Consider the following 57,671-nt stretch of genomic DNA (forward strand, 5'->3'; position numbering starts at 1 on the left):
AACAGGCAACAGGCAACAGGCAACCTGGCCAACCTATCTTTTAAATTCGTCTAAGTCCAGCACCCAGTTTAAATTTTTCACTGAATCTTATTTTTCTACTCAATCAAGTGAAATTCTGCGAATTTTCGCGCGATCGCTTCCGCGATTCTCTTCTCGATCTTTTTTCCGGTCGTTTTCCGGATCCATTTTCAGATCCTTTTCGCGATCCTTTTTCGGATCTAGTTTTCGATCCTTCGATTTTTTCCAATTATCCCGGCAGATTGTTTTTTTCGTGGTCTTTTTCCTTCCTTTTTCGGGTCATGCATTAACTTCACAGGCAACTGCAAATCAGATACAGGGTACTCCGCCTTATCTGACTTTCGACGGTGGTCGTACACGTGCGGTCGATGCTAACGGTCTGCTTGGGATTACACTATCTGATGGTGCACATTATACGCCTTCTACCAATTCATCATCTTCTTCAAGACCTATCGTTTTGCCGGTTGCGGGTCAGAGTTTTGCTGATATAAGTATGTTCGTTCCTACTGATACTAATTCAGTCGATTTAAGTGCTCTTATCGGTCCTCCTAATAATTATTGGGGAGATGATGATGGTGATTCTGGTGTTACTGCTACTGGTTCTTTAAGTTTATCTATCGTCGATAGAAACAATCGGCCTGTATCACGTAATACTGTGTTAACGACATGTAATGGTTCTGCACCTTATAGGATTAAGTTATCTAGTACTAACGGTACATTATCAACTCGTTACGGATTTCCTAATCGTAGTACTTTCCGTGAAAGTAATGTGACTTATTACGTCAATCCAAAGTCTGGTACTTCAGTTTGTGTTAGATTTGCTCGGCCTAATTTAATGTTTGGTAAGCGTGGTGATTGGCCTTCTTACCCATCTTTTGATTTTGCTGGCCCCTCTTGGATGTGGGACCCTAATAAAGGTTTTCTCACTCAAGAAACAAACCCGTCACTTTACGGTAGAAACTTTCCTGCTACTGGTGCTAATGGATTGTACTTTGATTTACTCATTACCGGTAGTAGTCAGCCATTGTCTTGGTCTCCAGTTTCTCGGAGTGGTATCACAGCTACAATGTCTAATTCTACTGCTACAAGCGTTCGTGTTACTTTAACTGGTCCTTACGCTACCGAATCCCAGATTAATTCTAGAAATCCTGGTCCTATTTCTAAACCTACTTTGCCTCAGACCTTCGAGTTGGTCGGTCGTGATAGTAATGGTGCTCCAGTCGTCAAATATGGTTTTACTTTGAAGTGGTGGTTTGTCAACCGTGGTAGTTATCGTACTAGCAATTATTCTGATGCTTTATCTTGGTGTAATAGTCTTGGTTATAAGATGCCTCGCATATGGGAGTTAACAAATTCAAATTATCGTCGTTTAGGCGCCCCCCCTTTCTCACCCGATAATTATTACCAACGTAGAATTGATACTGGTTTTTTCACTGAGTGGGGTCGTATGGTGGATTATTCAGGCGTTGGCTTCACCGACGGTTTGTACTGGACTAGTGACCCGTATGGTAGTAGCCAGTATGTCGTGAACGCAGACTACGGTAGTCTGTATGCGCCCCGCGACTACCAATACGGCCTTTGCACCCATCCTTAGTTTTTATTTCTTCGTCCTTAATCCTTAGGCCGGGGGCGGGGGTGATAAAAAATAGTATTAGGTGATTAAAAGTAAGCTGACTCAAGGAGTCAACGTCGTTTAGCCATAAAAAAAGCGATTTTGCGGCTAAGCGGCAAAAATGCTGGGCACCGAGGTGGTGGTTAAAAATATTGATATTAAAGGAGTAATATAAAATGAATATTGAAGAAAAAATAGCGTTAAGTAAAAGTCCGGTTCAGTTTATTGCCGAAGGTAATTTTTTAAAGCTTTATAATCAATCATTATATGTGGTTGAGCAATTATTGGGTTTTAACTTAAAGGTAACGGCAAAGTATATAAAAAAAATAGACCAAATTATCGTTTGCGGTGGGTTTCCTACCCGTTCTATTACTAAACGTTACCCTAATGCCAGCCCTAATTTAACGGGTTATGAGTTATTGGGTGATTATGATTTAAGTGGCTATGAGCTATGGTATCAAAAGCATTGCCAAATACCGAAGCAAAAAACACCACAATCCCTTCTCACAACATCCCAAGAGGTAAACGAACAGTTAAACGAATTTCGCGATATGAATAAGCCCTTAACGGTTCAACATCTATTATTTTTACAATCATGGCAGGCAAATAAATACCCTGCCATGGTAGATAGTGCGTTTATACAGGAGTTGAAGAATTATTTTAGTGAATTGCATTAATAGCAGAGCACACTGTGCCTGATGGCGCTATCGGATAGGATTTATCAAATCCGCTGATAGAAAAAAGGCTATAAATAAGGTCAGCATCTTTCACGTAGAGCTTAATGTTAAAGGTAAATCATCCACCTCAACTAGGGTGGTTTTTTAGTTTTTATCGAAAAAAATTGAGGAGCGGGGTTTTTGGGGTTCTAAATTCTGCTTAAAAGCTATTAAATTAACAAAATCACTAATTTTAAGCATAAAGATAAAACTTTCAGGATCATTAATCATATTTTTAACGATGTGTAATGACAATATATTTAATTAAAACATTAGTTAATCAATTAAAATTTAGATCCTTTTTAGATCCTATTTACGAAAGTTAACGAAATTGAGCGAAAAAAAGTGTTGCATCGTGTTTTTCCAATCACTATACTTTTTACACGGTTTTAGCTACGAGGCTAAAATTTAATAGAAAAGTATAAAATTACAAATAAATCATAAAATTACTTGACAGGATTGTCGCAAATGTTTTATAATTTCCAACAGGCAACAGGCAACAGGCAACTTGGCCAACCTATAATTTAAATTCGTCTAAGTTCAACTCCCAGTTTAAATTTTTCACTGAAGCTTATTTTTCTACTCAATCAAGTGAAATTCTGCGAATTTTCGCGCGATCGCTTCCGCGATCCTCTTCTCGATCTTTTTTCCGGTCGTTTTTCGGATCCTCTTTCAGATCCTGTTTTCGATCCTTTTCCCAATTATCCCAGCAGATTGTTTTTTCCGTGGTTCTTTTTCTTCCTTTTTCGGGGCACGCATTGACATCACAGACAACTAGGAATGCGATACAGGGTACTGCACCTTATTTGACTTTCGACGGTGGTCGTACTCGTGTTGTTGATACTAACGGTCTGCTTGGGATTACACTATCTGATGGTACACAATTTATGCCTTCGACCAATCCTTCATCTTCTTCAGCACCAATCGTCTTGCCGGTTGCGGGGCAAAGTTTTGCTGATATTGGTATGTTGGTTCCTGCTTATACTAATTCAGTCGCTTTAAGTTCGCTTATCGGTCCACCTTATAATTATTGGGGAGATGATGATGGCGATACTGACGTTACAGCTACTGGTAGTTTAAGTTTATCTATCGTTGATAAAAATAATCAACCCGTCACGCGTCATACTGTTCCAGATATTTGTAAGGCGCCTTATCAGGTTAAATTAGCTAGCACTGACGGCACATTGAGTACTCGTTATGGCGTTCCAAGTAGTCGTATTTTCAGCGCAAGTAATGTTACTTATTATATCAATCCACAAGCAGGGGCTGTGGTTTGTTTTGCTAGGCCTAATTTAAGGTATTTAATGATTGAGAATGAATATCATTATTTTAATCACGTATCTGGTCCTGCTTCTATTTGGAACCCTGCTAAGGGCTTTTTACTTCAATCAATTACGCCGTCATCCTATGGTTTAAATTTTCCGACTACTGGTGCTCACAATTTGTATTTTGACTTAGACATTGCTGGTAGTAATCAGGCTTTATTTTGGGCTCCTGTTTCGCATGATGGCATCACTGCTACTATGACTAGTTCTACAGCGACAGGCGTACGCGTCACTTTAACTGGGCCGGTTTTAACTAAATTCGGACCGAATTCTAGCAATTTTGCTGTTGTGGGTCCTAATAAGCCGCCTACTTTGCCACAAACATTCGAGTTAGTCGGTCGCGATAATAGTGGTAAAGCTATCATTAAATATGGTTTTGTATTAAAGCAGTGGTTTTATCTTTCTAAACAAGCTACTACTTATGATAAAGCATCATCTATCTGTAGTGACCAGCGTTTACGTTTAGCTGCGGTTAAAGATTTAACTAATGCTTCTTGTAATGGGATAAATTCTCATAGTAAGTGTCAAGGTGCAGTTGGCGCAATACCCTCATCACCTAATAATTACTTTCAGCGTGTAATTGGCGCAGGATTCTTTAGTGAGTGGGGCTCAATGCACCAATATGACACCGGTTTTTACCTTAGTGACTACTGGACTAGTGATGGAACAATGCCTTCTTTAATAGGCCGTAAATCATCAATAACTCCTACTCATAACCGTAAATTTGTCGTTAATCCGAGAAATGGTTCGATAAATCTTTTTCCCATTGAGTATTCTAATCCCACGCTCTGTGTCTCGCCTTAGCCTTTTTTATTTCTTGAAAGAGGAAATAGGGGGAGGAACTCTAGCGTTAAAAGTGTAGTTTACTTGTAGAGTTAATGATGAAATGCGATTTTGTCGAGATGTTTGAACTACTTGATATGAGGATTAATTTCTAGACGTATTAAAGAAAAAAGTTGAGGAGCGGGGTTTTTATTGATATGGCTAAAATTAATCTAATCTTTTTATCAATACTAAAATAGCATGGTTAATAATTAGTTAATCGTTAATCAATAATGTGTTGAGACAAAATCCGCCCCTGATTGGGGGCGGTTGAATTATTTACCGGTTAAGAATAGTTTAAGTGAAGGATTTTCTGTTTCGTTATGGAATCCGTAATCCAATTCAGTTAAATGTTTGGTAAAGGTGCTATGGCTGGCGTTGTCGATTTCAAAGGCGGCTAGCACGCGTCCATAATCGGTGCCGTGGCTACGGTAATGGAACATTGAGATATTCCAATTGGTACCCAAGGTTTGTAAGAATTTGAGTAGTGCGCCTTGTGATTCAGGGAATTCAAAGCTGTAGACTTGTTCATTAATCGGTTGGCACGGTTTGCCACCAATCATGTAACGGACATGCAGTTTTGCCATTTCGTCATCAGTTAGATCAACAACTTGATAACCGGCTGCGGTCAGTTCTTGCATGATTTCGTCTTTTTCGTTGCTTTTGGCAATTTTAACGCCAACAAACACGCAAGCTGATTTGTCGTCATGATAGCGGTAGTTGAATTCGGTCACAGCACGACCACCGAGCAGTTGGCAGAATTTGAGGAAGCTGCCTTTTTGTTCTGGAATCGTGACCGCTAACAGGACTTCGCGTTTTTCGCCTAGCTCGCAACGTTCTGATACATAGCGTAGGTTGTGGAAGTTTAAGTTAGCGCCGGATAGAATATGGGCTAAGTTTTCGCCACAGATGTTGTTTTGTTCAACATATTTTTTCATTCCCGCTAACGCCACTGCGCCAGACGGTTCAGCAATGGCGCGCACATCGTCAAATAGATCTTTAACGGCGGCACAAATTTCGTCACTATCGACAGTGATTATGTCGTCGATATATTGCTGGCAAAGTCTAAATGTTTCGTCGCCAATTCGTTTTACCGCGACACCTTCAGCAAATAAGCCCACTCGATCAAGGTCAACGGGATGACCGGCAATGAGTGCTGCTTTTAAGCAGGCATCATCTTCAGGTTCAACCGCAATGACTTTAATTGATGGCATGATTTGTTTGATTAATACGGCAATACCGGCTGCAAGCCCTCCACCCCCAACGGGGACAAAGATGCGGTCAAGTTTGGCATTTTGTTGCAGTAGTTCCATGGCGATACTGCCTTGCCCTGCTATGACAAGGGGATGGTCGAAAGGGGGAATAAATATACGGTTTTGTTCTTTGGCTAATTCCATCGCTTTGGCTTTGGCTTCATCAAAGTTGGCTCCATAAAGTAGCACTTCTCCACCAAATCCTTTTACCGCTTCGACTTTGATATCTGCTGTTGTTAATGGCATGACAATGAGGGAATTGATGCCTAATTTTGTAGCTGAAAACGCGACACCTTGCGCATGGTTGCCGGCTGATGCAGCAATTACGCCACATTTACGTTCTTCCGGCGTTAGGCTGGCAATCATGGCTTGCGCGCCCCGTATTTTGAAGCTGTGAACGAGTTGGCGATCTTCTCGCTTAACAAACACTTGGTTTTTTAGGCGAGAGGAGAGTTTTTCCATATGTTCTAGAGGTGTCACTTGAGCGACATCGTATACCGCACTACATAGCGTGGCTTTTAGATAATCAGCGCCGGTTAGTTTGTTATTATTCACGTTAACCACCTAATTTACTTTTATCACGCACCGCACCTTTGTCAGCACTGGTTGCTAAGCTTGCATAAGCTTTTAGTGCGTATGAGACATAACGGTTACGATTATGAGGTGTAAAGGCTTTATCACCGCGAGTAAGTTCAGCTACGCGACGACGTTCTAATTCATCTTCAGGTACGAGGATGTTTAATTTTCGATTTGGGATATCAATATCAACAATATCACCATCTCGAACTAAACCAATCACGCCACCGTTGGCGGCTTCTGGCGATATGTGACCAATGGATAAGCCTGATGAACCACCAGAGAATCGACCATCGGTAATTAATGCACAAGCTTTGCCAAGACCCATTGATTTTAGGTAGCTGGTTGGGTAGAGCATCTCTTGCATCCCTGGTCCACCTTTTGGTCCTTCATAGATGATGACGACTACATCACCTTCAACGACTCGTCCACCTAAGATTGCATCAACCGCATCTTCTTGGCTTTCATAGACTTTAGCTGGGCCGCGGAAGACTAAGTTTTCAGCTGCAACACTTGCCGTTTTAACGATTGCGCCATCTTCGGCTACGTTACCGTATAGGGTTGCTAGTCCGCCATCTTGGCTATAAGCATGTGCTTTGTCGCGGATACAGCCGTTTTGGCGATCGTCATCAAGCGTATCCCAGTAACAATCTTGTGAGAAAGCTTTGGTAGTGCGAATACCTGCCGGACCACTGCGATACATTTTTTTGACTTCTTCGTCAGTGGTTTGGGTGATGTCGTATTTTGCAAACGTTTCTTGTAAGTTTAGACCAAGCACGTTGTGGACATTGCGGTTAAGTAATCCGGCTTTGTCCAGCTCTGATAATATTGAGACAACCCCACCAGCGCGATGCACATCTTCCATATGATAGATAGCTGTACTTGGCGCTACTTTACATAGGTGAGGGACTTTGCGTGATAGTCGGTCAATGTCTGACATGGTGAAGTCGATTTCACCTTCTTGTGCAGTGGCAAGTAAGTGCAATACGGTATTGGTTGAACCCCCCATGGCAATATCGAGCGACATGGCATTTTCGTAGGCCGCTTTGGTGGCTATTGATCGCGGTAAGTACGAATCATCATCCTGTTCGTAATAACTTTTGGTGATTTCAACAATGCGTTTAGCGGCATTTAAGAAGAGTTTTTCACGTTGTTTGTGTGTCGCAACCAGTGAACCATTACCCGGCAATGATAAACCTAATGCTTCGGTTAAGCAGTTCATTGAGTTAGCAGTAAACATGCCTGAGCATGATCCGCAAGTTGGACAAGCCGATTGTTCAATTGCTTCACTATCAGCATCACTAACATTTGGATTGGCACTTTGGATCATGGCATCAACCAAGTCGAGTTTGATGATTTTGTCAGATAGTTTGGTTTTACCCGCTTCCATCGGTCCGCCTGATACAAATATAGTTGGGATGTTTAGACGTAGTGACGCCATTAACATGCCGGGGGTGATTTTGTCACAGTTTGATATGCAGATCATGGCATCGGCGCAATGGGCGTTAACCATGTATTCAACGGAATCGGCAATCAGTTCTCGTGAGGGTAGTGAGTAAAGCATACCGCCATGCCCCATGGCGATACCGTCATCGACAGCAATTGTGTTAAATTCTTTGGCAATGCCACCACATGCTTCAATTTCTTTTGCTACCAGTTGACCAATATCTTTTAAGTGAACATGACCCGGTACAAATTGTGTGAATGAGTTAACCACCGCGATAATGGGTTTACCAAAGTCTTCATTTTTTACGCCTGTTGCACGCCATAAAGCGCGGGCGCCCGCCATGTTGCGACCTTCAACCGAGGTTGCTGAACGATATCTAGGCATTTGTTGCTCCCAATTTTTTTTATGCAAGCGACCGATTTCTTTCGGTACGTATTTCTATGATTAATAAATCGTTAAATAATGACGACACCGCAGTTTTTTCTGCGGTGTATTTATTTTATTTAATTGGATCTAACCAACCGTATTTGTCTTCAGTTTTGCCATTAAATAATCCGAAGAATGTTTGTTGGATTTTCTTCGTGATTGGGCCACAACGACCAATACCAACTTGGATTCGGTCAACACTACGTACTGGTGTGATTTCGGCAGCGGTACCGGTCATAAATACTTCATCAGCTAGATAGAGTGATTCACGTGATAGAGTTTGTTCACGTACTTCAATGCCTAGATCATGTGCAAGTTTGATGATTGCATCACGGGTGATACCTGGTAGTGCTGATGATGATAGTAATGGGGTAAATAATATGCCATCTTTGACGATAAATAGGTTTTCGCCAGAACCTTCAGAAAGCTGACCGTTTACGTCTAATGCGATGCCTTCTTGGAAGCCATTAGCTCGCGCTTCTGATCCGATAAGAAGTGATGATAAGTAGTTACCACCCGCTTTAGCCGCTGCTGGGATAGTGTTTGGTGCAAAACGGTTCCATGATGATACCATTGCGTCAATACCTTGTTCTAACGCATCTTCACCAAGGTAGGCTCCCCATGGGAATGCTGCAATCATAACATCAGTTTTGTAACCAGCAGGAGGAATGACGCCCATACCCACATCACCAATAAAGACTAATGGGCGAATGTATGCACTTTTTAGGTTATTTTTTTTGATGACTTGGCGAGTTGCTTCCATGATCTCTTCAAGAGAATAAGGGACAGGAAAACGATAAATTTTGGCTGAGTTTAGTAAGCGTTGTGCGTGTTCTTTATGGCGAAAAATTGCTGGGCCGTTGTGAGTTTCATAACAACGAACACCTTCAAATACTGAAGTTCCATAGTGTAGGGCGTGTGACATTACGTGTATTTTTGCATCAGCCCATGGAACCATTTCGCCATTTAGCCAAATATAATCAGATTTTGCTGTAGTACCCATTTTTTGTTTTCCTCTTAAATTTACTTTTATTAAGCATGTATTTTGCTTTTATTAATTTGTGCATTATACATAACTTTGTTTAACTGCTATAGTTTATTAATTTAATTTGTCTTTTTTACAAAAGAATCTATTTGTTCTTTACTACGCTACCGTTATCACATCCTCCAATTTGGTAATTTGGTTTTGCAGTGACGATAGCGTTCGTTCGGTTGTTAATGTCAGTGTCAAGGTGAATAATTGATTGTCAATTGATTGCATTTGCATCTGTTCAATATGGCCTCCACGGTGGCGAACAACGCGTAATATGCGTTCAAGTGAACCCAATTTATCATTGGCAGTTATGGTAAATTGATGTGTCGCTTTTTGATTCATCACTTACTCCTTGTTACTTTTATCTAACATGTTTTCGTTTGCCGCGCCCGGTGGTACCAGTGGCCATACGTTTTCTAGCTCATCGATACATACGTGCAGTAGATAAGCACCTTTCGAATTGAATAGGTTATCGAGTGCGCCTTCGATTTCCGATTTTTTGCTGATGGTTTGCCCTGGTATATCAAAGGCTTTGGCTAGCATTAAAAAGTCGGGGTTATCTGATAAGTTGGTTTCGCTATATCTTTCATTAAAAAATAGTTCTTGCCATTGCCTTACCATGCCTAGGCGTTGGTTATCAATAAGAACGATTTTGACGGGTAATTTTTTGCGTTTAATCGTTGTTAATTCTTGTACATTCATCATGAATGAGCCGTCACCCGATACGCAAATTACCATGTCGTTTGGTCTAGACATTTGTGCGCCAACTGCCGCTGGTAATCCAAAGCCCATAGTGCCAAGCCCACTTGAGGTAATAAAGTTTTGTGGGTGGGTAAAGGACATGTGTTGCGCTGTCCACATTTGGTGCTGACCTACGTCGGTGGTGATGACGGTGTTAGCTGGTTTGCGCTCAGAAATGCGTTTGAGCAGTGCTGGCGCATAAATGGCGTCACCCGGATGATCATAACGTGTTGGATGCTGGGCTTTCAGTTGTTTTATTTTGTTATGCCAGTCATCAATTGAGACCGTTTGGTTAAGCATCGGTAATACGTGTTTAATATCACCTTGTAAACCTAAATGGGTTTGGCGTAGTTTGTTGATTTCGGACTGATCAATATCGACATGGATCACTTTTGCATGTTTAGCAAATTCGTTAAGTTTGCCAGTAACGCGGTCGTCAAATCTAACGCCTAAAGCGATCAGTAAGTCACACTCTTGTACGGCTAAGTTAGCCGCTTTGGCGCCGTGCATCCCGATAAGTCCTAAGTAATAAGGGTTGTTAAGGTCAGCAACGCCAAGCCCTTTTAAGGTCGATACGCTAGGGATTTGGGTTAGCGTCATAAATTCGCGTAGTTCATTGATAGCACCAGAAAGCCCAACACCGCCACCAATATAGAGCATCGGTTTTTTGGCTTGGCAGATCATTTGTTTGGCTTGTTTTATCTCGTCAGGTGAGATTGGATAGAGTTGAGCATTATCAGAAGGCGTTTTTATGGATGTTGGCGTTAAATAGGTTTGGTAATCATGGTCGGCAAGCTGGATATCTTTCGGGATGTCAATTAATATTGGTCCCGGCCTGCCCGAATTGGCTAAGTTGAAGGCCTCTTGTAAGGTATTTGGCAATTGGGTGGCATCATCTATTAAATAACTATGTTTGGTGCACGCTAAAGATAATCCTAAAACGTCAACTTCTTGGAAGGCATCAGTGCCTATAAGTGTCGTTGGAACTTGGCCGGTTAGTGCGATAATTGGTACAGAATCAATTAATGCATCCGCAAGGCCGGTAATTATATTGGTTGCACCGGGGCCTGATGTGGCAATGCAAACGCCAATTTTGCCGGTGGCACGGGCATAACCAATGGCTGCCATGGCTGCGCCTTGTTCGTGACGGCAAAGAACGTGTTCAATTCCGCCATCATAAAGCGCATCGTATAGAGGCATAATTTGACCACCAGGATATCCAAAAACGGTAGTAATGCCTTTTTCTTTTAAGGTTTTTACAATCCACTGTGTTCCTAACATTGATTCCTCACTTTTTGCTTAGCCATTTATTCAAAAAAAAACCCCCGCTTTTTTGTGGCGGGGGTTTTGAAATATGATGACCATATATTTAACTCAAAAGACGCCCCCGCGTTGGAATAATGACCACGCTAATGTTAATGAGGACGACGACGATGAGTGAAAAGTTCATTTGTAATTATTTCGTTAATTTTTTAAAAATATTTATCCAAAATACTCGTTTTAAAAAAAAGTGCAACAATTTTTTTGTTGTTTTTTTAAAAGCATCATCAATTCATTTATATGTTCGTTAAAAAAAGTTGAGGAGCGGGGTTTTTGATGATTTAAATAGGATTGTTTTGGCTTTTTAATGAAGGTTGGTGTATAACTATTCTTCATCTTCCCTAAATTGCTTTGAGCATTTTTTAACTCTTTATTCATAATTACTATTTATTACGTTATGTGAGATATCATTATGAAAATATTTAAATTGCCAGCGTTTTTTGTAGTGAGTTTTTTGCTGTTAAGTTGTGATAATGCTAAAAAAAATACCCCAGTTGAAAATGATTCCCTTGCAGCAATACAAAATTCGATGATTGAGCCTATGAAAAAAGCCTTACCCATTGAGGTTGATGAGTTAACGACTTTGGTTGGCGTTGAGAAGGATAAGGATCGTAATATCATCAATTATCAATATGATGTTAAAAATACGCCAGAGCATACGATGTTGTTACCCAGTACGCTTGATACGATTCGCCAAGCACTTTTTACTGCTTATTGTGAAAATACGGAGGATATGCAACAATTGAAAACAGCGTTCCCGGATGGGGCATACTATCATTATTTTATTGATAATAAAGAGATTGTTGTGGTTGAATTAACGCCAGCCGATTGTCAGACAAAAGGTAGTCGGCAATAGCTTCTATTGGTTATGGATGAGTAAAGAATGATAAAAATTATTTTTTTATTGCTGCAATTATGTTTTGAGTATTCACAGTATAGCAATGATGGGATTGTTAAGCTTGTGGACACTATTGGTACTGAAAAAACCCAAAGATTAATACAACTCATCGATGAATATCCTGATAAAAAGGACCTAGATTTCGATAATAAGATTGATGAGTCCGATTATTATAGAGAGGCAGCCATCAGCGTAGTTAAAAAAATCTTACCCATCACTTTAGATGAATACACAACTTTATCCGATGTTAACGCTGAAGGTAATGTTGTCGTATATCAATATGAAATTAATGGGATCACTCCAGACGAATTTCTTTTACCCGATAATAGGGAATTGGTTACAAAGGCTATTGTTGAATCTTATTGTTCCAATTCACCTCAAATACGTAAAATGAAGAAATATTTTAATGAGGGGGCTAAATATACGTATTACATTGATGGTAAAAGGATTCTTATTGTGGATGTTACGACTGATTGTTCTTTCAAAAAATAGCTATCATTAATTCTGCATTACTAGCTTAATGTATATTTATTTGTTACACTGTGTTTGGTGTTTAATTTTTCACCCATAATGGTTTTAGCATTTGTTGTTTTTGTCCTCGCTAAACCATCCAAGTAAGTTATTTTTCTCGTTATCAATGATTTTTATTTTTCACAGTATAATTAATTGAATTAATTAAGTATTTTAAAGATATAAAATATACTCGACAATAGGATTTTGTGATTATTAATTGATTCTATTATGTTAAATTTGAATTTAAATGCATGTTTAACTTAGGAGAATATTATATGAGTAAGCATAATCCAAAATATTTTCATGATAAATTTCCTAAACAAAAACAAAATCCTCCTGGTTTGCAATATGAGATGAAACCAGTTCCTGATTGTGGTGAGGAAAGTTATCAAGGTCATCAACGTTTAGAAGGTCTAAAAATGTTGGTGACCGGTGGTGATTCAGGTATTGGACGCGCAGCAGCTATTGCGTATGCAAGAGAAGGTGCTGATGTTGCAATTAATTATTTACCAGCAGAACAAAAAGATGCCGAAGATGTGGCTAAAATCATTGAGTCTGCGGGTCGAAAGGCTGTGCTTATCCCTGGTGATTTAAGCGATGAGTCATTTTGTAAAAAATTAGTTGAAGAAGCGCATAAAAAATTAGGTGGACTTGATAATTTAACCTTGGTAGCTGGTAAGCAAACTGCGGTAGAAGATATTATGCATTTGTCTACTGAGCAAATCAAAAAAACGTTTGAAATTAATGTGTTTTCACTATTTTGGGTAACTAAAGCGGCATTAGGTTATTTAAAATCTGGCTCGACGATTATTACCACTTCTTCTGTGCAAGCTTATCAACCAAGTGGCAATTTGTTGGATTATGCTTCAACCAAGACAGCGATTATTGCATTTACTCGTGGCTTATCTGCTCAATTAGGTAGTAAAGGTATTCGAGTAAATAGTGTGGCGCCAGGTCCGGTTTGGACACCGTTACAAATTTGTGGTGGCCAGCCAAGCGAGGCGATTCCTGAATTTGGTAAACAGACTCCATTACAACGTGCAGGACAACCTGTTGAGCTTGCGGGTGTTTATGTGCATTTGGCATCGGAAGAGTCAAGCTATACCACTGGTGAAGTTTATGGTGTTACTGGCGGTATGCATATCAATTAATTTGAGGTAAACATGATTTAGAAAGGGCTTTTTAAGCCCTTTTTTATATATCGCTATTCTAATGCTTTGCCTTTGGTTTCTGGTATTAAGAATATAAAGGCGGCAGCGGATAATAAGTAAGCGCCTGATAGTAGTGCTAATGCATAACTGATTGAGTAGATGGTTGCTAAGTAAGCAATCAGTACTTGCGATACGCCAGCAATCCCACGACCGACGTTAAAAATAATGTTTTCAGCACTTGAGCGCGCATCAGTTGTGTAGTGTTCAGCTAGTAATGCACCATATCCACCCATCATGCCGTTCACAAAAAAGCCAATCACTGAGCCAAATAGAATTAAAATGGCAACCTCTTTTTGTTGGAAGTAGAACCAGATTGATACGGCGGAAATCAATAAAAATACGATGTATGAAGGTCGGCGTCCAAATTTGTCACATAACCAACCAAAAATTAAGATCCCTAATGACATGCCGATAGTTGTTGAGATAGTCCAAAACATGGTGTTTTTGAAAGGTAAGTGATATTCAGAAGCGATCATGTTTGGCATCCAAACCATTATGCCATAAAAGCCAAAATTTTGTACTGCGCAGGCAATGGTTAATCCGATAGTTGTTGCGGTGATTCTCGGGTTTTTAAATAGTTTGCCTATGGCAATTTTGTTTTTATTTTGGTCTTTTAGATTTTGCCAGATTTCAGGCTCTTTAAGTCCTTTACGCGTCCAAGCAACAAATAGCGCTGGTAATACTCCCATCGCAAATGCCCAGCGCCATCCGTGTGATTCACCAATAAAATTGACAGTTAGTGTTGCAAGGATGATACCGGCTTGGAAGCCTAGTGCGACAATTGAGGTTGCCCTTGAGCGCTTGTGCTTTGGCCAGCTTTCCGAAACTAGCGTCATGCCGATACCAAATTCACCACCTAGACCCAGTCCACTTAGAAAACGAAAAATGAGGAAGCATTCATAATTAGGTGAGATAGCACAAAGACCGGTGAATAATGAGAAGATTAGGATTGTCCATGAAAATACTCTGACTCGTCCATATTTATCAGCAAGAATTCCAAAAAAGATTCCGCCTAATACGGCCCCTAATAATGTGCCTGACGTCAAGGTGCCAAGGTCAGCATTAGTTAGGTTGAAGGTGACGGCAATTAGGCTAAAACAGACACCTAAAATCATCATATCTAAGCCATCTAATGCATAACCTACTGTTGATGCAAATAGGGTTCGTTTTTGATAGGGGGTAGTTTGTTCACTTTCAGCGTGCTCGGCCTGGTTTACGTTAGTGTTCATGTTTACCTCAAGTTATTTATAATGGATAAGCATTTATTATTAAATGAAGGCGGGAATTTAAAACGGGGGCAAGTATATACTTAAAAATGATAAAAATCCAAATGAAAAGCCGAAATTCGTGGGTTTTATTCTGTTTATTTCTATTTTGGCGAAATTATTCGACTAATTCTGATAAATATCTAATTTTTGAGACAAATTAGCCGATAATTTCACCATTTTGTGGTTTTCTCGATGACTTTTTTAGTCAATAGTTTTTGAGCGAAATTTATTCTTCGTCAAAATACCAGTAACCAAGATTAACAAATTTCAACATGACATTTAGGGTTTGTTCATCTTGTAATTGTTCGTAGTAAAGTACATCGGTTTCACATAATAGGTCGATGGTTTCCATGGGTAGTGGTATTTTTTTACCGTTGATATAAGCCGTATCCTCTATTTTTACAATACGTATACTTGGTACACGATAGAGTTCAGCGCCAGATTTTAGGATTTCTTCAAATTCATCTAGCTCATATGAGGGATCAACTGGAATGATGTTGAGATCATGCATAGGAATAGTGATGTGTTTACCAAACCAGTCATTGAATAAGTCTGGGTTTTTGATAAGGTCGATCATTTGTCCTTGTAGTTTTTCTAATTCATATGGTTGGATTCGATAAGGATCATTTGGTAATTTTAAGTCTGGGTCTTGATAGAAGATGCCATTGGGTAAGTTATCAATCACATAATCAGCAAAACCACTGAGTAGTTCTTGTGATGTTTGAGTTCTAAATCCTACGGAGTAGCTGAGCGATTCTCCAATTGATACACCATTATGTGGAAAGCCAATTGGAATATATAAAATATCACCCGCAGTGATTTCTTCATCAATAATTGGCTCATAATCTTCTACATGCAGTAGCGCTTTGTGAGCACTGAACTGTTTGTAATTAGGATTACGATCACCAACCTGCCAACGACGGCAACCTTTGCCTTGGATAATAAAGACATCATAATTATCAATATGAGGTCCAACACCTGCACCTTGTGTGGCATAGGAGATCATTAGATCTTCAAATTGCCATTGAGGAATACATTTGAATGGTTCAACTAATGTGGCTGCTTGTTCATGCCAATGGTCAACTGCTTGTACAAGGAGGCTCCAATGGTCTTGACCTAGGTGACTATAATCGATAAATGGACCGTAGGCGGCGTCCCATATGCCATTTTTGTTGGTAACGATTCGGCTTTCAATTTCTTCTTCCATGGCAAGGCCAGCTAGTTCTTCTGGGGTGATTGGGTCGATAAAGTTGCTAAAAGCATCACGCAAGATGACCGGCTTTTTTTGCCAATAATTGGTTAAAAAATCATCCCAATCGATAGTTAATTTGTTACTCATTGAATGCCCCTTGTAAATTAAATAATTGACAAAAGTTAGTGGTTGTTTGTTTTGCAATTGTTTCTAGAGATACGCCTTTTAATGCCGCCAAGTAATTAGCCACTTCCCGAACATAAGCTGGTTGGTTTTCTTTCCCGCGATAAGGAACGGGGGCTAAATAAGGCGAATCAGTTTCAATCAATATGCGATCTAATGGAACATATCTTGCTACTTCTCGTAACGGTTCGGCATTTTTAAAGGTAATGATGCCAGAAAATGAGATATAAAAGCCAATATCTAATAAGGCTTTGGCCGTATCAATATCTTCAGTAAAGCAATGTAGTACACCGGAATAAACTTGCTCTTCTTTTAGGAGTTTTAGGGTGTCTTGCTTGGCATTCCGAGTGTGAACAATAATCGGTTTTTTTAGTTGCTTGCCTAATTTTATATGTTCAATAAAGTTGGCTTGTTGCAATTCAATATTATCTTGTTGGTAGTAATAATCCAAACCTGTTTCACCTAAAGCGATAACATTGTCTTCTTGAGCAAGGCGAGCAAAACGTTCGGCATCGTAGGGCTCATCATCCAAATTGAGTGGGTGAATTCCACATGAAAATGAGCACTGTTTTTGGTATGGCATGAGCATTGTTTTCATCGACTCATAGCCTGAAAGTGTGGTTGCCACGCTTAGGCAATGTTTCACCTCGTTGTTTTGTGCTTCTTGCAATACGCTATCAATCGATTTGTTTGTATAGTCCAAACTGTCTAGATGACAGTGCGAATCAATTAGAAACATATTTTACTCTTTTTAATTATCTGAATGATGTTCGAAATCTCGAACTGGTTTTATGGTTGACCATGAGCGACAGCTCGGACATAGCCAATAGAGGGTGTTAACCGTAAATCCACATTTTTGGCAACGGTAATTGGGAACTGATTTTATTTGTTCACCAACCATGTTTCGAAGTAGTAATAAGCTCTCTTTAGCTTTTCCTTGTTCAGCATCGGCAACATGGTAATCCATTAAGCGATAGAATCCTTTTAGATTTGGGTGTTTTAATAATTCACGATAAAGGTAATATTGCGCTGCATCGAGTCCATTGTCTTTTTCAACAATGTCGGCTAGCATCAATTCGGCAACATTGCCAGTATCTTGTTTGACACAAATTTCGAGGAATTGTTTAAATAGCTGAGGTTGATTAAGTTTTGCGTAACATGCTTTTAATAATGGTAACGCTTCACCGATTAATGCTTTATCTTGATTTAATATTTGTTGGAAAGACTCGATTGCTTGTTCAGCTTTATCTTGCGCCATAAATACTCGCCCAAGCATTAATGATGTTCGTGCACAATTAGCGTCCGCAGCCGCTGATTTTTTTAGTAAAGTGTAAGCTTGATCCAAATCATTATTAGCAATAGCGATGGCAGCAAGCTCACAATAAAATTGGGCTATTTCGATTTTGTATTTTACATTGCCAAGTTTGACCAGTCTGGTGGCAGCGTTAATTGCGTTATTCCATTCGCTAGTTGATTGATATATGATTAGCAGTTGTTGTAGCGCATGTTGTTGAAAGTCTTCTTCGTCGATTAGCTGTAAAAACATCTCTTCTGCGCGATCATAAAAACCTGCCACCATGTAATCTCGACCAAGCTGTTGAATAGCTAATAGTCTTTGTTCAAAGGTTAATGAGGCGCTTTCCATTAATGCTTGGTGAATACGTATTGCGCGGTCTACTTCGCCTCGTGAACGGAATAAGTTACCTAAGGTAAGATGGGCTTCAAGTGTGCCTTCATCTTCTTTTAACATGTCAAGGAAGAGGTCAACAGCCTTATCTTTTTGGTTTGACAAAAGAAAGTTTAGACCATCTACATATTCTCGAGATAGTCGGTTAGATTCATTTAAATATTTTTGTTTGGCATTTCTATCTCCCATGTACCAGCCGTATCCGGCTGCTATGGGGAGTAATAGAAATAACAATTCAAACATAATTACCTATTTTTCTAATTTGGTTAAATTTTGATGCGTATTTTCATCATATTTTTTCTGTAATTTATTTAGTTTACGTTTTGTTGATGAGTGTTGGAATTTTGATTTTAGGAAGTAAATTCCAGTTAATATCCAACCAACTAAAAAGCCTGAACCAAATAAAATAGCAAGTAATACCGATAACCTAACTTCTGTTTTAGCAATTAAATAGTTGAAGGTGACTAATTGGTTATTAGCTGAACCTATTGTTATCGATATGGCGAAAATAAGAATTATCAATAAAATTGATATCACTAATTTCATAATTTTAACCTTTTTATTTTATTAAAAATCTCTAAATAACTAAAATTTTTTTGTAAAATTTGTTGTTTATAAAATCATCTGACTACTATATTCCATTTTCTAGCATAAAAACAGCTTATTAATGCAATTAACCAAGCAAGAACAACGCCTAATATAAGGTCATAAGCCGAATGCATACCCAATAATAGCCGACTTGCTTCAATCAGTGTTGACCAGACTACGATGGCGGTCACAATTATAAAATGTCGTCTAAAACTAAGTAATGTTATTGCTAAAAAAGCCCATGTTGCTGCAAATAATGTATGTCCAGATGGAAAAGCATAGCCTGTTTCTTGTTGCCAATGTTTTGACAACCAAGATGGTATTGTAGTTGTATTAGTCAGTAGCTGTTCTATGTTGGCTTTTCGTTCAGCTCTTGTTTGGGAATAAAATTGTTTGTCACTAAAATGATACTCTTTAGCTAACCATAGAACATATGGTCTTGATTCAGCTGTTTGTTGTTTGATTAAACTTTTAATGATTTGTCCACCCAACATTGCGCTGACTAAAATTAACAATATAACTAAGATATTTTTTTTATTGGCCAATAGTAGACAGAACAGTAGAAAAAATAGTCCTGATGTGATTATTGCCCAAGGATAACTTGCTGTTTCGGTTATCCAAAAAAAATATTCAGATGAATTATTAAGTGCTGACGGTTGCCAATGCCAATTTACGACTATTACAGATAACGGTATAATTAGAAATAAGACTAATGCCGCTATTGTTTTTTTTATTACTAACCCCATTTAAAAACTCAATTAAGCATAAAATTTGATTTATTTTAACATGGAAGAACGATTTGTTTTTAAAAAATCTTATCTATGTGTTTACTAAATTTGGAGATAATAATGCAATTAAAACATGTTGCACAAGCCAAACTGCCAACGCCATGGGGATGTTTTACCATTGTTGGTTTTGAAGAGATTGCAACAGGTAAGGATCATGTGGCATTAGTGTTTGGTGATATCAATGATGAAACGTCAATTTTGACGCGTGTTCATTCAGAGTGTTTAACCGGTGATGCGTTATTTAGTTTGCGTTGTGATTGTGGTTTTCAGTTAGAAGCCGCGTTAAAACAAATCGCTAAAGAAGGTAAAGGGATTTTAATTTATCATCGCCAAGAAGGGCGTAATATTGGGTTATTAAATAAGATCAGAGCCTATGCCCTTCAAGATCAAGGTTTAGACACGGTTGAAGCAAATGAGCAATTAGGGTTTGCGGCAGATGAGCGTGATTTTACTTTATGTGCCGATATGTTGACGCTGTTAGGGGTGTCAAAAATTCGTCTGTTAACGAATAACCCTGAAAAGATTAAAGTGCTTGAACAAGCAGGAATTAAGGTTACCGAGCGCGTTCCTTTAGAAGTAGGGGAGAACCCGAATAATGAGCATTATTTAGCAACCAAAGCCAATAAGTTAGGGCATTTGTTGCATTTACATCGTCATTAGTTTTTAATATTTTTAAATTGTTTAACCTCAATATTTAATATTGAGGTTGATTTTTTGGGGCGATTAATCGTTTAATTAATCTTTATCGCAACGAAGCACTCCACCGTTGGCAATTTGGTCTTTAGAGATTTCGTGCATGATAATTTGTACTGCTTCAGGTTTGCAGTTGAGTGTTTCGACAATTGCATTTGTTACTCGTTTAGCCATTTCACGTTTTTGTTCGATGGTGCGTCCTTCTAAGAAGTCGATAACGACATTCGGCATAAATATCTCCTAATGATTAATTGTGGCAAGTTGTGCATCAGTTAATGCGATGTCTTGATTATGGCAAATACCAATACCGGATTGTATGATTTTTTCAGCAATCGCTTTTGCTTCCTCTAATGAGTGCATTGTGTAGGTTCCACATTGATATTCGTTTAATTCTGGAATTTCTGATTGTGATTTTACATTTAGCACATCATGCATGGATTTTAACCAAGCATCAACTACCAACGATTCGTTAGGTTTACCAATTAAGCTCATATAAAAACCAGTACGGCATCCCATTGGGGATATGTCAATAATTTCGACATTATCACTGTTTAAATGGTCGCGCATAAAGCCAGCAAATAGGTGTTCTAATGTATGAATCCCTTTTTCAGGTAATAGTGCTTTATTAGGAATGGTAAAGCGAAGATCAAATACAGTTATGTCATCACCTTTAGGGGTTGCCATGGTTTTAGCTATTCGCACAAAAGGTGCTTTCATTTTAGTATGATCGACTTTAAAACTGTCTAATAAAGGCATAATGTTCTCCTTAGTTTATAATCAAGCTATTTTGATTAATTAGCTCGATTTATTCCACCTTTTTTATTCATTGATTTAATAAATCTAACATTTCTTGTTCATCAATGACTTTTATTCCTAGCTCTTCTGCTTTAGTAAGCTTTGAACCTGCTGATTCACCCGCAATCACTAAGTCGGTTTTTTTAGAAACACTACCAGTAACTTTAGCACCGAGTTTTTTTAGTTTGTCTTTTGCTTCGTCACGGGTTAATTGTGATAATGTTCCGGTTAATACAATGGTTTTGCCCGAGAATGGTGAGTCAATTGTTAATGGTTCTACTTCGACATCAGGCCAATGTATACCGATTTCCGGACTGGTTAGTTGGTCAATGACATCACGATTATGGGGTTCTTGAAAAAAGTCGATAATACTTTCAGCGATCACTTCACCAACATCACTTACAGTTTGTAGTTGCTCTAATGAAGCGTTTTCGATCGCCGTTAAGTTACCAAATTGGTTAACTAAATTTTCAGCTGTGACTTCACCAACATTTGGTATGCCCAAGGCGAATATAAATCGATTTAAGGTCGTGTCTTTAGATTGATTTAATGCGTTAATTAGGTTGTTGGCTAATTTTTGCCCGACTTTGTCTAATGAACATAAAATTGGTAAGGTTAGCTTGTAAAGATCAGCCGGTGTTTTGACATAATCTTTGTCTACTAATTGTTCGATTATTCTATCCCCAAGTCCATCAACGTTCATTGCCCGGCGAGATACGAAGTGTTTTAGGGCTTCTTTGCGCTGTGCTGGGCAAATCAATCCACCGGCACAACGAGAGATTGCTTCACCTTCATCGCGAACAATAAGGGAGCCACAAATAGGGCAGTGGGTTGGGAAGATGATTTCTTTGGTGTCAGCTGGTCGCCGATCTTGGATGACTGAAACAATTTGTGGAATCACATCACCTGCACGGCGTACAGTGACATAATCACCTTCTCGAATACCTAAACGCTCAATTTCATCACTGTTGTGGAGCGTTGCATTACTGACGATAACCCCTGCTACCGATACCGGCTCTAGTCTTGCTACAGGTGTTATGGCACCGGTACGACCAACTTGGAAGTCGACTTTTTTAAGCTGTGTTACTTCTTCTTGTGCTGGAAATTTGAATGCTGTGGCCCAACGAGGTGCACGCGCAACAAAACCAAGCTCTTGTTGTTGTGCAATACTGTTGACTTTGATAACTACACCGTCAATATCAAAATCAAGTGACATTCTTTCCTCACCAATTTCATGAAAGTAGGCAAGTGCTTCTTGGACACCTTGGCGAATCTGGACTTTGTCGCTCACTGGTAAACCCCAAGCTTTAAATTGCATTAGACGGTCATAATGGTTATCAGGTAGAGTTGCGCCCTCATTAATGCCAACACCATAACAGAAAAAAGAGAGCGGTCTTTTGGCGGTGATTTTAGGATCTAATTGCCTTAATGAACCTGCGGCGGCATTCCGAGGATTTGCAAATGTTCTTTCCTTGCGTTTTTCCGCATCTGCATTTAATTTGGCAAAACCTTTGTGTGTCATAAAGACTTCGCCACGTACCTCTAATCGAGTAGGTATGTTTTCACCTTTTAATACCAGTGGAATAGTTCTTATGGTTTTTACATTTGAAGTTATATCTTCACCAGTAGTGCCATCGCCGCGCGTTGCTGCTCGAACGAATCGTCCATTTTCGTATAATAAACTTACCGCTAACCCGTCAAGTTTTAACTCACAGCAGTATTCAACTGATTGGCTACTAGTGAGATGTAAGCGATCTTTTACCCTTTTATTAAAGGCGTTAAAACTTAATTCATCAAATACATTATCAAGTGATAGCATCGGTAGTTCATGTTTTACCGAGTCAAATTGTGACAGAGGTGTGCCTCCTACACGTTGTGTTGGTGAGTCGGATGTGATGAGTTCAGGGTGATTGTGTTCTAGATTTTGGAGTTGTTTTATTAATTTATCATATTCTACGTCGGGAATTTCTGGTGCATCAAGCACATAATAACAATATTCATGATGTCTTATCAGATTGCGTAAAGCAGTTATCTGTTCTGTTACCTCGTGTAGAGATTCAGAATCATTTACTGAATTTTCAGTTATATTTGGCATGATTTTTAACTCTTAAATTAAAATAAAAGTTTGAGAATTAGCAATAAAATAGTACGTAACTAAATTTAGTACAATAGGTGTTGATAAATATAGTTTGTAAACCAACATAAACTAACTATTCCACCAATTTTCATTAGTGGAATAGTTTTAAAAAAAGAGTTCAGATGATTAAATTTCGTTACAAGCTTTTTTAATGCGTTCTTTATAACTATCAATCTTTTGTGGTGTCATCATGTGATGTTCATCATCAAGTACTACACCATTGACATCGTCAGCGATACGTTGCGCAGTTTGTAACATAAGTTTGAAGTTTTGTTGATTGTTACCATGAGTTGGCGCAACCATAAATATTGATACACCCGGTGTGGTAAATTCGTGCATGGTTTCAGGATCTAAATAACCTGGGCTAATCATGTTAGCTAAACTAAATAAAATTGGGCCATTACCGGCAGGGTCAACATGGCGATGGAAAATTTGCATATCACCAAATTGGAATCCTGATTGCATTATGCTAGCTAACAGTACATCACCTTGTAATGATTTGCCATTTATACCGGTTACGTTTAGGACAATAATTTCAGTTTGGTTGTCTTCACCCACATCTAGTTTTTGATTGCTTTGTTCTTCAGATACTGATTGAGCCGTTTTTTGGACTTCTTTAACCTTTGGTGTTTCAGGTTCTTCAGCAAAAATTTCTTGTTGAAAGTTGATTGTAGGCTCGTTATCAGCCTTATCGTCAATTTCTTCGTCATCATTATTTGAAAATAGATCTTCTTGAAGAGGTAAATGTTCTTCCTCTTCTTCTTTCACGTTTTCTTTAACGTTCTCTTCTTCAACTACTACTGACTCAACTGGGTTATTACTTTCATCCTGTTTATTTTTAGGCGTGAGTAATATTACATCGTCTTCTTCGCCGTAGATGTCTTCAAATTGTTGAGTATTTGGTGTGAATTTATCTTTTTTGCCTGACTTAAATAAAGAAGAACGTTCTTTTTTATTGATCCAGAGCCCATGAATCAATAATGCAATAATGACTAAGGACGCAATAACAATTAGAACAGTACGTAAATTATCCATAATACCCATCTCAGAATTAAATTAAATATAGATTTAAATTATTCAATAATATAATTGAAAAAAAAGGATTAAAAAATACCACAATTAAATTTTTTTACTTTTTATTCGTAAGCTAAATCCATACTCACTTATTACAGCACTAAAAATCAATTCGCATATATTACTTTATTTCTCCAAATAATCATAATATCAATCCTAATTTTTTTATTATTATTGTTTCGTTATGGTTAAATTTAGTAAATTTTTAGAACTCTGTGCTATTAAGGTGTTAAGATACTTACAATCAATGCATATTTTTTGTAAAATCACCGATCACTTTTGAATGATTTCATTGTTTTTTATTAAAAAATAATTATTAAGTTACCGAGGTCTTTTTTATATGAGATTTAATAAGCTATTACTTACGCTGGCATTATCTGGTCTATTGTTATTAACTGGTTGTGATAATAATCAATCCCAATCAGCTAATGGCCAATTACCCAAGGTAACTGTTTTTAAAGTCCAACCTTTAGATTATACCCTTAAAATTAGTTTACCTGGGCGAGTTGTTGCATCGCAAATAGCTGAAATTCGCCCACAAGTTAGTGGAATTGTGTTAAATCGTGAATTTGAAGAAAGTTCGAATGTTAAAGCTGGGCAATCACTTTATCAAATCGATCCCGCTATTTATCAAGCTAATTATGATAGTGCGGTGGCAAGTGTAGAAAGTGCAAAAGCTAATGCTAATATTGCGCAACTTACTTTAAAACGTTATGCAGGGCTATTAAATACTAAATCCATCAGCCAACAAGAATATGATAAAGCTGCTGCTGATGCTAAACAAGCTGAAGCAAGTGTTTTAGTTGCTCAAGCAGCAGAACACGCTGCTAAAGTTAATTTAGATTATACTAAAGTTTATTCGCCAATTGATGGTTATATTGGTAAATCAAGTGTGACTGAAGGTGCGCTAGTTTCTGCTGGACAAGCTGCTCCACTTGCACTAGTTCAACAACTTGATCCAATTTATGTTGATATGACTGAAGCGGCGACTCGCTATAATAAATATCTTCAAGATGAAAATATTGTTTATGAACCCGCTAAAGGCAATAACGTTGATCTGTTCTTTAATGATGGTTCTAAATACGCATTATCAGGTAGCATTAAATTTTCAGATATGACAGTTAATGAGACTACAGGTACTGTTACGTTGCGTTCACAATTTTCAAATAGTGAAGGTAAAATTTTACCAGGTATGTTTGTTAAACCACAAATGACATTAGGTACTATTAAAAATGCAGTGTTAGTGCCTCAACAAGGTATTACTAGTAACCAAAAAGGCCAATATACAGCTAAGATTTTAAAATCAGATGGTGCAGTTGAATATCGCCAAGATATTAAAATTTATACCGGTATAGGTGGTTATTGGGTGGTAACTAGTGGAATTAACATCGGTGAAGAAGTTATTACAACAGGCCTACTTAATTTAACTGGGGTTGAAACAGGAACAGCTATGAAAGCGGTTGCAGTTGGTAAGCCTGCTGAACTGACTCAAGAGCAGTTAGATAGTCTCATCAAAAACAGTGTGAAATAAGGTAGATTTAATTATGGCTAAGTTTTTTATTGATAGACCTGTTTTTGCATGGGTAATTGCTATCATGATGATGCTGGGCGGTGCTTTGTGTATTAAGTTACTTGCTGTTGAACAGTATCCTGATATTGCACCACCTGCTGTTACGGTTTCAGCGGTTTATCCAGGTGCTGATGCACAAACAATTGAAAATACAGTTACGCAGTTAATTGAGCAAAACTTAACTGGTTTGGATAATTTGATTTATATGAAATCAACCAGTAGTGCTCAAGGTGTGGTACAAACTACGTTAACTTTTGCACCAGGTACTAGCCCTGATTTTGCGCAGGTACAGGTATTAAATAAAGTAGAAAGTATTAAATCTCGTTTACCAGAAAGTGTTCAAAAAAATGGGGTTTCGGTTGCTAAAAATAACACCAACTTCTTAAAAGTTATCGGCTTCTACTCAACCAATCCTCAAAAAACACAAGCAGATATAGCTGACTTTATTTATTCAACTGTACAAGATCAGATTCGTCGTGTACAAGGGGTAGGTGATACACAGTTATTTGGTTCTGAATATGCAATGCGTATTTGGTTAGATCCAAATAAACTTAATTATTTTAATCTGTCGATTGAAGAAATTATTAGTGCTATCCAAGCGCAAAATGCTCAGGTTACTGCAGGGCAATTAGGTGCTTTACCAGCCACTGAAGGGCAAGAACTTAATGCCACCATTACTGCTCAATCACGTTTAAAAACACCAGAGCAATTTCAAAATATTTTACTTCGTGTTAATACAGATGGCTCAAATGTTTTATTAAAAGATGTAGCAAAAGTTGAAATTGGTGCAGCTGATTATAATTTCCTTTCTCGTTATGATGGTAAACCATCAGCCGGTTTAGGTATTTATTTAGCAACAGGTGCTAACCAACTTGATACATCTGAGAAAGTTGACAAAAAAATTGAAGAGTTGTCTCATATTTTCCCTGAGGATATTAAATTTGCGTATCCTTATGATACAACACCATTTGTTAAATTATCGATCAACAACGTAGTACATACCTTAATCGAAGCAATCATTTTGGTTGTTATCGTTATGTATGTGTTTTTACAAAATCTGCGTTCTACACTTATTCCAACCATCACTGTACCGGTAGTATTGTTAGGTACGTTTGCGGTTCTATATATCTGTGGATTTACCATTAATACGTTATCCATGTTTGCTATGGTACTGGCCATCGGTCTTCTGGTCGATGATGCCATTGTGGTTATTGAGAACGTTGAACGTATTATGCATGATGAAGGGCTTTCGCCTTATGATGCAACCGTTAAATCGATGGAACAAATTACTTCTGCTTTAGTTGGTATTGCTGTGGTACTTTCAGCAGTATTCGTACCAATGGCATTTTATGGTGGTGCAGCAGGGGGGATTTATCGTCAATTTTCAATCACTATTGTAACGTCAATGTCATTATCAGTGGTGATGGCAATTGTGTTAACACCAGCACTTTGTGCTCAAATTTTAAAAGCGCCGTCAAAAAGCAAAATTAAGAAAGCTACGATTGGTGAAAAATTAGGAAGTATGCCTCCATTTAGCTGGTTTTCAATTGGTACTAAATGGTTCTTCAATAAATTTAATAATGTATATAACAAAAGTTTACATGCCTATGAAAAAGGTGTAATTAAATTTATTCGATATCCTCTCGTTTCATTTATTTGCTATGCGTTAATTGTTGTTGCTTTAATATTTGGCTTTAATCGCTTACCAACTGGCTTTTTACCAAATGAAGATCAGGGTGTATTAATTGTCATGGTCGAATTACCACCCGGTTCTACATTAGAACAAACCATGGGTGTGTTGAATAAAACCTCTAATTTCTATATGGAGAAAAAGGCTGACTCAGTGAAGGAAATCTTTACTGTTGCTGGTTTTAGTATGGTTGGTCGTGGTCAAAATATGGGGCTTGGCTTTATTCGATTAAAAGATTGGGATGAGCGTACTCGTCCAGACCAAAAAGTTGATGCTTTAGTTGGTAGTGGTTGGGGATTTGCTTCAACAATAACTGAAGGTCGTGTCATTATTACCAATGTACCAGCAGTGCCGTCACTTGGTATGGCTAATGGTTTCTCATATATGTTAAAAGATACCTCTGGCCTTGGACATGATGCATTGATGGGCGCATTTTTCCAATTATTGAGACAAGCTTCTCAAAATCCTAAGTTACAACAAGTTCGTCCTGGTAGTATGTTAGATGTTCCACAATATAAAATTAATGTGGATTTCGAAACGGCTCAAGCGCTTGGTGTTGCGGTAAGTAGTGTTAATACCGTGCTTTCAACTGCATTAGGTTCAGCTTATATTGATGACTTTGTTTATAATAACCGTGTTAAAAAGGTTTATTTACAATCTGATGCGGCTTATCGAATGCTTCCTGATGATTTTAGTTTCTGGCATGTGAAAAATCAAAAAGGTGAAATGGTACCTTATGATGCTTTTGCAACCACAACAAAAAGTTATGGTTCACCATCACTTGTTCGTTATGATGGTGTAGCGGCAATGGGTATTAGTGGTTCGGCAGCCCCTGGGTTGAGTTCTGGTCAGGCTATGGCGACTATGGAAGAATTATCTAAAAACTTACCTAAGGGCTTCTCGTTTGACTGGACAGATATTTCTTATCAAGAACGTCAAACAGGCTCTCAAACTACAACACTTTATTATATTTCAATCATTGTGGTGTTCTTGTCGTTAGCCGCTCTATATGAAAGCTGGACAGTACCTATTTCGATCCTATTTGTGATCCCATTAGGTATTATCGGTACCGTATATGCGACGATGTTTAGAGGTCTTGATAACGATATTTACTTTATTGTTGGACTTTTGACTACGATGGGCTTATCGGCTAAGAATGCTATTTTGATTGTGGAATTTGCTAAAGATGCACTCGAAAAAGAAGGTAAATCATTAATCGATGCAACGTTAGAAGCTTGTCGTCTACGTTTACGTCCAATCTTAATGACTTCGTTTGCTTTCATTCTTGGTGTGTATCCATTAGCAACAAGTAGTGGTGCTGGTTCTGTAAGCCAGAATGCGGTAGGTACAGGGGTAATCGGTGGTATGTTGACAGCAACATTCTTGGCGATATTCTATGTTCCGCTATTCTTCTTATTTGTAACTAAAGTATTTACTAAACATAAGAATAAAGTCGTATTGCCAACTAACTTTACAGGCAACACTGAAAATAAATAACCAATAGGTTAGATTTAAAAAGCACCAATAATCTTGGTGCTTTTTTTATGTGCTTTTGGGAATTAATCTTTTAAACGATAATTGAGTTTGTATTCAGTTAAATTTTGCGTTGAGGAACGGGGTTTTTGAGTGATATAAACCAGATATTGAGGTGATTTTTTTAAATATTAGACTTTATCGATGTGATTTAACTAAGTGTTGGGTCATATGCGCGTGGGTAATCGCGATTGCGAGCGCATCAGCGGCATCTGCTTGAGGGCTTGCAGGTAGTTTAAGTAATAACTTAACCATGTGCTGTACTTGCTTTTTATCCGCTGCTCCTGTTCCAACTACGCTTTGCTTAACTAATCGTGCAGCATATTCAAAAACGGGTAAATCATTATTAACCGCTGCAACAATGGCAGAACCTCGTGCTTGACCTAATTTTAGTGCGGAATCGGCATTATGAGCCATAAACACTTGTTCAATAGCAAACATGTCTGGTTGAAATTGGAGGATGATTTCGCTTACTCCGGCGTAGACACGTTTTAAACGCGTTGGTAAGTCATCAACTGCAGTACGGATACAACCACTGCCAAGATAGGTTAGTTGTCGTCCCGTTTGGCGAATTACACCGTAACCCGTCAAACGAGAACCTGGGTCAATCCCCAGAATGATAGTCATTAGAGCGCTGCTGCAACTTCGTCTGACACTTCTCCGTTATGATAAACTTCTTGAACATCATCACAATCTTCAAGCATGTCAATAAGACGTAGTAGTTTTGGAGCAGACTCTATATCCAAATCAACTTTAGTGGCTGGAATCATTGAAACTTCAGCTGATTCAGCGACTAAGCCTGCTGCATCTAGTGCATCTTTAACTTCACCGAATGATTCAGGTGTTGTAAATACATCAATAGCACCATCGTCATATGTCACAACATCATCAGCACCAGCTTCAAGCGCAGCATCCATGACTTGATCTTCGTCAGTTCCAGTTGGATATGAGATAACGCCTTTTTTGGTGAATAAGTAAGATACAGAACCATCAGTACCTAGGTTTCCACCCGTTTTAGTAAAAGCATGACGAACTTCTGATACCGTGCGGTTACGATTATCACTTAAGCATTCTACCATTACTGCCGTACCTGCTGGTCCATAACCTTCATAGATGATAGTTTCCATATTAGTATCATCTTCACCACCAACACCACGAGCAATTGCTCTGTTCATAGTGTCTCGAGTCATGTTGTTAGATAATGCTTTGTCCATAGCAGCTCGTAGACGAGGGTTAGACGCTGGATCGCCACCACCAAGTTTTGCTGCTGTTACAAGTTCGCGAATAATTTTGGTAAAGATTTTACCGCGCTTAGCATCTTGAGCTGCTTTGCGATGTTTGGTATTGGCCCATTTACTATGACCTGCCATAAAATTCTCCAGATTAAATAATTTAAAAATCGAGCTATTTTAACAAACTTTTAGCTAAAGTTCATTATCAATCTCTTTATTCCTTTTCTGCTGTTAATAATAAAGTTTTTATTAGAGTCATTTCAATCAAAGTTGAGTATGTGGGTATACAACATTGGTCTTATTTATTGCTGAAAGTTTGAAAAGAATAGTACTTATAGGTATATAACGTTAAATTGTATTAATAATTAAAAAATCGCTCTATAAGCTTTGTGCAACACTTGTTTAGTGCTCTTAGGCTTGAATAAATTTTTAGTTAGTAAAAAATAAAAAAAGCGCCCTATCAAGCAGCGCTTTTAATTTGTTAAATATAATATGGTTTAAAATTTTTACTAACTCATTCCATATTGTTTTAATTTTTTGCGTAAAGTACCACGGTTGATACCAAGCATATTTGCTGCTCGAGTTTGATTGCCACGAGTATATTGCATAACCATATCAAGGAATGGGTGTTCAACTTCAGCTAACACTAATTCGTATAGATCAGTAGGATCTTCACCATTTAATTGTGATAAATAGTTTTTTAAAGCTTGTTTTACCGAATCTCGTAAAGGCTTTTGTGTTATTTGGTCTTGAGAGTTTACAGTTGTAAATTTAAGTGCTGCAGCTGTAACGCGTTGTTCTGACATAGTATTTTTAACTCTTTTATTTGTTTCTAATTTGACTAAAAAATGCTTTTAGTGTTTTTACTTGCTCACTTGTATTGCTAAGTACACTAAATAAGCGCCTGAATTGATCACTATCAGCATAACTCTTGGTATACCAATTTACATGCTTTCTGGCAATCCTTAATCCTTTGTATTCTCCATAAAATTGATAAAGATCTTCAAGGTGTGTTAACACAATTTGTTCGACTTCATCAATTGTTTTATTTTTTTTTAACTGTCCGTGTGCTAAATAGAATGCAATTTCTTCAAATATCCAAGGTCGCCCCTGTGCCGCTCGGCCGATCATTATACCATCAGCTTGCGTATATTTGAAAACATCTTTTGCTTGTTCTGGTGTACAAATATCACCATTTGCAATTACCGGAATCGTTACCTTTTCTTTCACTGCTTTTATGGAGTCATATTCGACTTCTCCATTGAATAAGCATGCACGACTTCGCCCATGAATAGTAATAGCCTTTATGCCACAATCCTGCGCAATTTGTGCGATTTCAATGCAATTTCTATTATTTTTATCCCATCCAGTCCGAGTTTTTAGTGTTACTGGCACATCAACTGAGCCAACAACTTTTTGCAAAATATTTTTTATTAGATCTGGATGCTGCATTAATGCAGAACCAGCTAATTTTTTATTTACTTTTTTAGCAGGGCATCCCATATTAATATCAATTAATTGAGCACCATGTTTGACATTAAATTCAGCAGCTCTAGCCATTTCATCTGGATCTGAGCCAACAATTTGGACTGCACGTATACCAACATCATCAGTTGAAATCATTCTTAATGCTGATTTGTCAGTATGCCATACATCTGAATTAGCTAAAAACATTTCAGAAATAGTCATTCCTGCACCAAAGCGATGACATAAATTTCTAAATGGTTTATCGCTTATTCCTGCCATAGGGGCCGCAATTAAATTGTTTTTTAATGTGACCTTGCCAATGCTAAGCAAATTAAGGTCGGCTATATTACGCATTTTTCCTCTAAGTTAAAAGGGGGTAATGTCACATTTTTACTTTTTTTTACCAGTAATTCGGCACCACTCTTCTTGTTCAATAATAGGATCAAGTTCAAAATGAGTCTGATATGCTTCATATACACTTTGAGATTGAGTGGCTAAAATACCTGATAATCCTAGTTTTCCATTAGTTTTTACAAGGTTATTGATCTGTGGTTCAAGTTCTTTTAAAGGGCCAGCTAATATGTTTGCGACAACAACATCTGCTTGTAAATTATTTGGAAGATCTTTTGCTAAATATAGTTCAATTTTTTCACTAACATTATTTCGCTCAGCATTGTCACGACTTGCTTGGATCGCTTGAGGATCAATATCTACTCCAATGACTCGCTTAGCGCCTAATTTTAATGCAGCAATGGCTAAAATGCCTGAACCGCAACCATAATCAATCACAATCTTGTTGTTTAGATCTAGACTATCTAACCAAGTTAAACATAATGCTGTTGTCGGGTGGGTCCCCGTTCCAAATGCTAGACCAGGATCTAACATTACGTTGACTGCATTAGGATCAGGAATGTCTCGCCAGCTAGGGCATATCCATAATCTTTTACCAAACTGCATTGGATGAAAGTTATCCATCCACTCTCTTTCCCAATCTTTATCTTCTAGCTGTTCTATTTTATAGGAATATTGGTCTAGATTTAGTATCGCTTTTAATTCATCAATATCTATTTGAGCATCATAAAGTCCAACTACGTCGGTGTTTCCCCAAAGTTTCGTTTCACCAGGTAACGGTTCAAAAACAGGGTTATCATAAGTGTCTTGAAAAGTGACTGATACAGCACCCGATTCTTCTAGTTGCTCGCTGATTTGTTCAGCTAATTCATTAGTAGTGTTAATTCTGAGTTGAATCCAAGGCATAGTTTTTTCCTGTTTGGCCAAATAGGTTGGCAATAATAAATACAACTAATCCGATCAGTAACGATGGTATGATTGGATGGAAAGCATAAATCTTAATGTTATAAACAGCGAGAAGAGTATAGCTTATTGCACCAGCTAACATTGAGCAAAGTGCCCCTGTTGCATTCGCTTTTTTCCAGTATAATCCGAGTACTAATGGCCATAAAAATACTGCTTCAAGCCCACCAAATGCTAGTAAATTAAGCCAGATGATCATTTCGGGTGGTTTCCATGCGGCTAATATCAATAATCCACCAAAGAAATAGGTAATGGTAACTGATAATCGAGTTAGCATTTTATCACTAAATTTGGTATTTGGTCTTATCGTTAGGAATAGATCTTTAATAATAACCGATGATACTTGTAGTAGTTGGGCATTAATTGTGGACATTATAGCTGAAAGTGGTGCAGCCAAAAAGATTCCTGCAGCCAAAGGAGGCATAACTTTTATAATTAATGTGGGTACAATTTGATCCGGAATCGTTAAATCACTCACTATCGCACGACCGAGTGCTCCAGATAAATGCATAGTTAACATGATAATTGTTACAACTATAGTACCAATAATAATACCTTGGTGAACCGCTTTACTATCTTTATAGGCCATGCAACGAACAGCAGTATGTGGTAAACCAACAACACCAAAGCAGACTAAAACCCAAAAAGAAGCCATAAAAGGGAAGTCCATAAAATTATTTGGTCCTTGTGGTGTTAATAAAGCCGGATCGATTGTATATAAACGGTCAATAATATTTGTAATCCCACCACCAGCGTAAATAATTGCGACTAAAAGTAAAATGGCACCGATTATCATAACTAAGCCTTGGAAAGCATCATTTAAAATGCTGGCTCTAAAACCACCAAAAGCCGTATATATTACTGTGCCGAATCCAAAAATAATTAATCCATTGTCATAAGGAATACCGACAGATGATTCTAATAAACGGGCTCCTCCTACAAATTGTACTGTCATCGCACCAACAAAAGCAGTAATTAAAGCGATACTTGCAAACCATACAATCATTTTACTTTTATAATGAGAATAGAGCATATCACTAAGCGTTATTGCATTGTATTTACGGGCTAAAATAGCAAACTTTTTACCTAAAATGCCCAGTGAAAGTAATACAGTAGGGACTTGGATCATTGATAAAAGCACCCAGCCAAGTCCATATTTATAAGCAGCCCCTGGCCCACCGATGAATGAACTAGCACTAATATAAGTTGCAGCCAAGGTCATCGCCAGTAAAAAACCGCCCATGGTGCGATTACCAATAAAATAGTCAGTAAATTGGTTTACTTTCTTTCTTTTTATATAAGCGTAAATTGATAACGCAAATACAAATATAAGGTAAATAATAAGAGGAAAAATAATATCTAATTGCACGCTTAATGGCCTATTCTAATGGAATATTTTTGAATTGTTTTTTTACCACAATATAACATAACAAGATAAAACCGAATGGTACCATTATACATGACAGCTCAAACCATAATGGTAAACCTATGAAACCTTTTTGATCTTTTAAACTATAAGCGCTAATTACCCATGCAGCGAAATAGATAAGAGTAAGTAACAATGAAAGCTTTGCTTCTTTATTAGCCTGCTTGTAACGAGTATCCATATTAAATAAATGGTTAATTAATTTGGGGGAACTTAGAGTAAAAGAAAGTGTTTAACTTGGCAAGTTTATTGCAATTTATGCAATATAATGTTCTAAATATATCAATTTTCGCAATTATGATTTTACGCTATAGTGCTCTGATTAAAAATAATTCAACTCATGGAGAGAATAATGTCTAACTATTTTAATACATTAAATTTACGCGAAAAATTAGAACAACTAGGTCAGTGCCGTTTTATGGCTCGTGATGAATTTGCATCAGAAGCTAACTTTTTAAAAGGCAAAAAGATTGTGATCGTTGGTTGTGGTGCTCAAGGTCTTAACCAAGGGCTAAATATGCGCGATTCTGGTTTAGATATTTCTTACGCTTTACGTAAAGAAGCTATTGCAGAAAAAAGAGCATCATGGAAAAAAGCAACAGAAAATGGCTTTAAAGTTGGAACTTATGAGGAATTAATTCCTACCGCTGATTTAGTTATCAACTTAACTCCAGATAAGCAACATTCAGCTGTAGTACAAGCTGTTCAACCATTGATGAAAAAGGGTGCAGCATTAGGTTATTCACACGGTTTTAACATCGTTGAAGTTGGCGAAAAAATTCGTCCAGATATCACAGTAGTGATGGTTGCGCCAAAATGTCCAGGAACAGAAGTTCGTGAAGAGTATAAACGTGGATTTGGTGTACCAACTCTGATCGCTGTCCATCCTGAAAATGATCCTAAAGGCGAAGGTTTAGCAATTGCTAAAGCATGGGCTGCTGCAACAGGTGGTCATAGAGCGGGTGTTTTACAGTCTTCTTTTGTTGCTGAAGTTAAATCTGATCTTATGGGTGAACAAACGATCTTATGTGGTATGTTGCAAACTGGATCATTACTTTGCTTTGACAAACTTGTCGCAGATGGCGTTGATCCTGCATATGCTTGTAAATTATTACAATTTGGTTGGGAAACGATCACTGAAGCATTAAAACAAGGTGGTATTACGTTAATGATGGATCGTTTATCTAATCCTGCTAAATTACGTGCGAATGCATTAGCTAAAGAATTAAAAGTGATCATGACTGATCTTTACCGTAAACATATGGATGATATTATTTCAGGCGAATTCTCATCAACGATGATGAAAGATTGGGCTAACGATGATGTTAACTTATTGAAATGGCGTAAAGAAACGGGTGAAACTGCATTCGAAAAAGCTGCCGAATATCAAGGTAAGATTGACGAACAAGCTTATTTTGATCAAGGTGTTGTTATGGTAGCAATGGTTAAAGCAGGGGTTGAACTTGCATTTGAAACTATGCTTGAATCTGGTATTTTACCTGAATCAGCTTATTATGAATCACTACATGAGTTACCACTTATTGCAAATACAATTGCTCGTAAACGTTTGTATGAAATGAATGTCGTTATTTCTGATACCGCTGAATATGGTAACTATCTATTTGCTAATGCAGCTGTTCCATTATTAAAAGAGAAATTCATGCCAATGTTACAAGCAGGTGACTTAGGTAAAGCTATACCTGAAGGCAGTGTTGATAATGCACAATTACGTGATGTTAATGAAGCTATTCGTCACCATCCAATTGAGATCGTTGGGCGTAAACTTCGTAGCTATATGACAGATATGAAAAGGATCAATGTAGCAAGTTAATTGATCTTAATCAGTTATGAAAAAGGTGCTAATAAGCACCTTTTTTTATGTCTAAAGTATCTTAACATCAAGCTTTAACTGCATTTAATATTTTGTAAAATTACGATTTGATCACAAAGGATCAAGGATCAAAAAAAGGATCCAACTTAGATCATTCGGATCCTTCTAAGATTTTCATAAAACTTTTAAAAATTAAATAATTAAAAATTTTTTATTTTAACTTTTTATTTATTTTTTATATTAGTTATGGTATATTTTGTTCAAATTTAGTTCAATTTGTAAGGATAAAATATCAATGAAAATGGCTTTTCGACCAACTGATAGCTGGCGTTGGTATTTTGATAATGAATACGACAGCTTAATGCTTGAAATTTCATCAGAAATGTTATTTCGTTGTAATTATGCAAGTAAAACACTAATACCTGATGTATTTAGTGAGTTTTCGTTTTCTGTCGATGACGCAACAGCTTATTATCTATTTTATGATAGTTGTCAATCTTTGATTTTGAGTGACGCTCAAAAAATTGAATTATCAATTAATGCAATTGTTGCTTCAAATTTTTTGAAACCACAAATGCCTAAGAGCTGGTATTTTTCTCAGCAACCTATGCTTTATAATCCCAAAGTTGCTGATATTGTGGAAGTAAACCTACAAGAATCCGGTCAAAGGGTATGTTTATTGGTCGTTGAAGCTGGTGAAAACGCATCGCTTTGCATTGTTGCTCAACCGACGTTTGTGGCTATGAACAAAACCTTCTGTTTTTCAGAAGCGATTAAAGTGATGAATGATAGACTAGCATTAGCTAATCAGTTTGTAAAAACAGAAAGCTCTATGACGTTGGTTAATGAGCAGTTGGAATTAAAAGCTATTTCCTAATTATCTTAATTAAAAATGAGTAGTATGATACTACTCATTGATTCTTTTAAAACTTATCAACCCGGCATGTAATATATTATAAAGTAATCCATTTTAGTACGATTACCATGATCCAATAACTTCTCTTTTGCGAATTCATGCCCTTGTTCAGCTGCTTTTTTTATATAATCCAGTCCAGCTTCCCACAATGGTTCTTCATCAAAAAACATTAAACCTACTTTGTATTGAGCATCCATATCATTATTTTTTAACGCAAGTTGTAATTCAGGATCTTTACGTAATTCATATAAAGGTCTACAACCTGGAGTACTATAGCCACCTTGAAAGCAATATTTTTTGAACCAGTAAATTGCTTTAGGAAAATCTTGAGGAACATAGTAACCTTCCATATATAGCTTAGATAAAGAACTGTTAGCTTTCCAATCCCCTGCCTTAGCTGCTTCTTTTAACCAATAAATTTTTTTATCTATCTCTGTAATAAAACTGAACCTCGAAGCAATGTATCCTAAAATGTGAGGATTTTTAACATAATTGGAATATTTAATATAATTTTCCATAATTTTTTTATCTTGGTCATCTTCATGAAGACTAGTTTTAGAATATAAGTCAATTATGTGAAGAAACAACTTAGGATCATTATCCGCAGCATAAGAGTAAAAATAAATAGCGGGTAAATATTTGTAATTTTTTTCACACCATTTAGCTATTTTTATGGCGATTCTAGGATCAGGTTTATCCTTGTCGAATTTTTCCAATAACGGATAGAGTTCTTTATGGTATGAATATTTGAGATTGTTCTTATATATTTCACATGCTGGAGAAGAAGACAATGCGCAAGCCTTTTTAAAATACATTAAAGCTTTGTTCATTTTAACTTCATTTAAATAGTAGCCACTCAAATAAAGTAAGGAAGGAATATCCCCTCGAAATGCGTTATCTTGCATACCATCCAAGATACTTTTATCAACCTCTGTGTTTTCATCTTTATAAATTTTTTCATCAAACAGATATTTAGAATTCAATAAAGTATCAATTTGAGCTTCAATTTTAGCAAGAGCAATAAAGTAGGGTAAAGATGGTTCACCAATATCTCTAGCTTCAGAAAATCTCCAAAGTGCTCTACCAGGAGCTCTATCAATAGATTTACCAGTAAGATATGCTTGACCAATTAAAAAAGATACATAACCATTTACTTTTTGATTATTTTCTTTTTTCATATATTCAATAAAATCATGAAAATAATAGTAATTAGGATTTTTTCTAATATCTTCTAAAGTCATTACTAATTTAATGGTGTTTAAATCACCATTCATTATTGCAATTCGAATTAATGATAATCCTTTATCTATTAATTTAGGTTTTATGAAAACGTTTATTATGTCAATTTCTAGGTTTTTACATCTATAAGACAAGTAATTATTACGATCATCTTCTTCACCATACACACCATAATAGATATCATTAGTCAAAATAAATTGGTCTTTCCAAGTTGATACTAAATCATGAATGTTATGAATTTTATTGCAACTTTTGTTGTGAAGTGTATTAGCCAATTCAATATAACTCATCCCTAGCTGAGTAAGATAAGTTAGATTTGTTGTATTGCCTTCTTCTAATTCTTTAAGGACTTTCTCTTCTTTTTTTTCCTTTATATTGTCGAAAACCATTTTATAATGATCTAAAGAAAATACAGATGTAGAAAGGGAACCGAGAAGCGTAAATAAAAATAATTTTTTTAACATCCACTGTAGCCTAATATTTATTCCATTATTTTAATAAATTAAATTCTTTGTCTTATAATAAAAATTATTATTTTTCTATTCTATAGTGATATCACCTTTTGGAACACAACTACAGGCTAGAATATGTTTATTTTGTTTAATCGCTGATTGAGTTAAAGGTTTTACATCCCCTTTTGTTAATAATACTGAGCAACGACCACATACACCAGCCCGACAAGAGTTAGGAATTGAAATATGATGTTGTTCAAGTTGTTCTAAAATTGTTTGCTGATTATTACCTTTAATTTTTTTATCTTGGAAAGTAATTGTACAAGGTTGATAGTCTTTTATTGATTCTGTAGGAAAGTTTTTAATATAGCTTTTAGCTGGTTGGCGTTCAAGTACCTCAATTTTATCACCAATCGATACAGTACCATGATTTCGAGCAATCATATTCATACCAAAATCAATTTTACCATCCAAATTAGTTCTAAAATAACTTAAAGTTTTTAAAGGTTCATTATTAGGTAAAGCTTTGGCTGAATTGACATTGAACGTGGTTAATACACAACGAGTACAAGGTTTGATGATATCAAATATTAACTCACCAATTTTAATGGTTTTCCATCCATCCTCTGCAAAAGGGAGTGCGCCATCAATAATAATATTGCCACGAAATTGGCGAATATCTAATTTTTCAGGGCACTGTTGTTCAAGATAGTTAAATGATGCAAGATTTAACAACAAATAAGGATAACCATCAGCAAAACTAACTGGCACATCTGGATAACGTTTAGTTCTTCGACTCAATTTTTTGCCGATCCAACGCAATTGCACATCTTTTTGAAGAAATTGGCTAAAAAATTGATTAACTTTAATTGGCGCAATATGTGATGTAAAGTGATTTCCCCAAACTTCGGTTGCTTCATTACTAAGTGAAAACTCATCGAAATTAATCACGATTGATTCGTTAGTTGGTAATGACACCTGCACTTGGTTGTCAATTATTACCGTTTTAAGTTTTAACAGCTCTGGATATTGTCTGGCAGTTATAAATGTTCCATCTGGTTCACTTATCATTAAGATACGGTCATATTCAAAGCCACCATCAATACTCTTGGCACGCGTCAATGCAATACCTTGCATTGATTTAATCGGATAGATAAAGAGTTGTTTAACGGCAATCATATCGGCAAATATTTAATTAGTTTGATCAAATTATATATTTAATTATTAGGGATTTATATATTTAAGTGCCATAAATTCATTCCTAAGCTATCTTACAATCGTCGTTCAATGATATTTTGTATAGGATGATATTCTGCTTTTATAAAAGAAGTATTATGTTCGCATGGGGTATCATCTTCAAGATATGTGACTTCCTCAAGTTTTAGTAGGGCGGTATTTTTAGCTATATTTAATGAATTCTCAATTTTTTCATCATCGACATTTACAGCCATAATGTTTTGAATTCGTTTTTTTACTTTTTTTCCTGTGATCTCTTCAATATAACCAAATTTTGATATCTCTAATTGACTAAATTCGAACTGATGAAATAAATTTGCAGGTATTAACGTAAACTCTATTGATACAGGAATATTATCAAAAAACATTAATCTAACAATTTTATAAACAAAATCATTTCGCTTTAATTTAAGTAAATTGGCCAATTCTTCACTTGGAACAGGAATTATACTTGCAGAAAGAACTTTTCTAGCTCCCCTATAACCTTGTTTTTTAGCCTGATAATCGAAATGAGAGATTACATTAAATTTACCAGTTAGATTAATATTTCGCTCAAATGAACCTACATGTAATCCTGACTTTCTGACACGGTAAATTAGTCCTTCTTCTAATAAATGTCTGGTGGCTTCTCTAACAGTGGTACGAGTTACATCCAAAATCTTTGCAATATTAACTTCAGTATCAATTTTCTCACCAGTAGATAAGTTTTTTTCTTCTATTAGATTAGTAATGTAATTGATAACTTTTAATTGTTTTGTTGTTATGTTACCACTCATTTTGATTCCTCAATTTTTCTATTAGTTATCATTTTCATTCAAATAACCTCAGATAGCAATATTTTGACTATATATTAAATAGGTTCAACGCCATTCAACCTTATTCCTTCTAAAGTTTATTCATACTCAATTTTATTTATATCAGCCTTAAATAAACCTAAATCATAGTAAACAAATTAAAATATGTATATTCATAATAACTTAAAAATTAAAATGTGATTAACTTAACATTTTGAATAAAATTATATATACATTATTTTTCTATAAAATATTATTTGCTTGCTATTTATAATGACTAGTCATATTAAATATGCGTATGTATTTTAAATTTTAAGGAATTTTACTATGGATAAAAAAATATCAATTAGAGCTAAAATTCAAAGTTTTGGTGGATTCCTCACAGCAATGGTCATACCAAATATTGGTGCTTTTATGGCTTGGGGATTTATTACCGCTCTTTTTATTCCAGCAGGATGGTTGCCGAATGAACAACTAGGCAGCCTAGTTAGCCCTATGATTACTTATATGTTACCAATGCTTGTTGGATATACCGGCGGTGACATGATTGGAGGTAAACGCGGAGCAATAATTGGCACAGTCGGTACAATGGGGATTGTAGTTGGTTCAGACATACCTATGTTATTAGGTGCAATGGCTATGGGCCCATTGGGTGGTTATTGTAGTAAACAGCTTGATAAATTATTAGAAAATCGTTTACCTAATGGTTTTGAAAATATTATTCAAAATTTTGCATTAGGTTTCTTAGGAATGGGATTAGCAATTTTAGGCTATTATTTTATTGGCCCATTTATGCTATCCATCACTAATATTATCGCTGCAGCAATAGATGGATTATTACAAACGGGTTATCTAGCTTCTCTCGCCTTATTAATTGAGCCTACTAGGGTACTTTTCCTCAATAATGCTATTGATCAGGCAATATTTTATCAGTTAGGAATGAAAGATGCTTTAGTTAATGGATCATCGGTTTACTTCATGGTATTTGCCAGTCCTGGTCCAGGATTAGGTCTACTATTAGCATTCTGTTTCTTCGGTAAAGGTATGAGTAAAAAATCTGCACCGGCAGCAACTATTATTCATTTCTTTGGCGGTATTCATGAAATGTATTTTCCATATGTTTATATGCGACCACTAATGATTTTTCCTCTCATGTTAGGCTCGGCAGCTGGGATTATTGTCTTTTCACTAATGAATGCCGGATTGGTTGCAGGTGCTACTCCAGGATCAATTTTTGCCTTTTTAGCTCTTACACCTCCTGGAAAACATCTTGCAACAATATGTGGTATAGGCGCCGCTGCGATAGTTTCATTTATTGGTTGTAGTTTTTTACTTAAAATCAGTCCAATTACTGAAAAAGATGAAGATTTCTCTAATTCAAAACAAGAAGTGCTTGATACAAAATTAGAAGGAAGCAATAAAGCTTATTTGAAAGCCAAAGCTGACATTCAGTTATCAAATCAATCTCAACAAAATGAACAAGAAGTTGATCTAAAAAATATTCAATTCATTGCTTTTGCTTGTGACGCTGGAGCTGGTTCAAGTGCACTAGGTGCATCAAGATTCAAAAAACAACTAAAGGAAAACGGTGTTGCTAAAGACATTATTGTAAAACATTTTTCCATCGAAAATGTACCGCAAGAAGCTGATCTTGTTGTTATTCAAGAACGATTAGTTGAAAGAGCTAGCCATAAGGTAAAACAGCCAATAGTAAGTATTAAAAACTATATTGGTGATCCTAAATTAGATGAATTAATCAACAAGATAAAAGAAGCCTTATCTTAATATTGTACGGTCTTATTGAAGTAAGAATTTTATAATTTTTTTAACAGAGACAAAATATGAAAGCAGTGAAAATAACTGATATAAAAAAAACAGACATTGTTGAACTTCCTGAACCGTTACTCAAAGAAGGAAATGCTGTTGTTAAAATTGAATATGGTGGTATCTGTGGTTCAGATACCCATTTTTACCTGGGAATGCACCCTTCATTGAAGCCACCAACAAACTTTATTCAAGGCCATGAAGCGGTTGGTGTGATCACTAAAGTAAACTCTAATAATAAAGGATTTTCAATCGGTGATCATGTTGCAATAAATCCACTTGTTGGGTGTGGAGAATGTGTTAATTGTATTAATGGCTATCCCAATATCTGTCGAGTAAATCGTCGTGTAATGGGATTTAGATTAGATGGAACTTTAGCTCAATACATAACTGTAGATCTCGATCATTTGGTTAAGTTAGATAACAACATTGATCTTAAAATAGCTGCCACATTTGAGCCTTTAGCGGTTGGTTATCATGCTGTTAAACTCCTAGAGAATATAAATATAAATAATTATCCGATCATTATTACTGGTGGTGGCACTATAGGCGTTGTGACCGGATTGGTTTTAAAGCACCTTTATAACTTAAAGCCAATTATTATTGAAACAAATCAAACTAGAGTTAAATTACTTAATGAACTTGGATTTACAGTAAATAATAGTATCTGTGAAGTTCATATTTTAGATTCAAAAATCAGACCGATTATTTTTGAATGTTCAGGAGTGCGAAATGTACTTGATGAAATTATTGACTCACAAAGAAAGCCAGAATATTTAGTGCTTATTGCGCAATATGCTAAAGGAAATAGCGTTAATCTTCATGAATTACAATCATCGGAAATAACTGTTATTTCTAGCCATATGTATACACCAGAAGATCTTATTAATACGGCAAAATTGTTAAGTCGAAAGGAAGTTCAAACTGACTTATCAAAAATAATCTATGAAAAAGTCTTTCCATTAGAAGATGCAGATAAAGCCTTTCAACAAGCTATATCAGGAAACCTCGATGGCAAACTCAAAGTGCTTATTAAATGTTGAGTTTAATAAAGGATTAGAATAAGTGAGGAAATAATGAATATTGAACAGTTAAAAAAATCAGCTAAACAAGCAAGACGTGATATTGTCTCAATGATATATCGTTCTGGAGCTGGTCACCCAGGTGGGGCATTATCAATAGCTGATATCATGACCTATATTTATCAAAACGAAATTAATTTTAATCAAAGTCCTAGAGCTCGTCTTGTCATGAGTAAAGGGCATGCGGTTGCAATTCAGTACGCACTACTTAATCAATTAGGTTTTATTAAAGATGAAGAAATGATTACTTTTCGTAATTTAAATTCTCGTTTACAGGGACATCCTAATATTAAAACAGTTCCACAACTTGATGCTAATACAGGGTTATTAGGACAAGGTTTATCAATTGCATTAGGAATGGCCGCTGCCAAAAAACTCAATAATGATCCAAATAAAGTCTATGCAATGATTGGTGATGGTGAAATGCATGAAGGACAAATTTGGGAAGCACTTCAGCAAGCCGCTCATATGAAAATGGATAATTTAGTTGCGGTTATAGATTATAACAAATTGTCTTCTCATGATGAGGTTAATTCAGTATGTAGATTAGAACCATTGGCTGACAAATTACGAGTTTTTGGATGGAACGTAATTGAATTAACCGATGGTAATGATATGGAACAAATAGTGGATAGCTTTGCATTAGCTCGCCATTATAAAGGTAAACCAATTGCTATCTTAGCTCATACCATCAAAGGAAAAGGGGTTAGTTTTATGGAAAATAATGGTGATTGGCATTCTAAAACACCAACTGATGCCGAGTACAAACAAGCTATGGAGGATTTACAATGATAGAAATGAAAGCACCTCGGGATGCAATTGGTAAAGCATTAATTCAATTAGCAGAAAATAACTTTCCGATCACTGTTATTGATTGTGATTTAGCTAGTTCAACTCGTGCTGATCAGTTCGCACAAGCTTACCCACAACGTTTTTTTGAGATGGGCATAGCTGAAGCATCAGCATTAAGCTTTGCAGCTGGACAATCATTTGAAGGATTAATTCCATTTTTTATCGATTTTGCTATTTTTGCAACAGGAACGGTATGGACGCAGCTCAGACAATCTTGTTATGCAAATGCAAACATTAAAATAGTTGGTACTCATCCAGGTGTGGATGGTGGATTTGATGGTGCCTCTCATCATGCGTTAGAAGATATTGCATTAACGAGAGTCTTGCCAAATTTAACCGTTTTATCACCAGCTGATGCAGATGAAGTTTACGAAGCATTTGAACAAGCAGCCAAAATTAAAGGCCCTGTTTATATTAGAGTGGCTCGTGAGCCAATGCCAATCCGTGATAAAACCAAGGTTCCTCGAGTTAATGACATTGATGCTGTGATCAATGAAGGAAATGATTTTGCTATTATTTTCGAAGGAGCAAGTTATGAACAAGCTAATGACGGTTATCAAAAATTAACCTCACTTGGTCATAAAGGAAAGCTTATACATTTAGCTTGTATCAAACCATTCAATCAAGAAAAATTTAAATCTTTATGCCAACATGTCAATGTTCTTATAACCGTTGAAAATCACAGTATCAATGGTGGTATTGGTGGATTAATTGCTGAACAAAGTATGCAAAATGGTATTTTAAAACCACTGATAAGGATAGGTGTATCTGATACATTTACTGAATCAGGAAAAAGTGGTCAACTAAAAGATAAATACGGAATTAGTGGTCAAAATATTTGTGACCAATTTTTGAAAGTTGTATCTTAAAATAGATGATGGTTGCAAGTGGTAGCTTGTAACCATATTAATCATCGATATAAAAAAATTAATAATGAGTAATAAAAGAGTAATAAATATGTCCATACATCCTATTTTTGAAAGATATTGGCAGTTTAATGAAGAAAATTTGGATTGGAAAAGTGCGATTCAATTAGTTGGAAATTCATTAATCGAAAATAATATTATCGAACAAAGATATATAACATCTATAATTGATAATGTTAATCAAATTGGTGCGTACTTTATTATAGCAGATGGTTTTGCCTTACCGCATTCTCGCTCAGAAAATGGTGTAATATGTGAAGAAACAAAATTTTCTTTACTGAAATGCACTCATCCTGTTATTTTTCCTGACGGTGAAAAAATATCTTTGCTTATTATGTTAGCTGCGTCAGACAATAATAAGCATATTGATGCGATGTCAGAACTCATAGAATGGTTAGAAGAAGACAATCGGCTCGATAATTTAATCAATGTTGATAATAAAATTGAATTTGAGAACCTATTATTTAGGTAATTATTAAAATAATATCTAAACAAATTCTTGGTAACTGATATCAATAATATAATAAAACGTTTTACCGTTTGGTGTGATGACTGCTATTTCATCATCAATTTTATGACCAATTAAAGCTCTGGCAACAGGGCTATTAATCGATATCCAATTTCTTTTGGGATCGAATTCATCACTGCCAACAATACGGTAGATATGTAATTTTCCTGAATCATCTTCCAATTTGACCCAAGCCCCAAAAAATACTTTTCCTTCTTGTCTTGGGTCAGGATCGACAATCGTTAATATTTCTAAACGTTTGGTTAAAAAGCGAACACGTCTATCAATCTCTCGAAGACGTCTTTTTCCATAAATATATTCCGCATTTTCACTACGGTCGCCAAGGGCTGCAGCATCAGAAACAGCTTGAGTAACACGAGGCCTTTCTTCTTTCCATAAATATTTCAATTCACGATCGAGTGCCAAGTAGCCCTCTCTTGTTATATAATTAGCTTTTTGCATAATGAATATAAATTCCGTTAATCGACGAGATATACAGAGATATCATGATAAATAATCAAATTAGCCATATTATAGCGGGTGAATTAACCGTAAAACCAGAACAAGTTTTAGCTGCCATTCAGTTATTAGATGATGGTAGTACCGTTCCCTTTATTGCTCGATATCGTAAAGAGGTGACCGGAGGTCTGGATGATACCCAATTACGTACCTTAGATAGCCGTTTAAGTTATTTGCGAGAACTAGAAGATCGTAAACAAACAATTTTAAAATCAATTGAGGAACAGGGTAAATTAACCCCAGAATTAAGCCAAAAAATTACTGATACGCTTAGTAAAACGGAATTAGAAGATCTTTATCTTCCTTATAAACCAAAACGCCGTACCCGCGGTCAAATAGCAATCGAGGCAGGGCTTGAATCTCTCGCTGACGATTTATGGCAAAATCCCGATCTCAATCCAGAAACTGAAGCTGAAAAATATATCAATGCAGATAAAGGCATTGCTGATACTAAATCTGCCTTAGATGGTGCCCGTTATATTTTAATGGAGCGTTTTGCTGAAGATGCCGCTTTACTTGCTAAAGTTCGTCATTATCTTTGGAATAACGCGCATCTTGTATCTCAAGTTATTACTGGTAAAGAGGAAGAAGGTGCTAAATTTAGAGACTACTTTGCACAAAGTGAACTTATTTCAAAAGTGCCTTCTCATCGTGCTTTAGCGATGTTTAGAGGACGAAATGAAGGATTTTTACAACTTTCACTCAATGCCGATCCGCAATTTGAAGAAACGCCAAAAGAGAGCTATTGCGAGCAAATTATTACAGAGCATTTAGGGATTCATTTTAATGATCAACCTGCAGATAAATGGCGTAAAGCAGTTATTAATTGGACATGGCGAATTAAGATTTTAATGCACATGGAAACCGAGCTTATGACCACTTTGCGTGAACGTGCTGAAGAGGAAGCAATTAACGTATTTGCAGCAAATTTACACGATATGTTGATGGCTGCACCTGCAGGTATGAAAGTCACCATGGGAATGGATCCAGGCTTACGAACAGGTGTAAAAATTGCTGTTGTGGATTCTACAGGTAAACTTATTGCGACCGAAACGATTTATCCTCATACAGGACAAGCTGATAAAGCAGCAATGATTGTTGCTGCACTTTGCATTAAACATCAAGTGGAATTAGTTGCAATTGGTAATGGCACGGCATCTCGTGAAACTGAACGTTTTTATCTTGATGTTCAGAAAAAGTATCCGGAAGTAAAAGGGCAAAAAGTTATTGTCAGCGAAGCTGGGGCTTCTGTTTATTCTGCATCAGAGCTTGCTGCTCAAGAGTTCCCTGATCTGGATGTATCAATTCGTGGTGCGGTATCCATTGCTCGTCGTTTACAAGATCCATTAGCTGAGCTAGTAAAAATCGATCCAAAATCCATTGGGGTGGGGCAATATCAGCATGATGTTAGTCAGACCCAATTAGCTAAAAAACTTGATGCGGTGGTTGAAGATGGAGTAAATGCGGTAGGGGTAAATTTAAACACTGCATCAATGATGTTACTTGCCCGTATTGCAGGATTGAATAAAGTTATTGCCCAAAATATTGTAGATTGGCGTAATGAACATGGTCAATTTACCGATCGCAAACAGTTGTTAAAAGTTAGTCGTTTAGGCCCTAAAGCGTTTGAACAATGTGCTGGTTTTTTACGCATAATGGAGGGTAAAAATCCACTTGATGCATCGGCTGTTCACCCTGAAGCCTATCCGGTAGTTGAACGAATTTTAGAGAAAAATCATAAATCTTTAAAAGAAATTTTAGGTGATACTCATTATCTGAAATCATTAAAAGCGGTTGATTACGTTGATGACCATTTTGGTGTTCCAACTGTCACTGATATTATTAAAGAACTTGATAAACCCGGACGAGATCCAAGGCCCGAATTTAAAACGGCCCAGTTTGCTGATAACATCGAAACAATGGAAGATTTAAAAATAGGCATGATTATGGAAGGTGCGGTAACCAATGTTACCAATTTTGGTGCTTTTGTTGATATTGGTGTACATCAAGATGGTTTAGTTCATATATCAGCATTATCTGATAAATTTGTTGAAGATCCACGAACGGTAGTTAAAGCTGGTGATATTGTTAAAGTTAAAGTGATTGAAGTGGATATTGCCCGCAAACGTATTGCTTTATCGATGCGACTTGATGATCCAACAACGCCAAAAGTAGAAGGGGCCAAAGCTCGAACGAATAAATCAACCGGTACTTCTAAAAGTGGACAGTCAGCGCCTATTACAAATAGTGCAATGGGTAATGCTTTTGCTGCAGCTTTTAAAAAAGGAAAATAAATTCAGTTATATTTTATTTGTAAAGGGAGGTTAATGCCTCCTTTTTTATTTAACGCTAATTTCAAAATATTTTAATAAAATTATTGATGATAAATCCAGTGATTAAAAATCAAATCAGGAGCTCAATCACTTTATTTAGAATTATTATTTTAATAAATATTCATTTGAGAACCATTAAATATCAATAAATTGATATTTAGCTATTCCATATTGTATATATTATTATATACTATGCACAATTGTGTAGATTATTTTTAACATATACAATTAATTATCTTATTTAATCAGCCTGTTAGTAAAGTTAAACTACTTTGCGCTGATCTTTTTAATAGCATTTCTTATTTTGATATTCTTAAATTAGTTTATTAACAACATTTGAATATTACACTTTTTCGATAGCGACATAGTCGTTTTTGCTCTAGATATTAAATAAAAATATACCGTTACATGGATGCAATTTAATAACTTTCTAATGGTTTCTATTGCTTATACGCGTTTTTAAAATTTGAAATAGGTAACAATTTTTATCAATCATTTGATAATTCTGTAGTTTATTAAAACTTTAAATCAATAACTTTATTCTAATTTGCAGGAAAGTTTATGAGTAGAGGAATTAGCATGAATAGTAAAATGTTTGTTTCCCCAAAATTTCATTTGATGCAATTAATATTTAATATTACAGCTATTTCTTTTTTTGGCCTTTTTTGCCATACATCTCTAGCCGCATTATCATTTGCTGCAACCACTACGCAATATATTCACGGTAATCCGCCTGAAATTCTAGAATCTGCTGATACAAAAATCTTAAATGGAATTCAATTTAAATTAAATATTGATGGTATTGATCCTGTGATTGTTTTGCCTGGTACTGATAATAAGATTTCTGTTGCTTACAACACTTCACCAAGTATTTATTCATTTGGGGTAGATACTTCAAGTTTGAATGATAGTGATATAAATGATGTAGATGGTGACAAAGTGGCTACTACCGGCAGTTTTATCATTCAGTCTATTAATACTGAATGGCGGGACTCAAACAATAACATAATTCCTTCTGATTCTACTTCCCAACTTGGTAGTGATGTGTGTAATTCATCGACGGCTAATGCAAAATCATCAGTAAAAGTAACGATTCAATTTGTTGCTAAAACCCAGTACGGTGCTCCTGATCAGTCAGAACCAAGAGAAGTCTCTAAAACATTTCAAGTCAGTGCTGATGATGGTATCTGTTATATTAGGCCTGGTGTATTGGCTCTGATTATGCACAATGGATGGGATGAAGGGGATAACTATGCTCCTTATGGTGCTGATACGATAGATCTTGATGTTCCTTATAACGTAGACCAATTTACTATGCATAAAGGTTTTAAGGCCTCTGTTAAAGATCAAAACGGCAATTACTTCCCAACATATGGTTTCCCGGATGCACGTTTTAGAATTGTGCCGGTAAATCCAATTTCAGATTATAGTTATACCTTGGTTAAAAATCCGAATAATTCACTAATTAGTGCTTCTCGTGATTCAAGCGCTGATTCTAAAAGTGAATTTAAATTTACCGAAAATGTACCAGCTAAAGATGATAAATTTGTAATATTAGTTACCAATAATCGAACGTTAGCACAGTTTTATTACACTTTCTCTATAAAACATTGGTTATATTTTACAAATAACTTGGCTGGCAATTGGCAAAGCGCAAATACATATTGTCAAAATAATAATGATAGATTACCAATACGAGCTGAGTTATCCAATTCTCCTTTTGCTACCGTTTCAACAAATAATGATTTCTATTATGTAAAAAATAATGGATATAGAAGAGCAATCGGTGAAGGATTATTGCCAGAATGGGGTAAAGTCTACTTTTATTCGCCACTTGATTATATTGGGCGAGATATGATGTCTGGTGCGCCAAATTTAAGAAGTTTAATCAATTATGATTTCTATTTTACCAGTGAACCATCATCGGTAAAAGATGGATTAGGTAATTATCGATATTACAGTGTAGGGATGGTAGAAGGTAATATTATTGTTGAACCAGATATAGCATATACCTTATGTGTTAAATATTAACGTTGATATACAATTAGCTATTTTTTAAAAAATCTTAACAGATATTAATGATTTATATTAATCTTTGATTTTGCTGTTAATCAAATGAGCAGGTTTTCAACCTGCTCATTTTTATTTCAATAATCTCATGGGGTAAAAAATTTAAGCCATTATTTTGGAATTTTTATAATAAGCCTGTTAATGGCTAATTAGGCACACACTTATTAAAAAAACGCTATTATGATAAATAAACAGTTGGTAAAACAATATTTTTCAGACCAAATTGTTTTAATTCCATAGCAAAATTTTCGATATGTTGTTTTGAGGCGCTCTGCCATGTTTTGGCTTCACCTCTCACACCATGATTATGAAATGCATTGATTCTAATTTTTATATTTGCATCAAATTGCTTTAAAAAATTAGCTAACTGTTCAGCGTTTTGTTGTAAATCGGTATGCTTAGGAATAATTAGAAATCTGACTTCATATAATTTATTCATTTTTGCAAGATATTCAATTGACTTTTTAACTCTTAAATTTCCCTTGCTGGTTAATGCTTCATGTACTTGATTATCCCATGCTTTAAGATCAATCATTGCCCCATCCATTACGTTGACTATTTTTTGCCAACCCAATTGAGGTAAATATCCATTACTGTCAACAAAACAGCTTAGGTGTTTTAAATCCTGAGCTTGTTTAATCGCACTAAAAAGCTGTTCAATAAACGCCAGTTGCAGTGTTGCCTCTCCACCGCTTAGGGTTATTCCATTTAAAAAAGGGAGATACTTTCGGATAAGTTTTAAAATATCTTCGATACTGTATCGATAAGTCATCGGTGTTGACTGATAGTTACAAGTGTTTATACAAGTATCGCACTGCTGGCAAGTTGAACTTTGCCAAATGACTTTGTTGTTGATAAATGATAATGATTGATGGGGGCAGGTAGCAACACATTCGCCACACTCCTTACACCGTGAAATAGTATAAGGATTGTGGCAATTTAAACATTTAAAATTGCAGCCTTGTAAAAAGATGACTAACCGGTTTCCCGGTCCATCAACACAAGAAAAGGGTAAAATTTTATTAACGATTGCCCATGACTTGTTCATGGCTTATTACCCTAGGGGTCCTGCATAAGTAACTATTGTTCACTGTATCTTCGGCTGCTTCACTACCTAAAAATGTGGTATTAATCCGCGAACCTTCTTCTTTATATTTTTTGATATCTGATAATCTCACCATATAACCAGTTACACGTACCAGATCATTACCACTGATATTAGCCGTAAATTCACGGAAACCAAATTTAAATGCTGCTTTACAAATTTGTACTAAGGCTAATGGATTATTTTTAATCGTTTCATCAATAGTTAAAATATCACTAATGCCAGATGTATAATATTTATGGTGTTTAAATAATGCCATTATATGGGTAACAGGATCTGGTTCATGTCCATAAGGGATACGTAAACCAGGTGTTGCACCGCGGTCTGTACTGATACCTGACTGCGCATGTAACATCGCTTTACCTTGCCATGCATGTTTAATTTTATGATTATCAATAAAGTCGGCTAATTGCTTAGAAATTGTTGTAGCTAGTTCATTAGCATCTTCATCAACACCATAGCGACCAGCTAAGTTAGATTTTTCTTGTAGAATATTAACCGCTTCAGCCATAGCATAAATACCAAACATTGGTGCAAATCGAGTTGCGTCAATTAGTCCTTCTTTGACTAAAAAACTATTTTGAAAGAAATCCGATTTTTCATAAAGAAATTCCGATCTCGCTTTGATTAAGTTCAATTGCAATTGGCAATAATAAGGCAGGGTATTTTGTAAAAAGTCGGTAATACTGTTACTTTTTAATGCGACTTCTTTTAAATTGATTCTTGATAAAGTGCTACCACCACCCGCAACAGGGAGAGAGTTATAACAACTCACAACACCATAGCCTTGATCATCAAAATCTTTTTTGATCATCATATTATTAGCGATATGTGGTTTTGCTGTTTGGCAGATATTCTCAATTGCTGTATTTAGTAAAGATTCTGGGGTGATATCTTCATCATAAATAAACGTTAAATTAGGCGCAACTTGTTTGAGTTCACGATCAACACGTAAAATTACTCGACAGATCACATTGTCAGTTGGACCAATATTGGCGTGCATAAATGCATCAGGAAGATTGCGATCAAGCATAATCCAAAAACGTTTTAATCGCTGATAAAGCTCTTCTTCTGTTAAATTGCCAACATAAGGTAGTAACACTTTATCCAAACAACCTAAATAAACGGGCATACCAGTGACCGAAGGGACATGATGATAAGCAATTGTCAGCATATTTATGGCATCATCAAAATTTTTTGCAGGCTCAAGCTCTAAATACTCAGATCCTTGTTTAAGGAATTTTGCATAATCAGGTAACACATAACGAGGTTTATACGGTGCATGACCTTCGTACATGTCACAAATTACACGCTCATCTAAGGCTTGTTTAGTTTCATTATCCAAATCAACATAAGGTAAATTATTTTCCGCTGCTAAAGCGAGAAGGTTCGCTTTTTGTTTAGGTGACAGGTTGGGATCGGTCACAATATCGTAACAATTTTTTTGAAATTCTGTCATGTTCATAAATACCTCTATATTACCTATATGTTGAAAGCAAAAAATTAAATTTAATGGCTAATTTATAATACCAATTTTACCTGTGCCATTTATATTCTATATTTCTTTTTTAAAGCCGTTATTTTTCCAAAATGAAATTAACCGGCTCATAATCTGCCGCATTAATTGGTGAGTGCGCTTCAATATATTCTCTTATCACATCCGCGTCTCGGTAACCTGTATCGACATAAGTTGGTGAAGTGTTGGTAACAGGATAACCATCTCCACCAGCCGCTAAATAATCTAACGTGGTAATACGATAAGATTTTTGCAAATCAATTGGCTCATTATTAATTTTAATATCGCTAATCGTATTGCCAGCTAGCGTGATATTTTTTAAGTGAGTATAACCACCAGAACCTTGTTTTTTACTTAATGCAACTTTAAGATATTCCACCAATTCACGGCCGGTTAACTCAAAGTAAACAACTGTATTACCAAAAGGCTCAACTTTCAAAATATCACGATAAGTAATATTTCCTTCAATAAGTGAATCACGAATCATACCGCCAGCCATAATGCCAACATCAGCATTCGTTTTTTCAATAAAGGCACTGAGTAACAGCTGTCCCATATTGCTTTGTTGATATCTTACTACACTACGATCACCTTCTAAACGACCGATTAATTCACCTGTTTTAGTGAGTAATTGCTGTTTACCTTGATCTTGATAAGGTTTAAGTGTTTCTAACAATTTTTTATCTTGTTCAATTTCACTAGTGTAGTATTCAAGACGTTTAGTATCGTTGCCATTGTCGACTTCTTTTTTCAAGTTGATAGGAATTAACTGATAATTTTCCAGTGTTATTTTACCGTTTAAAAAGACAAAGTCGGCACGACCAACATATTTACCCCATTCATGAGCTTGAACAATCCAAGTTCCATTTTGTTGATCGGGTGCACATGGTGTGCCAGGAACATACTCAGTAATACGTTTGTTAGGGCTAGCCATACATACAGGGTTTTGAGAGTGACCACCTACAATCATATTTAAATCACCTGGTTTCAATCCCCGTGCTAACTCAACATCACCCGGTGCCATTGAACCATGTTCACCATTTTCATAATGTCCCATATGAGTAACCGCAATAATCATATCTGGGCGCTCATTATTTTTAATTTGACTTATCACCTTCTCTGCTTCAGGCAAGGTTTTGCGAAACTCGACACCGTCAGTATTTTTAGGTGAAGCAAGGAAAATTGTATCATCAGTAGTTAAACCAAATACCGCAACTCTAATGCCATTTAAATCAAACATTTTATAAGCATCGAAAACGCGATTATCAGTATTTTTGAAGTAAGTATTTGCTGATAAAAATGGAAAGTGAGCCCATTTTTGTTGTTCACGAATAACTGCTAAAGGATGATCAAACTCATGGTTACCAACAGCCATCGCATCATAACCAATACTGTTCATACCCATAAAATCGGGTTTAGCTTGTAAAACATCGGATTCAGGAACGCCTGTATTAATGTCACCGCCAGATAGCAGAAGTAATTTCCCACCTTTTTCGGATACTTCTTTTCTAATTTGGTCAACTACAGTTTTTTGAGCAGCTAAACCATATTCACCAATGTCATTTTGCCAAAAATGGCCATGATGGTCATTAGTATGCAAAATAGTAAAAGAATAGGGCTTATCTTTTTCCCAAGTAGGTGCAGTAGATTGCTTGGTTGCAACTGCTGCGAATGAATTAACTGAGAACAGACCTAAAACAATAACTAGTGACAGTTTAAATTTAAAACAATACATGGCATCTCCCAAATCCTTATTAGAGCTATTCCGTAATTACTTTGAAAATCAATTGTGGTTGTTTAGCACTATCACTGATAGTAATATTGTCATACAATTTTTGTTTAATTGCATCAATCTTATCGCTACTTGAATGAATAGTTAATAATGGTTCACCCACTTCAACTTTATCACCCACTTTTTTATGTAAAACAATACCAACTGCTGGATTAATAACGTCTTCTTTAGTTGCTCGTCCAGCACCTAATTGCATTGCCGCAATACCAATTTGGTCGGCAATAATGCGTGATACATAACCTGATTTTTGTGCAGGTAGATCGATTTGGTAAGGGGCATTGGCTAATTTTTCAGGATGATCAACAACAGAGCTATCTCCACCTTGAGCTTCAATTAACGTTTTAAATTTCTCTATCGCTTTACCATTTTTAATGACTTCTTGAAGTTTTTCTCTTGCTTCCTCTAATGTCTTAGCTTTATTGGCTAATACAACCATTTGACTACCAAGCGTTAAAACTAACTCAGTTAAATCAGCAGGACCGTGACCATTTAATGTATCAATGGCCTCTTTAACTTCTAAGGCATTACCAATAGCATAACCTAAAGGTTGAGACATATCTGAGATAATCGCCATGGTTCTACGGCCAATTTGATTACCAATATTAACCATTTCATGTGCTAATTTCTCAGAGTCTTCCATCGTTTTCATTAAAGCACCGTCACCGGTTTTGACATCCAACACAATAGCATCAGCACCCGCAGCCAGTTTTTTACTCATGATTGAACTGGCAATCAGCGGAATAGAGTTAACCGTACCGGTTACATCACGTAATGAATAAAGTTTTTTATCCGCTGGGGTTAAGTTACCTGATTGACCAATAACCGCAACACCTTTTTGGTTAACCTGATCGATAAACTCTTGCTTACCTAATTCGATTTTAAAGCCGGGAATAGTTTCAAATTTATCGGTTGTTCCACCAGTATGGCCTAATCCTCGACCTGACATCTTGGCAACAGGAATATCTAAAGCAGCAACTAATGGTGCTAATACTAAAGTGGTTGTATCACCCACACCTCCGGTTGAATGTTTATCTACTTTAATACCTTTAATTGATGATAGATCAACAGTATCACCGGAATACATCATAGCACTAGTTAAATCAGCACATTCTTTCGAAGTCATACCTTGATAATAAATAGCCATAAGTAAAGCACTTACTTGGTAGTCAGGAATCGTACCATTAGTATAATTGGTAATAAAAAATTGAATTTCTTCGGTAGTTAAGGCATGTCCATCACGTTTTTTTTCAATAATATCTACAAATCTCATTACACTTCTCTCTTAATATCAATAAATCAAATTAGGATTATATTTTTTCATCCATTATATGGATTGATGATAATTCTGATCTTAGCTTCATCACTCTCTTTTATTATTTTCTATCAATTTTTTGATAGTTAAAATTTTCTTATTCAGAAATAATACTAATCTAAATCACTAGGTGAAAAAGACCAAGGCAACAATTCACCGACAGTGGTTTCTTGGATTTTACCATGCATATTTGTCAAAATAACTGGCATATCTTTGGCGCAAAATTCACTAATGACTTGGCGACAAGCTCCACAAGGTGAAATTGGTCCATCTGTATCCCCAATCACAACTAATTTTTTAAATTTTGTTTTACCTTCTGATACCGCCTTAAAAATCGCAGTTCGTTCAGCACAGTTGGCTAGGCCATATGAGGCATTTTCAATATTGCATCCTAAAATAGCTTCGTCATCTTCGGTAATTAATACTGCACCTACTTGAAATTTAGAATAGGGTACATAAGCTTTTGAGCGTGCTGTTTTAGCTAGTTCAATTAGTTTTTCAATCTTCATATTCATAATCCTTGTTATCATCAATAGATTTTTAGTTTTGCGATTTTGTTGGTGCTTGTAAATTAAGTTGATATACACCAAAGCCTAAATTATCTTTTTCAATAAACTTAATTGGGTACAATGAATGTTTTTCAATATAGGCTTTGGCTTCTTCAGTAGGGGAAGATTCAAAGCGAATATCCAAATTAATTTTGCTGGTAATTGGTGCAATTCGCCAGTTATTATCAACCTTCACATTCACTTCACCTTGTTTTTTAGTGTGATTAGTAATATAGCCTGAAAGAATGACCCTTAAATCATCCGGAGA

At 36.2% G+C, this 57,671-nt stretch carries 49 protein-coding genes and 1 pseudogene (1 of these 50 running past the window's edge); 18 read left to right on the plus strand and 32 right to left on the minus strand.

Going from position 1 to position 57,671, the window contains the following annotated elements; translation table 11 throughout:
- Positions 1 to 271: 271 nt before the first annotated feature.
- The 3 genes from J3U24_RS06720 (at position 272) to J3U24_RS06730 (ending at position 4,475) form a co-directional block, all read left to right on the plus strand.
- A complete protein-coding gene (locus J3U24_RS06720; protein ID WP_267337458.1) occupies positions 272 to 1,612 on the plus strand; it encodes a hypothetical protein in 1,341 nt (446 codons plus the stop codon).
- Between the two features lie 194 nt (positions 1,613 to 1,806).
- Positions 1,807 to 2,307: a hypothetical protein gene (locus J3U24_RS06725; RefSeq protein ID WP_267337457.1), complete on the plus strand. Its 501-nt coding sequence runs from the start codon at positions 1,807 to 1,809 to the stop codon at positions 2,305 to 2,307.
- A gap of 764 nt (positions 2,308 to 3,071) precedes the next feature.
- The gene (locus J3U24_RS06730; RefSeq protein WP_267330677.1) at positions 3,072 to 4,475 is read left to right on the plus strand and encodes a hypothetical protein; all 1,404 of its coding nucleotides are present in this window, start codon (positions 3,072 to 3,074) and stop codon (positions 4,473 to 4,475) included.
- A gap of 293 nt (positions 4,476 to 4,768) precedes the next feature.
- Here the strand turns inward: J3U24_RS06730 and ilvA are convergent, their stop codons facing one another.
- The 5 genes from ilvA to ilvG all read right to left on the minus strand — a co-directional run bounded on the left by ilvA (position 4,769) and on the right by ilvG (position 11,250).
- Positions 4,769 to 6,310: a threonine ammonia-lyase, biosynthetic gene (ilvA, locus tag J3U24_RS06735; protein ID WP_267337456.1), complete on the minus strand. Its 1,542-nt coding sequence runs from the start codon at positions 6,308 to 6,310 to the stop codon at positions 4,769 to 4,771.
- On the minus strand, positions 6,303 to 8,153 hold the full coding sequence (gene ilvD / locus J3U24_RS06740; RefSeq protein WP_065733774.1) for a dihydroxy-acid dehydratase: 1,851 nt from the start codon (positions 8,151 to 8,153) through the stop codon (positions 6,303 to 6,305). Before ilvD ends, ilvA begins: the two co-directional genes overlap by 8 nt.
- A gap of 115 nt (positions 8,154 to 8,268) precedes the next feature.
- Entirely contained in the window at positions 8,269 to 9,198 is a 930-nt protein-coding gene (locus J3U24_RS06745; protein ID WP_065733775.1) for a branched-chain amino acid transaminase, read from the minus strand.
- Positions 9,199 to 9,339: 141 nt separating this feature from the next.
- Positions 9,340 to 9,570, minus strand: a complete 231-nt coding sequence (gene ilvM, locus J3U24_RS06750) for an acetolactate synthase 2 small subunit (protein ID WP_065563395.1) — start codon at positions 9,568 to 9,570, stop codon at positions 9,340 to 9,342.
- Between the two features lie 3 nt (positions 9,571 to 9,573).
- Positions 9,574 to 11,250 (minus strand): acetolactate synthase 2 catalytic subunit, encoded by a 1,677-nt coding sequence (gene ilvG / locus J3U24_RS06755; protein WP_220225781.1) that lies wholly within the window; start codon positions 11,248 to 11,250, stop codon positions 9,574 to 9,576.
- Positions 11,251 to 11,701: 451 nt separating this feature from the next.
- Here ilvG and J3U24_RS06760 point away from each other — a divergent pair, with 451 nt between their 5' ends.
- The 3 genes from J3U24_RS06760 (at position 11,702) to J3U24_RS06770 (ending at position 13,851) form a co-directional block, all read left to right on the plus strand.
- Positions 11,702 to 12,145, plus strand: coding sequence for a hypothetical protein (locus tag J3U24_RS06760; RefSeq protein WP_267337454.1), 444 nt, complete (start codon positions 11,702 to 11,704; stop codon positions 12,143 to 12,145).
- 27 nt (positions 12,146 to 12,172) lie between these two features.
- Entirely contained in the window at positions 12,173 to 12,679 is a 507-nt protein-coding gene (locus J3U24_RS06765) for a hypothetical protein (protein ID WP_267330672.1), read from the plus strand.
- A 296-nt stretch (positions 12,680 to 12,975) separates the two neighbouring features.
- A complete protein-coding gene (locus tag J3U24_RS06770; protein ID WP_220225784.1) occupies positions 12,976 to 13,851 on the plus strand; it encodes an SDR family oxidoreductase in 876 nt (291 codons plus the stop codon).
- Positions 13,852 to 13,904: 53 nt separating this feature from the next.
- Here J3U24_RS06770 and J3U24_RS06775 read toward each other — a convergent pair whose 3' ends face one another.
- From J3U24_RS06775 to J3U24_RS06800, 6 genes are all read right to left on the minus strand, one after another.
- The gene (locus J3U24_RS06775) at positions 13,905 to 15,140 is read right to left on the minus strand and encodes an MFS transporter (RefSeq protein ID WP_267337453.1); all 1,236 of its coding nucleotides are present in this window, start codon (positions 15,138 to 15,140) and stop codon (positions 13,905 to 13,907) included.
- 265 nt (positions 15,141 to 15,405) lie between these two features.
- On the minus strand, positions 15,406 to 16,518 hold the full coding sequence (locus J3U24_RS06780) for a cupin domain-containing protein (RefSeq protein WP_065563401.1): 1,113 nt from the start codon (positions 16,516 to 16,518) through the stop codon (positions 15,406 to 15,408).
- Positions 16,511 to 17,293, minus strand: a complete 783-nt coding sequence (locus J3U24_RS06785) for a YchF/TatD family DNA exonuclease (RefSeq protein WP_267337452.1) — start codon at positions 17,291 to 17,293, stop codon at positions 16,511 to 16,513. The genes J3U24_RS06780 and J3U24_RS06785 overlap by 8 nt, the downstream gene beginning before the upstream one ends.
- Positions 17,294 to 17,305: 12 nt before the next feature.
- Positions 17,306 to 18,484, minus strand: a complete 1,179-nt coding sequence (lapB, locus tag J3U24_RS06790) for a lipopolysaccharide assembly protein LapB (protein ID WP_065563403.1) — start codon at positions 18,482 to 18,484, stop codon at positions 17,306 to 17,308.
- Between the two features lie 6 nt (positions 18,485 to 18,490).
- Positions 18,491 to 18,787: a LapA family protein gene (locus J3U24_RS06795; protein WP_065563404.1), complete on the minus strand. Its 297-nt coding sequence runs from the start codon at positions 18,785 to 18,787 to the stop codon at positions 18,491 to 18,493.
- 74 nt (positions 18,788 to 18,861) lie between these two features.
- Complete coding sequence (locus J3U24_RS06800) at positions 18,862 to 19,575, minus strand: phosphatase PAP2 family protein (RefSeq protein WP_267337451.1); 714 nt, start codon at positions 19,573 to 19,575, stop codon at positions 18,862 to 18,864.
- A gap of 102 nt (positions 19,576 to 19,677) precedes the next feature.
- Between J3U24_RS06800 and ribA the strand changes: the two genes are divergently transcribed.
- Positions 19,678 to 20,277, plus strand: coding sequence for a GTP cyclohydrolase II (gene ribA, locus J3U24_RS06805; protein WP_065733785.1), 600 nt, complete (start codon positions 19,678 to 19,680; stop codon positions 20,275 to 20,277).
- A gap of 75 nt (positions 20,278 to 20,352) precedes the next feature.
- On the opposite strand, the gene J3U24_RS06810 is transcribed toward ribA, so the two are convergent.
- The 4 genes from J3U24_RS06810 to zipA form a co-directional block, all read right to left on the minus strand.
- Positions 20,353 to 20,541 (minus strand): 2-hydroxymuconate tautomerase, encoded by a 189-nt coding sequence (locus J3U24_RS06810; protein ID WP_091347325.1) that lies wholly within the window; start codon positions 20,539 to 20,541, stop codon positions 20,353 to 20,355.
- A 9-nt stretch (positions 20,542 to 20,550) separates the two neighbouring features.
- Complete coding sequence (gene luxS, locus J3U24_RS06815; protein ID WP_065563407.1) at positions 20,551 to 21,066, minus strand: S-ribosylhomocysteine lyase; 516 nt, start codon at positions 21,064 to 21,066, stop codon at positions 20,551 to 20,553.
- 67 nt (positions 21,067 to 21,133) lie between these two features.
- Positions 21,134 to 23,200 (minus strand): NAD-dependent DNA ligase LigA, encoded by a 2,067-nt coding sequence (gene ligA / locus J3U24_RS06820; RefSeq protein ID WP_267337450.1) that lies wholly within the window; start codon positions 23,198 to 23,200, stop codon positions 21,134 to 21,136.
- Between the two features lie 168 nt (positions 23,201 to 23,368).
- On the minus strand, positions 23,369 to 24,280 hold the full coding sequence (gene zipA / locus J3U24_RS06825; RefSeq protein WP_065734158.1) for a cell division protein ZipA: 912 nt from the start codon (positions 24,278 to 24,280) through the stop codon (positions 23,369 to 23,371).
- Between the two features lie 376 nt (positions 24,281 to 24,656).
- Between zipA and J3U24_RS06830 the strand changes: the two genes are divergently transcribed.
- A complete protein-coding gene (locus J3U24_RS06830) occupies positions 24,657 to 25,847 on the plus strand; it encodes an efflux RND transporter periplasmic adaptor subunit (protein ID WP_220225790.1) in 1,191 nt (396 codons plus the stop codon).
- A 13-nt stretch (positions 25,848 to 25,860) separates the two neighbouring features.
- The gene (locus J3U24_RS06835) at positions 25,861 to 29,073 is read left to right on the plus strand and encodes an efflux RND transporter permease subunit (protein ID WP_267330666.1); all 3,213 of its coding nucleotides are present in this window, start codon (positions 25,861 to 25,863) and stop codon (positions 29,071 to 29,073) included.
- A gap of 174 nt (positions 29,074 to 29,247) precedes the next feature.
- Here the strand turns inward: J3U24_RS06835 and ruvC are convergent, their stop codons facing one another.
- From ruvC to J3U24_RS06870, 7 genes are all read right to left on the minus strand, one after another.
- Entirely contained in the window at positions 29,248 to 29,736 is a 489-nt protein-coding gene (gene ruvC, locus J3U24_RS06840) for a crossover junction endodeoxyribonuclease RuvC (protein WP_065563411.1), read from the minus strand.
- Entirely contained in the window at positions 29,736 to 30,479 is a 744-nt protein-coding gene (locus J3U24_RS06845; RefSeq protein ID WP_065563412.1) for a YebC/PmpR family DNA-binding transcriptional regulator, read from the minus strand. The genes ruvC and J3U24_RS06845 overlap by 1 nt, the downstream gene beginning before the upstream one ends.
- A 371-nt stretch (positions 30,480 to 30,850) precedes the next feature.
- The gene (gene fis, locus J3U24_RS06850) at positions 30,851 to 31,147 is read right to left on the minus strand and encodes a DNA-binding transcriptional regulator Fis (RefSeq protein ID WP_034883623.1); all 297 of its coding nucleotides are present in this window, start codon (positions 31,145 to 31,147) and stop codon (positions 30,851 to 30,853) included.
- A 16-nt stretch (positions 31,148 to 31,163) separates the two neighbouring features.
- On the minus strand, positions 31,164 to 32,162 hold the full coding sequence (dusB, locus tag J3U24_RS06855; RefSeq protein WP_065563413.1) for a tRNA dihydrouridine synthase DusB: 999 nt from the start codon (positions 32,160 to 32,162) through the stop codon (positions 31,164 to 31,166).
- 36 nt (positions 32,163 to 32,198) lie between these two features.
- A complete protein-coding gene (prmA, locus tag J3U24_RS06860; RefSeq protein WP_267330665.1) occupies positions 32,199 to 33,065 on the minus strand; it encodes a 50S ribosomal protein L11 methyltransferase in 867 nt (288 codons plus the stop codon).
- Positions 33,040 to 34,491 (minus strand): sodium/pantothenate symporter, encoded by a 1,452-nt coding sequence (gene panF / locus J3U24_RS06865; protein WP_267330664.1) that lies wholly within the window; start codon positions 34,489 to 34,491, stop codon positions 33,040 to 33,042. Before panF ends, prmA begins: the two co-directional genes overlap by 26 nt.
- 10 nt (positions 34,492 to 34,501) lie before the next feature.
- Positions 34,502 to 34,729: a YhdT family protein gene (locus J3U24_RS06870; RefSeq protein WP_065563416.1), complete on the minus strand. Its 228-nt coding sequence runs from the start codon at positions 34,727 to 34,729 to the stop codon at positions 34,502 to 34,504.
- A 171-nt stretch (positions 34,730 to 34,900) separates the two neighbouring features.
- Between J3U24_RS06870 and ilvC the strand changes: the two genes are divergently transcribed.
- Positions 34,901 to 36,379, plus strand: coding sequence for a ketol-acid reductoisomerase (gene ilvC, locus J3U24_RS06875; protein ID WP_065733793.1), 1,479 nt, complete (start codon positions 34,901 to 34,903; stop codon positions 36,377 to 36,379).
- Positions 36,380 to 36,674: 295 nt separating this feature from the next.
- The gene (locus J3U24_RS06880; RefSeq protein WP_141677448.1) at positions 36,675 to 37,256 is read left to right on the plus strand and encodes a cell division protein ZapC; all 582 of its coding nucleotides are present in this window, start codon (positions 36,675 to 36,677) and stop codon (positions 37,254 to 37,256) included.
- Positions 37,257 to 37,312: 56 nt separating this feature from the next.
- Here the strand turns inward: J3U24_RS06880 and J3U24_RS06885 are convergent, their stop codons facing one another.
- From J3U24_RS06885 to J3U24_RS06895, 3 genes are all read right to left on the minus strand, one after another.
- A complete protein-coding gene (locus J3U24_RS06885) occupies positions 37,313 to 38,998 on the minus strand; it encodes a tetratricopeptide repeat protein (protein WP_267337449.1) in 1,686 nt (561 codons plus the stop codon).
- A gap of 75 nt (positions 38,999 to 39,073) precedes the next feature.
- On the minus strand, positions 39,074 to 40,165 hold the full coding sequence (locus J3U24_RS06890) for a YcbX family protein (RefSeq protein ID WP_267330662.1): 1,092 nt from the start codon (positions 40,163 to 40,165) through the stop codon (positions 39,074 to 39,076).
- A gap of 92 nt (positions 40,166 to 40,257) precedes the next feature.
- Complete coding sequence (locus J3U24_RS06895; RefSeq protein WP_065733796.1) at positions 40,258 to 40,998, minus strand: GntR family transcriptional regulator; 741 nt, start codon at positions 40,996 to 40,998, stop codon at positions 40,258 to 40,260.
- 345 nt (positions 40,999 to 41,343) lie between these two features.
- Here J3U24_RS06895 and J3U24_RS06900 point away from each other — a divergent pair, with 345 nt between their 5' ends.
- From J3U24_RS06900 to J3U24_RS06920, 5 genes are all read left to right on the plus strand, one after another.
- Positions 41,344 to 42,801 (plus strand): PTS mannitol transporter subunit IICB, encoded by a 1,458-nt coding sequence (locus J3U24_RS06900; RefSeq protein WP_267337448.1) that lies wholly within the window; start codon positions 41,344 to 41,346, stop codon positions 42,799 to 42,801.
- 56 nt (positions 42,802 to 42,857) lie between these two features.
- Positions 42,858 to 43,883, plus strand: coding sequence for a zinc-dependent alcohol dehydrogenase (locus J3U24_RS06905; RefSeq protein ID WP_267330660.1), 1,026 nt, complete (start codon positions 42,858 to 42,860; stop codon positions 43,881 to 43,883).
- A gap of 33 nt (positions 43,884 to 43,916) precedes the next feature.
- A complete protein-coding gene (locus J3U24_RS06910) occupies positions 43,917 to 44,714 on the plus strand; it encodes a transketolase (RefSeq protein WP_267337447.1) in 798 nt (265 codons plus the stop codon).
- A gap of 5 nt (positions 44,715 to 44,719) precedes the next feature.
- On the plus strand, positions 44,720 to 45,643 hold the full coding sequence (locus J3U24_RS06915) for a transketolase family protein (RefSeq protein ID WP_416380501.1): 924 nt from the start codon (positions 44,720 to 44,722) through the stop codon (positions 45,641 to 45,643).
- Between the two features lie 88 nt (positions 45,644 to 45,731).
- Positions 45,732 to 46,172 carry a PTS sugar transporter subunit IIA gene (locus J3U24_RS06920; protein WP_065733800.1) on the plus strand — a complete coding sequence of 147 codons (441 nt, stop codon included), beginning with the start codon at positions 45,732 to 45,734 and terminating at the stop codon, positions 46,170 to 46,172.
- Positions 46,173 to 46,187: 15 nt separating this feature from the next.
- Here the strand turns inward: J3U24_RS06920 and greB are convergent, their stop codons facing one another.
- Positions 46,188 to 46,670, minus strand: coding sequence for a transcription elongation factor GreB (greB, locus tag J3U24_RS06925; protein ID WP_065733801.1), 483 nt, complete (start codon positions 46,668 to 46,670; stop codon positions 46,188 to 46,190).
- A 44-nt stretch (positions 46,671 to 46,714) separates the two neighbouring features.
- Between greB and J3U24_RS06930 the strand changes: the two are divergent.
- Positions 46,715 to 48,883, plus strand: a pseudogene (locus J3U24_RS06930) (Tex family protein); the annotation flags it as partial.
- A 756-nt stretch (positions 48,884 to 49,639) separates the two neighbouring features.
- The gene (locus tag J3U24_RS06935) at positions 49,640 to 51,091 is read left to right on the plus strand and encodes a hypothetical protein (protein WP_267330657.1); all 1,452 of its coding nucleotides are present in this window, start codon (positions 49,640 to 49,642) and stop codon (positions 51,089 to 51,091) included.
- A gap of 217 nt (positions 51,092 to 51,308) precedes the next feature.
- On the opposite strand, the gene J3U24_RS06940 is transcribed toward J3U24_RS06935, so the two are convergent.
- The 6 genes from J3U24_RS06940 to J3U24_RS06965 form a co-directional block, all read right to left on the minus strand.
- A complete protein-coding gene (locus J3U24_RS06940; RefSeq protein ID WP_267337444.1) occupies positions 51,309 to 52,178 on the minus strand; it encodes a YjjW family glycine radical enzyme activase in 870 nt (289 codons plus the stop codon).
- Positions 52,153 to 53,700 (minus strand): YjjI family glycine radical enzyme, encoded by a 1,548-nt coding sequence (locus tag J3U24_RS06945; protein ID WP_416380498.1) that lies wholly within the window; start codon positions 53,698 to 53,700, stop codon positions 52,153 to 52,155. The genes J3U24_RS06940 and J3U24_RS06945 overlap by 26 nt, the downstream gene beginning before the upstream one ends.
- 112 nt (positions 53,701 to 53,812) lie before the next feature.
- On the minus strand, positions 53,813 to 55,486 hold the full coding sequence (gene ushA, locus J3U24_RS06950; protein WP_267337442.1) for a bifunctional UDP-sugar hydrolase/5'-nucleotidase UshA: 1,674 nt from the start codon (positions 55,484 to 55,486) through the stop codon (positions 53,813 to 53,815).
- Positions 55,487 to 55,511: 25 nt separating this feature from the next.
- Positions 55,512 to 56,813, minus strand: a complete 1,302-nt coding sequence (locus J3U24_RS06955) for a pyrimidine-nucleoside phosphorylase (RefSeq protein ID WP_267337441.1) — start codon at positions 56,811 to 56,813, stop codon at positions 55,512 to 55,514.
- Positions 56,814 to 56,968: 155 nt separating this feature from the next.
- Positions 56,969 to 57,370: a cytidine deaminase gene (locus tag J3U24_RS06960; RefSeq protein ID WP_176713943.1), complete on the minus strand. Its 402-nt coding sequence runs from the start codon at positions 57,368 to 57,370 to the stop codon at positions 56,969 to 56,971.
- 25 nt (positions 57,371 to 57,395) lie between these two features.
- Positions 57,396 to 57,671: the 3' end of a bifunctional 2',3'-cyclic-nucleotide 2'-phosphodiesterase/3'-nucleotidase gene (locus J3U24_RS06965; protein ID WP_267337440.1), read on the minus strand. The gene runs 1,686 nt beyond the window's last position; the window shows 276 of its 1,962 coding nt (coding positions 1,687-1,962); the start codon falls outside the window, past its right edge; the stop codon is at positions 57,396 to 57,398.

The organism is Gilliamella sp. B2785, assembly GCF_026537005.1.
Taxonomy (GTDB): Bacteria; Pseudomonadota; Gammaproteobacteria; order Enterobacterales; family Orbaceae; genus Gilliamella; species Gilliamella apicola_E.

Excerpts from the sequence above, each read along its gene's own strand:
- J3U24_RS06920 (WP_065733800.1), top strand. The coding sequence starts at position 45,732 with ATGTCCATACATCCTATTTTTGAAAGATATTGGCAGTTTAATGAAGAA.
- J3U24_RS06900 (WP_267337448.1), top strand. The coding sequence starts at position 41,344 with ATGGATAAAAAAATATCAATTAGAGCTAAAATTCAAAGTTTTGGTGGA.
- J3U24_RS06885 (WP_267337449.1), bottom strand. The coding sequence starts at position 38,998 with ATGTTAAAAAAATTATTTTTATTTACGCTTCTCGGTTCCCTTTCTACA.
- ilvD (WP_065733774.1), bottom strand. The coding sequence starts at position 8,153 with ATGCCTAGATATCGTTCAGCAACCTCGGTTGAAGGTCGCAACATGGCG.
- J3U24_RS06785 (WP_267337452.1), bottom strand. The coding sequence starts at position 17,293 with ATGTTTCTAATTGATTCGCACTGTCATCTAGACAGTTTGGACTATACA.
- J3U24_RS06955 (WP_267337441.1), bottom strand. The coding sequence starts at position 56,813 with ATGAGATTTGTAGATATTATTGAAAAAAAACGTGATGGACATGCCTTA.
- ruvC (WP_065563411.1), bottom strand. The coding sequence starts at position 29,736 with ATGACTATCATTCTGGGGATTGACCCAGGTTCTCGTTTGACGGGTTAC.
- J3U24_RS06835 (WP_267330666.1), top strand. The coding sequence starts at position 25,861 with ATGGCTAAGTTTTTTATTGATAGACCTGTTTTTGCATGGGTAATTGCT.
- J3U24_RS06895 (WP_065733796.1), bottom strand. The coding sequence starts at position 40,998 with ATGAGTGGTAACATAACAACAAAACAATTAAAAGTTATCAATTACATT.
- J3U24_RS06795 (WP_065563404.1), bottom strand. The coding sequence starts at position 18,787 with ATGAAATTAGTGATATCAATTTTATTGATAATTCTTATTTTCGCCATA.
- J3U24_RS06910 (WP_267337447.1), top strand. The coding sequence starts at position 43,917 with ATGAATATTGAACAGTTAAAAAAATCAGCTAAACAAGCAAGACGTGAT.
- ligA (WP_267337450.1), bottom strand. The coding sequence starts at position 23,200 with ATGCCAAATATAACTGAAAATTCAGTAAATGATTCTGAATCTCTACAC.
- J3U24_RS06810 (WP_091347325.1), bottom strand. The coding sequence starts at position 20,541 with ATGCCGAATGTCGTTATCGACTTCTTAGAAGGACGCACCATCGAACAA.
- J3U24_RS06745 (WP_065733775.1), bottom strand. The coding sequence starts at position 9,198 with ATGGGTACTACAGCAAAATCTGATTATATTTGGCTAAATGGCGAAATG.
- J3U24_RS06725 (WP_267337457.1), top strand. The coding sequence starts at position 1,807 with ATGAATATTGAAGAAAAAATAGCGTTAAGTAAAAGTCCGGTTCAGTTT.
- J3U24_RS06935 (WP_267330657.1), top strand. The coding sequence starts at position 49,640 with ATGAATAGTAAAATGTTTGTTTCCCCAAAATTTCATTTGATGCAATTA.
- prmA (WP_267330665.1), bottom strand. The coding sequence starts at position 33,065 with ATGCCTTGGATTCAACTCAGAATTAACACTACTAATGAATTAGCTGAA.
- J3U24_RS06760 (WP_267337454.1), top strand. The coding sequence starts at position 11,702 with ATGAAAATATTTAAATTGCCAGCGTTTTTTGTAGTGAGTTTTTTGCTG.
- ushA (WP_267337442.1), bottom strand. The coding sequence starts at position 55,486 with ATGTATTGTTTTAAATTTAAACTGTCACTAGTTATTGTTTTAGGTCTG.
- J3U24_RS06915 (WP_416380501.1), top strand. The coding sequence starts at position 44,720 with ATGAAAGCACCTCGGGATGCAATTGGTAAAGCATTAATTCAATTAGCA.
- ilvM (WP_065563395.1), bottom strand. The coding sequence starts at position 9,570 with ATGAATCAAAAAGCGACACATCAATTTACCATAACTGCCAATGATAAA.
- J3U24_RS06890 (WP_267330662.1), bottom strand. The coding sequence starts at position 40,165 with ATGATTGCCGTTAAACAACTCTTTATCTATCCGATTAAATCAATGCAA.
- J3U24_RS06830 (WP_220225790.1), top strand. The coding sequence starts at position 24,657 with ATGAGATTTAATAAGCTATTACTTACGCTGGCATTATCTGGTCTATTG.
- J3U24_RS06770 (WP_220225784.1), top strand. The coding sequence starts at position 12,976 with ATGAGTAAGCATAATCCAAAATATTTTCATGATAAATTTCCTAAACAA.
- ilvC (WP_065733793.1), top strand. The coding sequence starts at position 34,901 with ATGTCTAACTATTTTAATACATTAAATTTACGCGAAAAATTAGAACAA.
- luxS (WP_065563407.1), bottom strand. The coding sequence starts at position 21,066 with ATGCCTTTATTAGACAGTTTTAAAGTCGATCATACTAAAATGAAAGCA.
- lapB (WP_065563403.1), bottom strand. The coding sequence starts at position 18,484 with ATGTTTGAATTGTTATTTCTATTACTCCCCATAGCAGCCGGATACGGC.
- J3U24_RS06775 (WP_267337453.1), bottom strand. The coding sequence starts at position 15,140 with ATGAACACTAACGTAAACCAGGCCGAGCACGCTGAAAGTGAACAAACT.
- J3U24_RS06845 (WP_065563412.1), bottom strand. The coding sequence starts at position 30,479 with ATGGCAGGTCATAGTAAATGGGCCAATACCAAACATCGCAAAGCAGCT.
- greB (WP_065733801.1), bottom strand. The coding sequence starts at position 46,670 with ATGCAAAAAGCTAATTATATAACAAGAGAGGGCTACTTGGCACTCGAT.
- J3U24_RS06960 (WP_176713943.1), bottom strand. The coding sequence starts at position 57,370 with ATGAATATGAAGATTGAAAAACTAATTGAACTAGCTAAAACAGCACGC.
- J3U24_RS06940 (WP_267337444.1), bottom strand. The coding sequence starts at position 52,178 with ATGAACAAGTCATGGGCAATCGTTAATAAAATTTTACCCTTTTCTTGT.
- J3U24_RS06880 (WP_141677448.1), top strand. The coding sequence starts at position 36,675 with ATGAAAATGGCTTTTCGACCAACTGATAGCTGGCGTTGGTATTTTGAT.
- fis (WP_034883623.1), bottom strand. The coding sequence starts at position 31,147 with ATGTCAGAACAACGCGTTACAGCTGCAGCACTTAAATTTACAACTGTA.
- dusB (WP_065563413.1), bottom strand. The coding sequence starts at position 32,162 with ATGCGTAATATAGCCGACCTTAATTTGCTTAGCATTGGCAAGGTCACA.
- J3U24_RS06945 (WP_416380498.1), bottom strand. The coding sequence starts at position 53,700 with ATGAACATGACAGAATTTCAAAAAAATTGTTACGATATTGTGACCGAT.
- ribA (WP_065733785.1), top strand. The coding sequence starts at position 19,678 with ATGCAATTAAAACATGTTGCACAAGCCAAACTGCCAACGCCATGGGGA.
- J3U24_RS06780 (WP_065563401.1), bottom strand. The coding sequence starts at position 16,518 with ATGAGTAACAAATTAACTATCGATTGGGATGATTTTTTAACCAATTAT.
- ilvG (WP_220225781.1), bottom strand. The coding sequence starts at position 11,250 with ATGTTAGGAACACAGTGGATTGTAAAAACCTTAAAAGAAAAAGGCATT.
- J3U24_RS06800 (WP_267337451.1), bottom strand. The coding sequence starts at position 19,575 with ATGGGGTTAGTAATAAAAAAAACAATAGCGGCATTAGTCTTATTTCTA.
- J3U24_RS06905 (WP_267330660.1), top strand. The coding sequence starts at position 42,858 with ATGAAAGCAGTGAAAATAACTGATATAAAAAAAACAGACATTGTTGAA.
- J3U24_RS06765 (WP_267330672.1), top strand. The coding sequence starts at position 12,173 with ATGATAAAAATTATTTTTTTATTGCTGCAATTATGTTTTGAGTATTCA.
- J3U24_RS06870 (WP_065563416.1), bottom strand. The coding sequence starts at position 34,729 with ATGGATACTCGTTACAAGCAGGCTAATAAAGAAGCAAAGCTTTCATTG.